Genomic DNA, 47949 nt, shown 5'->3' on the forward strand with positions numbered 1-47949 from the left:
GTGGGAGAGAGCCCGTCCGGCGATTGAGGACGAGGCGCGGAGCGCCGATACAGGGGTGAGCCCTGTGGGGCTGAGGGTGCCGGGCTGACGGGCAGGCCGGTGCAAGTCCGGGCGGGTGGGTGGGAGAGAGCCCGTCCGGCGCTTGAGGACGAGGCCGCAGGCCGATCGGCGGCGCCCCCGGCCCACCCGCACGGGACACCCCCTCAGGCCGCCCGCAAGGGCCACGTCCCGTCCACCACAGCGGCAGCGTCCCCCTTGCGGCGCAGGAAGTTCTGGAAGTCGGCCGCCCACTCCGCGTACCACCGCACCTGCTGGCGGTGGAGTTCGGCCACGCCGAGGTCGGCGACCTTGGTGTGGCGGACGGCTATGGCGTGGGCTAGGCGGGCGGCGGCGAGGGCGTCGGCGGAGGCGTTGTGGGCGGAGTCCAGGACGATGCCGTACTCGGTGCAGACCGCAGCGAGGTTGCGCTTGCCGCGGCGGTACCGGTCGACGGAGCGGTCGATGGTGTACGGGTCGACGACGGGCGCGGGCTCCGCGCCGCCGAGCCGGTCGCGCAGGGACGGCAGCCCGTGCCGGCGCAGCTCGGCGGCGAGCAGGCTCAGGTCGAAGGCGGCGTTGTAGGCCACGACGGGGACGCCCGCCTGCCAGTACGACACCAGCACCGCGGCCATCGCGTCGGCGACCTCCGCGCCGGGTCGCCCCTCGGCGGCAGCCTTCTCGTCGGTGATCCCGTGCACGGCCACCGCGTCCTCGGGGATCGGCACGCCGGGGTCCGCGAGCCACTCGCGGCGGCCCAGCTCCTGCCCGGCCCTGACCTCGATCACCGCCCCCGTGACGATGCGCGCCTCAAGCGGATCCGTGCCCGTCGTCTCCAGGTCGAAGCCGATCAGCAGCTCCTGGTGCCAGCCCATGGCCGCCCCCTTCGTCGTGGTGCTTTCCCCCAGTGGTCCCCACGATCCCATGCGCCACTGACAATCAGATGGCCGGATTCCGCTTACTCCCGGCGAGGCCCCTCACGACACCGGCCGCGAGTCCGCCCACGCCGTCTCGAACTCCTCCCGGTATGTCGCGAAGAGTCCGTGCTCGCCGTGATCGCCCGGCTTCACCACCCTGCCGCCGCCGCGCAGCACGAGCACGGGCACCTCCATGCCGCGGGTGCGACGGAGGTAGGACTGGACGACCGCGATGCCGTCCGCCCCGTCCCCGTCGACCAGATAGGCCGTGAAGCGCGGCGTCTCGTCGAAGACCTGGATCTCGAAGGCGCCGGGGTCCCGCAGGCGGGACCGCACCCGCCGCATGTGCAGGATGTTCGTCTCGACGGAGCGGCTGAGCTCGCCCCGCTTGAGTCCGAGTTCCCGCTCGCGCCGCTTGACCGCGCTGCTCGCGGGGTTCAGGAAGAGCAGCCGCACCCGGCAGCCGGACTCGGCGAGCCGGATCAGACGGCGCCCGGAGAAGTTCTGGACCAGGAGGTTCAGGCCTATCCCGATGGCGTCGACGCGCCGGGCGTCGCCGAACAGGTCCTCGGCGGGGAACTGACGAAGGAGCCGCACCCGGTCGGTGTGCACCCCGACCACGTCCGCGTACCGGTCGCCGACCAGTTCCTCGACGGCGTCGACGGGCAGGCGCCGCGCGGAGGGCGTGTCGGAGCCCGCGCCGAGGATCTCCAGGAGCCGGGCCGATGCGCGTTCGGCCTGGGCCAGGACCGTCGGCGACAGGGCGCGGTTGCGGGAGACGACGTTGCGGGAGACCTCCAGCTCGTCCAGAGCGAGTTCGACCTCGCGCCGGTCGTCCAGATAGGGCTCGAAGCACGGCCAGTGCTGGACCATCAGCTCCCGCAGCTGCGGCAGCGTCAGGAAGCTGAGGACGTTGTCGTCCGCGGGGTCGAGGAGGTAGCCCTTGCGGCGGCTCACCTCGCGGACGGCGACCGCGCGCTGCACCCACTCCTGCCCCGCCGGGCCCGCCGCGGCGACGACCCAGTCGTCGGCGTGGACGGGTTCGTAGACGGGGCGCAGAACAGCGGCCACGACCGCGCGCAGCCGCTGTTCCACGAGGTTCAGCCAGATGTAGGCCCGCCCGGCCCGCTGCGCGCGCGTACGCACCTCGCGCCAGGCGTCGGCGCCCCAGTCCAGCTCGGGGCCGATCTGCGATGCCATGTCCACCGGACGTGCCAAGGACACGGCCGACGGCGGGACATTGGCGGAGCCCTCCTCGTGACCCTCGTCACCAGGGGGCAGTTCCCGCCCACCCGAGCTCACCCACGCACCGCCTTCCGCTCCCCCCGGACTCTCCCCAGTCAACGATCAAGGAAGGGTACTCCGGGAGCGGCGGGCGGTGCAGCCGGATGGAGCGGGCACTTTCCTCAATTGCCGATCGGGATCCGTCCGTTGTGGTCGGCGAGGTCCTGCGGCGTCAGCGGGTTCATGGCCGTGACGTCGCGCGGGGCCAGGGCGAAGCCCTGCCAGTGGACCGGCATGGGCTGCTGGTCCTCGTCCCGGGCGATGTGGTGGAAGCCGATGTTGACCCAGGTGATGGGGTGCTTGAGGGTCTCCCCGTTCGCCCACTGGTCGACGCTCTTCGGGTAGCCGTTCGGGCAGCCTATGTTGGCGCTCGCGTACTGCTCGCACTTCTTGTACTGGGTGAAGAACACGTCGTGCTTGGTGTAGGGCCGTCCCCTGTGCTTGTTGCTGGCCCCGGGGACGATCTCGTACGAGCGCGGGTGCTTGTCCTTGTTCTTGCCCCTGGTGCTGACCACGCGCCACCAGCGCATGTCCTTGCGGTCACCGGCGAGTTCCTTGGTGACGGGCGTGCGGGTGGTCTTCGTGGTCGGGCTGCCGCCGCCGGTCGACGGGGTGACCTTGGAGTCGTACTGCTCGACCTTGGCCTTCGGGGAGCCGTCGAGGCCGAAGTTCAGGCGCCAGAAGACGTTGTGCGAGTGACTCTCGGCCTTGGCCTGGTCGCCCTTGCCGATGGGCCAGCCGCGGCCGTCGCCGCCGTCGAAGTCGTACGGCGAGAGGCTGCCGGTCGCGCCCACGTTGGAGGTGATGGTGCCGTCCGAGGAGAACCGCCACTCGGTGATGTACTCGTACCAGGAGGCCTTGTTGACGGTGTAGACGAGCAGGTCCTTGCCCTGGGCGGTGTAGACCTTGTCGTTGCCGCCGGTGGACTGGTCGTGGGTGAGGCGGTACGCGTGCCCACGCGCGCGCGTGGTGGTGCACAGGCCCTTGACGTTGCCGCGGTCGGGCACCTTCACGGTCTTGATGGTGCCGCCGGGGCACTCGCCGGGCTTGAGGGCTTGCAGGGCCTGGCCGAAGTCGGTGTCGGTGACGTCCTGGAACTCGGCGTCGCCGTCGTCGTAGGGCACGTGGATCTGGGCGAGGCGGGCGCTGGTGAGGACCGGGATGGGCTTGGGCTCGCCCTTGGGCTGGTAGCTGATCTTGTCGAGGATCAGCCCGGAGTACGTGTTGTAGTGCCAGCACATCCGCCAGGTCGTACCGCCGTCGACGGTCTGCTCGATCTTGTAGGCGGCGCTGCAGTCGGCGGCCGCGGCGGGCGGGGCCTTGGGAGCGGCGGCCGCCGGTCCCGCGGGGCCCGCGGCGGCGAGGCCGGCCCCGATCAGCGCGGAGACCGCGAGGACCGTGCCGGCCCTCCTGCGGGCGCGCGAAAGTCTGTTGCCGTGAGAGGCGTCCATACGGAAATGACTCCTTCAGGAGGAGAAGTGTGTGGGTGCCGTGCCTGTCGGCGGGCGCGGCGGTGGCCTGCCGGACGGGTCAGCCCAGGCGGCCCACGGCACGCGAGCTGAGGTCCACGACGAACGCGCGGGTGTCGATCCACGGGCCGCGCTTGACCTTCGCGACGACCTGGAAGCACCGGTGCTTCCCGCACTCGGAGAGCTCCGCGGGGATCTTCAGGTTCGTCTGCTTGCTGAAGATGAAGCCGCTCAGGTCGAGGTCGCCGGGCCCGGTGAGGGCCTTGCCGGTGGCCTTCTTGTAGTCCTGCTTCAGGCCCTTGCCGAGCGGGTCGGCGATCAGCAGCTGGGTGGCCTCGGTCAGCTCGTCCTTGGTGGGTGGCGGCTGCACGTTGTGCGCCGAGTTCGTGGACTCCACCTTGCCGGTCTCGAGATTGACCGTCTTGGTGATCGCCGCGTCCTTCTTGTAGTCGTAGTACACGATCTGTGCGCGGCGCGCGGCGTCGGCACCCTCGGCGGGGTCGTTCTCCGCGAGGTTCGTGGAGAGCCGCTGCGGCCCGCGGTCGCCCTCCACGTCCCGTGCGCTGGTGCGCAGCCCGTTGCTGTCCAGGGCCGCCTTCTCGGCGCGCTCGGTCTCGGCGTCGGTCAGCGGGTCGCTGCCTATGCCCTTCTCGCCCTCCTCGGGCGCGTCCTCGACGACTCCCTCGGGCGCGATCGCGTCCTGCCGCGCCGAACCCGCCGCCGTGCTGCGGTCCCCCCTGTCACCCGCGCCGGCCCCCTCCGGCAGCGTGACGACGACCATCGCGGCGGTCGCGACGACGGCGAGGGCGCCGCCCGCCACGACCTTCCCCAGATGGCGTCTGACTAGTTCGCCCATATCCTCCCCCTTTTTCTCCCGTACAGCCCATTTTTAGGGCATGTCGAGTATGTGGTCAGTCGGTTAGACGGGCTCAACTCCCGTGCGGTTGCCCCACTTTCGAGCAGAGTCTGGGCGAACTCCGGTCATGTCCGGGGGGCGATCGTGGAAGAGTCATAGGCATGCAGGTCTGGCCTGGGCAGGCGTATCCACTCGGCGCCACGTACGACGGCGCCGGTACCAACTTCGCGGTCTTCTCCGAGGCCGCCGACAGACTGGAGCTGTGTCTGCTGCACGACGACGGCTCGGAGACCGCCGTCGAGCTGCGCGAATCCGACGCCTTCGTGCGCCACGCCTATCTGCCCGGGGTCATGCCGGGCCAGCGGTACGGCTTTCGCGCGCACGGCCCGTTCGACCCCGCGCGCGGACTGCGGCTCAACTCGGCGAAGCTGCTCCTCGACCCGTACGCGCAGGCGGTGAGCGGCTCCGTGGCCTGGGGCGAGGAGGTGTACGGCTACCACTTCGGCTCCCCCGACGAGCGCAACGACCTGGACTCGGCGCCGCACATGATGACGTCGGTGGTGGTCAACCCGTACTTCGACTGGGGCGACGACCGCCCGCCGCGCACGCCGTACAACGAGACCGTCATCTACGAAGCCCACGTCAAGGGCCTCACGATGCTCCACCCCGAGCTGCCCGAGGAACTGCGCGGTACGTACGCGGCGCTCGCGCACCCGGCGGTCATCGAGCATCTGACGGCGCTCGGCGTCACCGCCCTGGAGCTGATGCCGGTCCACCAGTTCGTGAACGACCACCGGCTCGTGGACCTCGGCCTGAACAACTACTGGGGCTACAACACCATCGGCTTCTTCGCGCCCCACAACGCCTACGCCTCCTGGGGCGACCGGGGCGAGCAGGTCCTGGAGTTCAAGTCGGCGGTGCGGGCGCTGCACGCGGCCGGGATCGAGGTGATCCTGGACGTGGTCTACAACCACACGGCCGAGGGCAACCACCTGGGCCCCACGTTGTCCTTCCGGGGTCTGGACAACGCCTCGTACTACCGCCTCACCGACGATCCCCGCTACTACATGGACACCACGGGGACGGGCAACTCGCTCCTGATGCGCAACCCCCACGTCCTCCAGCTGATCATGGACTCGCTGCGGCACTGGGTGACCGAGATGCATGTGGACGGCTTCCGCTTCGACCTCGCGGCGACGCTCGCGCGGCAGTTCCACGAGGTGGACCGGCTCTCCTCGTTCTTCGACCTGGTGCAGCAGGACCCCGTGGTCAGCCAGGTGAAGCTGATCGCCGAGCCGTGGGACGTCGGCGAGGGCGGCTACCAGGTGGGCAACTTCCCGCCGCTGTGGACGGAGTGGAACGGCAAGTACCGCGACACAGTGCGGGACCTGTGGCGCGGTGAGCCGCGCACGCTCGCGGAGTTCGCGTCCCGGCTCACCGGGTCCTCCGACCTGTACCAGGGCGACGGACGGCGCCCCCTGGCCTCGATCAACTTCGTCACCTGCCACGACGGGTTCACGCTGCACGACCTGGTCGCGTACAACGACAAGCACAACGAAGCCAACGGCGAGGACAACCAGGACGGCGAGAGCCACAACCGGTCCTGGAACTGCGGCGTCGAGGGCGAGACCGACGACGCGGACGTCCTCGCGCTGCGCGCCCGCCAGATCCGCAACTTCGTAGCCACCCTGATGCTGTCCCAGGGCGTGCCGATGCTCAGCCACGGCGACGAGTTCGCCCGCACCCAGGGCGGCAACAACAACGCGTACTGCCAGGACAACGAGGTCGCCTGGGTGCGCTGGCCCGAGGGCGACAGCACGCTGCTCGCGTTCACGCGCGCGATGGCGTGGCTGCGCCGCGACCACGCCGTCCTGCGCAGGCGCCGGTTCTTCCACGGCCGCCCCGTCGAGGGCACCCACGACGAGCTGTCGGACATCTCCTGGTTCACGCCCGAGGGCGAGGAGATGACCCAGGACGACTGGGACGCGGCCCAGGCGCGGGCCCTGACGGTGTTCCTCAACGGCAACGCGATCTCCGAGCCCGGGGAGCGCGGCGAACGCATCACCGACGACTCGTTCCTGCTGATGTTCAACGCCTCCGCCGAAGCCCTCGACTTCGTGGTGCCGGTGAACCAGGGGGCGCAGTGGCAGGTGGTGGTGGACACCGCCCGTGAGGAGGGCGTGCCGCCGGGGACGGGCGGGAAGGTGCGGGCGGGCGAGCGGGTCACGCTGGTCGACCGGAGCCTGGTGGTGCTGCAGCGCCCGGCCTGAGGGGGCGGGCGAGCAGTGCCACCACGAAGGCCACCGCCGCGGCCGCGCTGCCGAGCGCGAACGCCGCGCCCGCGCCGTGCGTCTCGGCGACGCGCCCGGCCACCGCGAGCGTGACGGCCTGGCCGCCGACGAAGGCGCTCGCCGCGAACGTCATGCCCTCGGCGAGCCGTCCCTGCGGCACGGAGCGTTCGGTGAGGGCGAAGCCGGTGATGAGGTTCGGGGCGTACACGGCGCCGAAGACGGTCACGACGGCGTACAGGGCCGCCATGCTGTGCGTCCACACCAGCGGCAGCGAGAGCAGCGCCGCGGCGGCCGTCGCCACCCGCCAGCGCGCGTGCAGCCCGAACCGGTCCGGCAGCGCGGCCGTCGCGAGCCCGGTGACGGCGCTCATCACGCCCATCGCGGCGTAGACGAGGCCCGCCTGGCCTGACGCGCCGAGTTCCTCGGTGAGCGCGGTGATCCCGGCCCCGCAGGCGCCGAGCAGCACGCCGAGGAAGACCAGGCCGACCCGGACGACGTACACCTCGCGCGGCAGCGGCGGGCGGCCCCCGGGGGCGCTCCGCGCGCTCGTCGCGCCGGGTGGGACCGCGCGGGCCGTCGGGTGCAGCGCGAAGCCCGTGCCGCAGACGGCGACCAGGACGGCCGCGACCCCGAAGGCGTACGCGGGGTGGCCGGCCAGGGCCGCGAGGCCGACGAGGGCGGGGCCGAGGACGAAGGACAGCTCGTCCATCGTGGACTCCAGGGACAGCGCGGTGCCGACGAGCCGCGCGTCCCCGCCCTCCTTCCGGATAAGGCGCACCACGCGGGCCCGGGCGAGCGGCCCGATCCCGGGCACGCTGGCGCCCGCCAGGACGCCCAGGAGGAGCAGTGCGGGGGTGGGCAGGCCCAGATGCGCGCCAAGCGTGTACGCGGCCACACAGAGGGCGTTGAGCGCCGCGAACGCCAGGACCACGGGCCGCTGCCCGCGCCGGTCCGCGAGCCGCCCGACGAAGGGGCCCGCGGTCACCTGCCCGAGCGCCAGCGCGCACGCGACGGCTCCCCCGGTGGCGATCGACCCGCTGGTCCGGCTGACCAGCAGCACGCTGCCGAACTGGATCACGGCCACGGGCAGTCGCCCCAGGAACGACACCACGGGGAGCGCGGCGCCGGTGACGGCGAGCACCTGCCGGTAGGCGTCGAGGGTGGCACCGCGCCTCCCGGACTCGCGCCCCCCGAACTCGCGCGCCCCGGACCCGCGCCCCCCGGGCCCGCGCGCCCCGGGCCCGCGCGCCCCGGCGTCACCCGCGGCGGCCTCGCCCGCCGTCGCCCGGTCCGGGACCTCCGTCCCCTCGTCCCGTGCCGTGATCCCCCGCGTCCTCTCAGCCATCGTCGGACGCTAACCGCCGCCCGGTCCGCGTACGCATGCGTCGAAGGCACGAAAGGCGGTGAGGCGGGTACGTACGTTCGCATGACGTCTGCGCGCTCCGTCCCTGTGGTTCCGCCGCCGCCCACCGCCACGTACCGGCTTCAGGTGCAGCCGGACTTCCCGTTCGCGGCCGCCGCGCGAGCGGTGCCGTATCTGGCCTCGCTGGGGGTCTCGCACCTGCATCTGTCGCCCGTCCTGGAGGCGGTGCCGGGGTCGACGCACGGGTACGACGTCGTGGACCACGGGCGGGTGCGGGCGGAGCTGGGGGGTGAGGAGGGGCTGCGGGCGCTCGCGCGGACGGCTCGGGACGCCGGGCTCGGGCTCGTCGTGGACATCGTGCCGAACCACATGGCGGCGGTGCCGCGGCACAACCGGGCGCTGTGGGAGGTCCTGCGCGAGGGCCCGGACTCCCCGTACGCGCGCTGGTTCGACATCGACTGGGAGGCGGGCGACGGCAAGGTGCTGCTGCCCGTGCTCGGGCGAAGGCTCGGCCGGGAGCTGGAGCACCTGCGCGTGGAGGGCGGTGTGCTGCGCCACCACGACCAGGAGTTCCCGCTGCGGGCGGGCACGGAGGGGCTGCCGCTGCCGCGGCTCCTCGACGCCCAGTGGTACCGCCTGGCCTGGTGGCGCCTTGCCCGCACAGAGATCAACTACCGGCGCTTCTTCACCATCTCGGACCTCATCGCCGTCCGCGTGGAGGACCCGGAGGTGTTCGACGCGACGCACGCGACGGTGCTGCGGCTCCTGGCCGAGGGGGTCGTGGACGGCCTGCGCGTGGACCACCCCGACGGCCTCGCCGACCCCGGGGCGTACCTCCAGCGGCTGCACGAGGCGACGGGCGGGCGCTGGACGGCCGTCGAGAAGATCCTGGCCGACGGGGAGCCGCTGCCCGCCGCCTGGCCGGTCGCGGGCACCACGGGCTACGACGCGCTGCGGCACGTCGACGGGGTCCTCACGGACGAGACGGGCGCCGCCGAACTCCTCGCCCGCTACCGCGCGTTCGCGGCGCCGCCCGCCGACCGCGGCGGGGACTGGACGGCGACGCTGCGGCGCGCCGCGTACAAGGTCGTCACGCGCGAGCTTGCCGCCGAGGTCGACCGCCTCACGCGCGAGGCGGCGGCGCTGTGCGCGGCGGATCCCGCGCTGCGCGACCACGCGCCGTGGGCGCTGCGGACGGCGCTGCGGGAACTCCTCGTTCGTCTTGAGGTCTACCGTCCGTACGCCACCGGGGGCGCCGACCCCGAGACGGTCCTCACGGCCGGGGCGGCGCGCGAGGCCAAGCGGGTGTTCGCCGTCCCCGAGGAGGCCGAGGCCGTGGACGCGGTGCGGGACCTGGTGCTCGGCAGGGCGCCGGGCGACGGGGCGCGCGCGGCCTTCCGGGCGCGGTTCGGGCAGACCGCCGCCGCGCTGCGGGCCAAGTCGGTGGAGGACACGGCGTTCTACCGGCACGCGCCGCTCCTGTCCGCGGCCGAGGTGGGCGGCTCGCCCGCCCGGCCCGCCGTGGACGTGGCGGAGTTCCACGCGTACTGCGCGCGCGTGCAGCGCGACTGGCCGTACTCGGGCACCGTCCTGACGACGCACGACTCCAAGCGCAGCGCGGACGTGCGGGCGGCCGTGAGCGTGCTCTCGCAGGTGCCCGCGCGGTGGGCGGCGCTGCTCGCGGAGCTGACGCGCAGGACCGCGCGGGCGGGCGGCAGCCGGGCGCCCGACCCCCAACTGGCGTGGGCCGCCTGGCAGACGGCGTTCGGGTTCGCCCCTTCGGCGCTCACGGCGGGGGCCGCGGCGGAGGCCGGGCCGTACGGCCGGCGGCTCCAGGGGGCGCTGTTGAAGCACGTCCGGGAGGCCGGGCTGCACACGAGCTGGACGGAGCCCGACGAGGCGTACGAGGGGGCGGTGACGGCGTTCCTTCAAGCCGGGCCGTGCGGGCCGCCGCTGCACGCGGTGACCGAGTTCGCCGCGGAGCTGGCACCGCACGTGCGGGCCAACGTGCTCGCCGGGGCGCTGCTGCACCTGACGATGCCCGGGGTGCCGGACCTCTATCAGGGCACCGAGCGCGACTACCGGGCGCTGGTGGACCCGGACAACCGGCATCCCGTGGCGTTCGGCGATCCCCTCGACGCCTCCGGGGGCGTGCTCGACGGGGCGGCGGACTCCTCGGACCCGGCGCCTCCGGAGTGGGACCCGTCGCTTCCGGAGAAGGGCGGGGGCGGCGCGCGGGACCTGTCCGCCGAGAAGCTGGCGGTGACCGTCGCGGCGCTGCGGCTGCGGGCACGGCGGCCGGAACTCTTCGGCGGCGCGGGCACGTACGAGCCGCTGGCCGCGACGGGTCCCGGCGCCGGGCACTGCCTCGCGCACACGCGCTCCGGGGGCGTCGTGGTGGCCGTGACACGCCTGTCCCTGCGGCTCGCCGACGCGGGCGGCTGGGGGGACACCGCGCTGCCGCTCCCCGAGGGCGACTGGGCCGATCTGCTCGTACCGGGGCGGCGGTTCAGCGGGCACGCGCGCGTGGCGGACGTGTTCGCGGAACTGCCGGTGGCGCTCCTGGAACGCACGGGGGAAGCGCCGCGCACGGGACGGTGACGCGGCGGAGGCGTGCCCTTCTTGCGCGGGCCCTGGGGAGCCCGGGTCCGGAGTGCTTGACACCTGAACCGCCGCGTGGCGTACTGCGGATTGCGTCAGCGGACGGACCAGCGGGGGGTGAGTCAACTGGCGGAAAACCGCTATCCCACGGTTCCCGAACTCGTCCGGTCTGTTCGGGAGCTTGCGGCCCACCGTCCCGAACTGAGCACGCTGCGCCGCGTCGGCACCTCACGCGGCGGCCGTCCCCTGCACCTGCTGTCCGTGGGCCACTCCCCCCACGCCGTCCTGGTGGTCGCGGGCGCCCACGCCAACGAGCCCACCGGCGGCTCGACCCTCCTCGCGCTCGCCGAACAGGCCGTGCGCACCAGGGCGTTGCGGGCGGACACCTCCTGGCACTTCCTGCTGTGCGCGGACCCGGACGGCGCGAGCCTGCACCGGACCCCGGCGCCGCGCAGCCTCCTCGACTACCACCGGCACTTCTTCCGCCCGGCGGGCCCCGAGCAGCCCGAGTGGTCGCCCTCGGTGCTCCCGCCGGACCGGCTGCCGCCGGAGACCCGCGCCCTGACCGGCGTCATCGACGAACTGCGGCCCTTCCTGCAGGTGTCCCTGCACTGCACGGACCTCGGCGGCAGCTGGGTGCAGCTGACCCGGGACATCCCGGGGCTCGCCGAGCCGTTCGCCAAGTCGGCGGCCCGCCTCGGCATCCCGGTGGAGACGGGCGCGTCGGACGCGGCCGGGTGGCCGGTGTCCGGGCCGGGCGTGCACGTGCTGCCGGGCCCCGGGTCAGCGGCGGCGTACCCGAGCCTGCCGGAGGACGCCCGGCACACGACGTGGCACCACGCGCACCGCTACGGCGGTACGACCGCCATCGTGGAGGTGCCGATGTGGGCGAGCGACACGGTGGGCGACGTCGCGGCGCACCCGGCGCCGCGCACGGCGATGCGGACCTTCGCGTCCCGGCTGCGGCACGACGCGCGCCTGGTGGAGGAGGTGCTCAGGGACGCGCTGCCCCGGCTGCCGCGCGCGGAGGGACCGCTGCTGCGGGCGGCCAAGTGGGCGCTCGGCCTGGTGCCGGGGCTCGCCGACGACTGGGGGCGGCTGCCGCCCGCGGGCACGTCGATGGCGTACATCGGGAGCGTCGACGCGTTCGGGCGGCGGCTGCCGCTGCGGGCGGCGGCGATGCTGCTTCGGGTGCTCGACAGCGCGGGTGACCGGGCGGCGCCGCGTCTTGACCGGCTCGTGACGCAGTGGAGCGAGACGTTCGCCGAGCGGTTCGGGGCGCGCTGGGTGCCGCTGGAGCACCAGGTGGAGCACCAGGCACGGACGGCGGTGGAGGCGGCGCGGCACGCGCGCGAGGCACTGGGCTGAGGGGCGCGGGGCGGCTCGGGGGTACGTGCGCGGGGTGCGCGCGGAGCCGGGGTGCGGGTCTCGCTCAGGCCGTCGCGAGGCAGAACGACAGGCTCCCGAAGGACACCTGGTCCCCGGCCTGCACGACGGCGGCGCCGATCACCCGGCGGCCGTTCACCGACGTGCCGTTGGTCGAGCCGAGGTCGCGCAGGACCCACATGCCGCCCTGCGCGGACAGTTCGGCGTGCAGCCGCGAGACCGTGTCGTGGCTGAGGCGCAGGCCGTTCGCCGGGTCGCGGCCGATCCGCAGCGGGTACGCGCCGGGCGCGGGGAGCAGCAGCTTGGGCAGCCGCTCGGACTGCCAGGCCCTGCGCAGCTTCACCGTGAACCCGGACACCGCGCCCACGGAGCCGAGCACCAGCTTCGACCAGCGGCCCTCGGTGCGCAGGTCGGCGGTGAGCGCCGCCAGTTCGTCCCGGCGCCGGGCGGCGAGGGCCAGCTCCATGCGCCGTACGAACGTGTCGTGCGAGAGCCGGCCGAGCGCCGCGCCCTCTCTGAGCACCTCAAGGGCCCGCTCCCGCTCGGCGTCGGTCAGCCGCACCGGGTTGGTACCGGACTCGGAGGGCAGCGAAGAAGGCGAGGTCACGTCGCCAATTGTCGGCCAGGTGCGTCCGGGTGTCCAGAAAGCACCGGCTCACTCCCGAGCGCGCTCCGGGGCCGCTCCGGAGTCGTGGGGCGCTGCCGCCGCGCCGGGTCCGGCGCGGACTACGGGTCCGTGGGCTCCGTGGGCTCCGGGATCTCACGCGGTGGGAGCGGGCGGGTGGCCGGGCCGTGCAGGACCGAACCGTCCGTGGCGAAGCGGGAGCCGTGGCAGGGGCATTCCCAGGCCTGTTCGGCGTTGTTGAAGTGCACCAGGCAGCCGAGGTGCGTGCAGCGCGCGGACAGGGCGCTGACCTGTCCGGACTCGTCGCGGTGGACCGCGCAGCGGCGGCCGTCCAGGCGCACGACGGCGCCGCTGCCGAGCGGGATGTCCCGCACCGAGTCGACGTGGGTGGTGTGCAGCCGGTCGCCGACGAAGTGCTTGGCCACGGCTGCCTGGTGGGCGGCGAGCCGGGCCGCGTCACGGACCGGCGGCAGTCGGCGCGGGTCGTACAGCTCGGTCCAGGGGGGCCTCGGACCGCCCGCGACATGGGCCGTGAGCAGGCGCCCCGCCATGACGCCGTTGCTCATTCCCCAGCCACCGAACCCGGTGGCGACATAGACGTGCTGCGTGCCGGGGTGGGCGTGACCGACATAGGGGAGGTGGTCGACGGAGTCGTTGTCCTGGGCGGCCCAGCGGTAGCCGATGTCAGCCTCGGCGAAGTGCGGCAGCTGTGCGCCCGCCCACTGAGTGAGGCGTTCGAGCCGCTCACGTACGTCGGCCGTGCCCGGTTCGAACGACTCGCCGGTGACGATGAGCAGTCGGCGCCCGTCGTCGTAGGGCGCGCCGCGCAGCGAACGCACCCCGTCCTCCGGCGTGAGGTACATGCCGCGGGGTGCCGCGTCCGACGGCACCGGCGCCGCGACCACCCACTCCCGCCGGGGCTTGAGCAGGGTGAAGAGCAGGCTGCGGTCGAAGACCGGGTAGTGCGTGGCGATGACCGCGTCGCGGGACTCCACCGTGGTGCCGCTCTCGGTGGTCAGGCGGCAGCGGTGGCCGTCGTGCAGGCCGGTGACCCTGGCGCGCTCGAAGATCCGTCCCCCGGAGCTCGTGAAGTGCTCGGCGAGTGCCAGGAGGAACTTCCGTGGGTGGAACTGCAGTTGGCCTTCCACGCGGACCGCGCCCGCGATGTCGAAGGGCAGGTCGGTGTCGGTCACGAAGGAGGCGTCGAGCCCGGCCCCGCGCGCTGCCGCCGCCTCCTGTTCCAGTTCCTCGACGCGCCCCGGGTCCTGCGCGTAGGTGAGGGCGGGGGCGCGCTCCAGATCGGCGTCGATGCCGAGTTCGGCGCACAGGGACACGGTCCGCTCCACGGCCTCCTGCTGCGACCGCGCGTACAGCGCGGCGTCGTCGGCGCCCCGCTCCGCTTCGAGGCGCGCGTACATGAGGCCGTGTGCGGCGGTCATCTTGGCCGAGGTGTAGCCGCTCACGCCGGCGGCGATGCGGTCCGCCTCCAGGACGACGACGTCGAGGCCGGCGCGGAGCAGGTCCCACGCGGTGCACAGGCCCGCGATGCCGCCGCCGACGACCGCGACGTCCGCGGTGAGGTCCGCGTCCGGGGCCGGGTAGCGAGTGGAAGGTGTGGTCGCCATCCAGTACGACTCATCGATCGGCGGGCGAGGTGCGTCCATGTCTCCTCCTGGGAGGAACATCCGGGCCGTGCCGTCCATCTCAGCGTACGGGAAAGGGTCTGACACCTCTCCCCGACAACTACTCTCTGCGACGCTCCCGCGCGCAGGACGGGCGGTACCGGCTTACGTTGAGCGGGACCGACACACCCTCAGCAAGGAGGAGCCATGGCCGACAAGGGCGGCATGGACAAGGCAAAGGGCAAGGCCAAGGAAATGACCGGCAAGATGACCGGCAACCGCGAGCGGGAGGTCGAGGGCAAGGTCGACCAGGCCCGCGGCGAGGTCAAGAAAGTCATGGGTGAGGCCCGGGACCGCGCGCGCGAGGCGGCATCCTCCAGGCGTCGGGACGAAAGCTGACGTTTGCCGGTGTTCACCGGCGGCACGTGTCGAGCCGCCCCCGTCAGGGCCCCGGGTCGCTCCCGGGGAACGCCCCTGACGGGGGCGGCTCGCATGCGCGCCTGGGGGGCTCACGGGCTTCCCGTGCGGGCCGGGGACTCACGCCGCAGGCCGCGTGCTCACGAAGGCCCGCCCGCCGCGCGCCGCAGGACCAGCGGCAGGGCGGTCACAGAGAGTGACATGGGGCGGTCGGCCGGGCAACGCGGAACCGCCGACACCAGCTCGCCGAAATCCGTTGAAAACCGCCGAACCCCTCCGCCTCGATCACGTCTGGCGCACCATGGACGACGAACCGGCAGAGTCGCTGGACGCGGGCACGAATCGACGGACGAGGGGCTGACGGTGAGGTTCGAGGTGTGGGCGCCGCGCGCGGAGCGGGTGGATCTGGTCCTGGACGGCGGCGCGCGGGCGTTGGCGCGGGACGAGGAGCGCCCGGGGTGGTGGGCGGTGGAGGCGGCGGCGGCCGACGGCACGCGCTACGGCTTCTCGCTGGACGGCGGCCCCGCGCTGCCCGACCCCCGCTCGGCGCGCCAGCCCGAAGGGCCCGACGGGCTGAGCGCGGTCGTGGACCACGACCGGTACGCGTGGCGGACGCCGTGGGCGGGGCGCGGCCTGCGCGCCGCGGTGCTCTACGAGCTGCACGTGGGCACGTACACCCCCGAAGGCACCCTGGACGCGGCCGCGGAACGCCTCGGCCACCTCGCCGGACTCGGCGTCACACACGTCGAGTTGATGCCGCTGTGCCCCTTCCCCGGGCGGCACGGCTGGGGCTACGAGGGGGTGTCGCTGTGGGCCGTGCACGAGCCGTACGGCGGCCCCCAGGCGCTGAAACGGTTCGTCGACGCGGCGCACGCGCACGGGCTCGGTGTGGTCCTCGACGTGGTGCACAACCACCTGGGCCCGTCCGGCAACCATCTGCCCGCGTACGGGCCCTACTTCACGGACACCCACCAGACGCCGTGGGGCGCCGCGGTGAACCTGGACGCGCCAGGATCGGACGAGGTGCGGGCGTATCTGGTGGGCAGCGCGCTCGCCTGGTTGCGGGAGTACCGGATCGACGGGCTGCGCCTGGACGCCGTGCACGCGCTGCGGGACACCCGCGCCCTGCACTTCCTGGAGGAGCTCGCGGCGGCCGTGGACGGCCTCGCGGACGAACTGGGCAGGCCGCTCGCCCTGGTCGGCGAGTCCGACCTGAACGACCCGCGCGTCATCACCCCGCGCGCGGGCGGCGGCCTCGGCCTGCACGCGCAGTGGAACGACGACTTCCACCACGCCCTGCACGCCACCCTCACCGGCGAGTCCCAGGGCTACTACGCGGACTTCGCGGCGACGCCCCTGGCCGCGCTCGCCAAGACGCTCACCCACGGCTTCTTCCACGACGGCACGTACTCGACGTTCCGTGGGCGCGGCCACGGGCGTCCGGTCGACCGCACCCGCACGCCCGCGTACCGGCTGCTCGGCTACGCGCAGACGCACGACCAGATCGGCAACCGCGCCCAGGGCGACCGGCTCTCCGCCTCGCTGTCCCCCGGGCTGCTCGCGTGCGGGGCGGCGCTGACGCTCACCGGGCCCTTCACGCCGATGCTGTTCATGGGCGAGGAGTGGGCGGCCGGTACGCCCTGGCAGTTCTTCACCGACCACACCGACCCGGACCTCGCGGAGGCCGTGCGCCGGGGCAGGCGGCGGGAGTTCGCCGCGCACGGCTGGACGGAGGAGCAGATCCCGGACCCGCAGGACCCGGCGACCCGCGAGCGCTCCTGCCTCGACTGGTCGGAGCCGCGGCGCGAGCCGCACGCGCGCGTGCTCGCCTGGTACCGCGAGCTGATCGCGCTGCGCCGCGCCCGCGCGGACCTGACGGACCCGGATCTGGCGGCGGTCCGGGTGGCGTACGACGAGGCGGCGCGCTGGTTCGCGGTGCGGCGCGGTGATCTGCGGGTCGCCGTGAACCTGTCCGGTTCGGAGGCCGCGGTCCCGCTGGGCGTGCCCCACGCGCGCGTGCTCGCCGCCTGGGACGCGGTCGAGGCTCCGGGGGCGGACGGGGTCCTTGGGCTGCCGGCGGAGTCGTGCGCGGTGCTCGCCCTCGTGTAGGGGCGTGGCGGCGGCGCGCGGAACCTTGACTTGGACGCTTGACTTGGACGCTTGACTTGGACGCTTGACTTCAACAGCGGTTGAACTTCTAGTCTGCGCCGGGACACGGGAGGAGATCGCATGGAACAGCGGTACCTGGGCGGGACCGGGCTGCGGGTGAGCGAGCTGTGCTTCGGCGCCATGATGTTCGGCGGCGGCGAGGGCGGCGCGGACGAGGCGACGGCGCACCGGATGCTGGACGCGTTCACGGCGGCGGGCGGCACGTTCGTCGACACGGCGGACGTGTACGGCGGCGGGGTCTCGGAGGAGGTGCTGGGCCGCTGGCTCAAGGGCCGCCGCCGCGACGACCTCGTCATCGCGACGAAGGTGTTCCTGCCGATGGGCGAGAGCCCGAACGCCCGCGGCCTCAGCCGCAAACACATCCTGTCGGCCGTCGACGCGAGCCTGCGCCGCCTGGGCACCGACTACATCGACCTCTACCAGACGCACGTGTGGGACGCGCGCACGCCGCTGGCGGAGACGCTGTCCACGCTCGACGGCCTGGTGCGGGCCGGGAAGGTCCGCTACCTGGGCACGAGCAACGTCAGCCCGGCCCAGCTCCAGAAGACCCTCGACCTGTCCCGGGCGCGCGGCTGGGAGCCGTACGTCTGCCTCCAGCCGCGCTACAACCTGCTGGCCCGGGAGGCCGAGTGGGAACTCCTGCCGCTGAGCGCGGCGGAGGGCGTCGGCGTCATTCCCTACAGCCCGCTCCAGGCGGGCTGGCTCTCGGGGAAGTTCCGCCGGGGCATGGCGGCGCCGCCCGCGGGGGCCCGGGGCAGTGGCGCCTGGGAGGAGCGCGCCACCGAGGAGACCTGGCGGGTCGTGGACGCCGTCCTCGCCGTCGCCGAGGAGACCGGCCGCACGCCCGCGCAGGTGGCGCTGCGCTGGCTGCTCCAGCGCCCCGGCGTGACCGCGCCGATCGTGGGCGCCCGCTCGGTGGAGCAGCTGACGGACAACCTGGGCGCGGCGGGCTGGGCGCTGACGGCGGAGCAGGACCGGCGTCTGACGGAGGCGAGCGCGCGGCCGCTGCCGTATCCGTACGACCTCCTGGCGCACTTCACGGACGAGCGGCCGCACGGCTGAGCCGGGGCCCGCGCGACACCGCGCGAACCGTCAGTCGACGACGGCGAGTTCGCGCGCGGTGGTGTTGAGGCGGCGGCCGCCGTCCTCCGTGACCGTGACGATGTCCTCGATGCGGACGCCGAAGCGGCCCGGCAGGTAGATGCCGGGTTCCACGGAGAAGCACATGCCCGGGACGAGCGGCTGCTCCTCGCCCTCGATCATGTAGGGCGGCTCGTGCGTGGTGACGCCGATGCCGTGGCCGGTGCGGTGGATGAAGTACTCGCCGTACCCGGCCTCGGTGATCACCGCGCGCGCCACGCGGTCGACGTCCTGGCAGGCGATGCCCGGCTTGACCGCGCGGCAGGCGGCGTCCTGGGCCTCGCGGACCACGTCGTGGACGCGCTGCTCCTCGGCCGAGGGCTCGCCGACGTGCACGGTGCGCGAGGTGTCGGAGCCGTAGCCGTGCCGCAGGCCGCCGAAGTCGAGGACGACCATGTCGCCGCGCTCGATGACGCGGTCGCCGGCCTCGTGGTGCGGGCTGGCGCCGTTGGGCCCGGAGCCGACGACGGTGAAGTCGACCTGCTCGTGCCCGAACTGCCGCAGCAGGTCCGCGAGATCACCGGCGACGTCGGTCTCCTTGCGGCCCGCGAAGGTGACCTTCTGGATCTCCTCGTACGTGGCGTCGGCGGCGGCTCCGGCCGCGGCGAGCCGCTCCAGCTCGGCGGCGTCCTTGACGGCGCGGAGCATCGGCAGGGCCTCGGTGAGGGCGGCGTAGGAGCTGTCGGGCAACTGCCGCTGCAGGCCGAGGAGATGCAGGGCCCAGGCGTTGTCGCTCACGCCGAAGCGGCCGCGGGCGTCGAGCAGCGGCGCGGTCACGTCGTAGGGGTCCATGCCGTCGGTCCAGTCCCGCAGGGTCAGCGCGGGGGCGCCGGCCGCGCGGGCGGCGTCGGGGGCCTCCAGCTTCGGCACGACGAGGACCGGGTCCCGGCCGGGGGCGATGACGAGCAGGGTGAGGCGTTCGGTGTCGGCGGGCACGCGGTAGCCGGTGAGCCAGACCAGGTCGGGGCCGGGTGCGACGAGGACGCCCGCGAGGCCCGCGTCGGCGGCGGCGCGGGCGGCGCGGTCCATCCGGGCGCGGTAGTCGTCGGCGGTGAACGGCGCGGGCGTGACCGTGGTCATCGGGCCTCCTGGTCCGGGTATGGGATCTTCCCCAGCATCCTGCACGGTCGCGCCGGGGCTCGCGAGGGGGTATCCCGTCGGGGCGGGTGTCGGGTGTCGGGCCGGCGGGGCGGTGGCGCGTCGCCGGGTCCGTGGGCACCGCCCGCGGCCCGCGCCGCCTCAGCCCTCGACCGCGAGCCGCACGCCCAGCAGCACGAGCACCCCGCCGGACACCTGCTCCAGCCTGCGCCGCACGGCGGCCCGCGAGAGCACCGCCTTCATGCGGCCGACGCACCACACGTACAGGCCGTAATAGCCCACCTCGTAGAGCGCCCACAGCGCGGCGAGGCCGATTATGAACGGCAGTCGGGGCGCGCCCGACGGCACGAACTGCGGCAGGAAGGACATCGCGAAGACCGCCGCCTTCGGGTTGGCGAGGTTGAGCAGCAGCCCGCTCCGGTAGGCCGCCCAGGACGACCGCGCCGTGACCGGCGCGTCGGCGTCGTCGGCGCCATCGGCGTCCTCGGCGCCCGCCTTCTTCTTGCGCGCGTTCCACAGCGTCTGGGCACCGAAGACGAGCAGCACCGCGGCGCCGAGGAAGGCGACAAGGGTGGTCAGCATGGCGCCCATGGCGGCCATGGCGGCCGGATCCACCCCGTGCCACCGGTTTGCGATTGGCCGTTCCGGCATCGGTCTGACTAATGGTTGGATCACCTCCAGCCATTAGATCATCTCGGCACGGAGGGGCGTACGACATGCTGGTACTGGCGCAGATCAGTGACCTTCACCTGGACGGGACGGCACGCGCGACGGAGCGGGCCGAGCGGGTGCTCGACCATCTGCGGGCGCTGCCCGGGCCGTTGGACGCGCTCCTGGTGACCGGCGACATCGCCGACCACGGCGAGGAGTCCGAGTACAAGGAGGCCGCCCGCCTGCTGTTCACCGACGCGCCCTGGCCGGTCCTTACCTGCCCCGGCAACCACGACGTGCGCGGCCCCTACCGGACGGCGCTGCTCGGCGAGGTCACGCCCTCGGACGCGCCGGTGAACCGCGCCCACCGCGTCGGCGGCACCGAGATCCTGATGGTCGACTCCAGCCTGCCGGGCAGCGACGAGGGACAGTTGGACGAGGAGACGTACGCGTGGCTGGAGGACCGGCTCGCCGGGCTCGACGACGGCACCCCGGTCCTGCTGTCCTTCCACCACCACCCCGTCCGGATGCACCACCCGCGCCTGGACACCTGGCGGCTGCGCGCACCGGAGCCCCTCGCGGCCCTGGTGGAGCGGCACCCCGAGATCGTGGGCCTGATCATCGGGCACGCGCACACCCCGGCGGCGACCACCTTCGCGGGGCGGCCCCTGATCGTCGGCCCCGGCGTGGTCTCCACGCTGCGGCTGCCGTGGGAGGGCGAGGGCCTGGTCGACCTGGACGCCCCCGTCGGGCTCGCCTTCCACGTCCTTGACGACGAGCGGCGGCTGACCACGCACTTCCGCGTCGTCACGTGACCAGGCCGGGGCGCGCCGTCAACACCTGCCGCGCACCGCTCGCGTGACGGACCGTCAGCGTGACGTTCCTGCCCGGCCTGGCGCCCGCGACGGCCTTCGCCAGGTCACCGGCCGAGGTGACCCTGCTGCCGCCGAACGCGAGCAGGACGTCACCGCGTACGAGACCCGCCGCGTGCCCGGGGCCCGGCTGGTGCACCCCGACGAGCAGCGCGCCGCCTCCACCCGGGGCGTCGACGGCCTCGACGCCGAGGGCGGGGCGCGGGGACCCCGGCCCGACGGCCGCGGCGCCCTTGCCGGAGGAGGCCGTGCCCGAGGTGGCCTTGCCCGAGGCGGTCTTCTTCGGGGACGCGTCCGGGGGCGTCTTCGGGGGAACGTTCGAGGCTTCCTTCGAGGGCGCTTTCGGGGACGTGGCGTGGTCCGCCCCGGAAGACGCCCCCGCCCCGGCCCCTGCCCCGGCTCCCGAGGCCGCCCCCGGCGCCGCGCCCATGGCCGCGCCCTGCTCGCCCGCCTTGCTCTGCATCTCCGCGAGCTTGCTCATGCCGATGACCGTGGCGCCCACGGTACCGAGGCCGATGCCCGAGAGCAGCAGGACCGCGGCGCAGAACAGGCCGAAGAGGAGCGAGAAGAGCCGTCTGCCGCGGCGCCGTGCGGCGTGCGGACGGTGGCCCTTGCGGGGTGCGGCGGGGCGTCCGGGTTTCCCGGGCGCCTCGGACGCGGTGGTGGTGGGGGATGGCCGGCCGGGGTCGGGCTCGTCTCCCGGCAGCGACTTGGGACGCAACGCGGTCTGTTCCATGGCTCGCCTCCGGCCACAGCCCTACCCGGCGTGACCCCGCGCGACGATTCACGAACGGGTGACGTCCAGGTGTGCGGCGAACACCTCGGCGGAGCCGTGCAGGGCCCCGGCGTGCAGCAGTTCGGTGCGGTGGACGACGCGTGGCTCGGTGAGCGGGACGGCGACGGTGCCGGGTGCGGCGGCGGCCGACTCCGGGAGCAGGACGAGGCCGTGTCCCGTGGCGACGAGGGCGGTGAGGGTGCGGACGTCGGTGCCTTCGTAGCGCAGGGCCGGACGGAAGCCGCCACCGCCGTGGGCCGCCCGCAGCTGGTCCAGGGGCAGGCCCGCGCCGGGCGCGTCAAGCCAGCGGGCGTCGGCCAGGTCGCCGAGGCGCAGGCCGGTGCGGTGGGCCAGCGGGTGGCCCGCGGGCAGCAGGACGCGGACGGGTTCCTCGCCGACGCCGCGGACGCCGAGCGGGGCCACGTCGGTCAGGCGCAGCGGGTCGCTGGGCGCGGCCAGGCCGTCGACGAGCCCGAGGGGCGCCGCGCCCGTCGCGACGGCCCCGGGGACGTCCGCGCGCGGCAGGACGCGCAGGGTGACGCCGGTCGGCGGGAGCGCCCGGAGCGTGCGGGGTGTCAGGGCCGTCGGCGCGGCGACGAGCGTGAGGGCCTCGTCGACCGCGCCCACCAGGGCCGCGACCTGCGCGCGGGCCGCGTCGATGCGCAGCAGGAGCGGGCCCGCGTGCTCCAGGAGGCGTTCGCCCGCGCGGGTGGGTGCGACGGGGCGGCGGGTCAGGAGCGGGGCGCCGAGGTCCTGTTCCAGGGCGGCGATGTGCTGGGAGACGGCGGACTGGGTGTAGCCGAGTTCGCGGGCGGCGGCGGAGAACGAGGCCAGGCGGGCGACGACGACGTACGTGCGCAGGAGGTGCGGGTCCATGCCGTTCAGGATCGCCCACGTGCATCAGCGTTGCTTATGGAGGGTGCAGATTTGATCGTTGGACGTGAACGGGCGGGGCCGCCGAGGATGAGGTCCATGACCGAAGCACCGGCCCCCGTGGCCCGTATCGCCCTGATCGCCGACCGTTCGCCGTCCGTCATCGCCCACACCCGCGTCCCGCTCCTGCTGTCCGCGCTCGCCGCCCGCGACGGGCTGCTCCTCGACGCCTACTGGATCCCGACGCCGGACGCCGAGGAGCCGGACGCCGTGCGCGGCTTCGACGCGGTGTGGGTGCTTCCGGGCAGTCCGTACCGCAGCGAGGCGGGCGCGCTGGCCGCGATCCGCACCGCCCGCGAGGACGGCGTGCCGTTCCTCGGCACGTGCGGCGGGTTCCAGCACGCGCTCCTGGAGTTCGCCCGGAACGCGTGCGGCCTGACCGGGGTCGCGCACGCGGAGAACGACCCGGACGCCGACGACCAGATGCTCACGCCCCTCGCGTGCTCGCTCGTCGGCCACGAGGGCGTGGTGCGGCTCGCGCCCGGCTCCCTCGCCGAGTCGCTGCTCGGTGCCGACCACTCCCTGGAGCGCTTCCACTGCCTGTACGGCCCCGACGGCAGCGTCCACCTTCCCGTCCTGGAGTCCCACGGTCTGCGCTTCAGCGGCTGGGACGAGCAGCGCCAGGTGCGGGTCGCCGAACTTCCCGGCCACCCCTTCTTCCTGGCCTCGCTCTTCCAGCCGGAGCAGTACGGCGACGGGTCGCGGCCGCATCCGTTCGTGCGGGGGCTCGCCCGGGCGGCTGTGGCGCACGCGGTGGGGGCGCGGGAGCCGGAGGGGCAGGGAGCGCGGACCGTCTGAGCCCACGCCCCCCGCCGCCGGGGTCGCTCGTGGAGTCGCCTTCAGTGGCCGCCCCCGTGCCCGCCCCCGTGGCCGCCGTGCCCGCCGCCGTGGTCGAACTTCAGCGCCTCCTTCGGCATCACGACGAACGGCCGCATCATCCCCATGTCCTCGTGTTCGAGGAGGTGGCAGTGGTACATGAACCGGCCGTACGCCCCGTCGAACTTGCCGATGACGCGGAGGAGCTGGCCGCCGGGCACCCGGAAGACGTCCTTCCAGCCGCGCTCGTTGGGAGCCAGGGGGATCCTCGTGTCCGGGTCGTGGGCGATCGGGGCGCGGGTGCCGCCGACCGTCACGTCGAAGCCCGAGGCGTCGTACGCGTCGCGGCCGAGGAGCTGGAAGTCGGCCAGATGGATGTGCATCGGGTGGGTCACGTTCGGGGCGACCGCGAGGTTCAGGAAGCTCCACTGTTCGTACGCGCCCTCGCCGATGGTGAAGCCGAGGCCGTCGTTGAACGTGCGGGCGATGCGGCGGTACGTCTTCAGGACGCCGTCCGGGCCGCGCAGTTGGATGATGCCGTCGGCCGGGATCCGGACGGACCCCGGATCCTTCACCTCCACCATCTCCCACATCTCCGGGTGACCGCCGCCGCCCTTCGTGGCGGGCGGGGTGAGCACGACGAGGCGGTGGCCGTGCGGCACGCCGTGGCCGATGGCCCGGAAGGAGCCGGACAGGACCTCGGGCAGCCGGAAGGTCTCCGGGGCGCCGCCGCCCCTGCCGACGCGGAACTCCATGACGTGCGGATAGGCCACGTCACCCGCCGGGTCGGGGACGCCGGGCGCGGCGTTCGGCCCCTTGTTGACCAGGCGGAGCCGCTTGCCCGCGAGCGTCCGGAAGTCCACGAGCAGGTCGAAGCGCTCGGCGGGCGCGACCGTCAGAATGGGCAGGGCCGCGTCGAAGTCGACGGGCACGGGCCGGGGCAGCAGGCCGCCGTCGCTGCCGATCTGGTGCAGCACGCCGGGCACCGGTTCGTCGTCCTCGTCGACGAGGACCAGGTCGTACGTCCGGGCGTTCGACGCGTTCACAAGACGGAGGCGGTACCAGCCCGGGGCCACGTCCGCGTACGGCCAGATGCGGCCGTTCACCGTGGTGTACGGGCCGGTGAAGGGCAGGGAGACCGGCTTGCCCGTCTCCGCGTTCTTCGGGTCGACGATCGTGGTCTTGTGCAGGAGGCGTCCAGTGAGGCGGCCGTCCTCGTCGGTGTCCAGGTTCCGGTCGGCGAGCAGCAGCGGGATCTCCCGCTTGCCGGAGGGGAGTTGGAGCGCTTCCTCCTCGTCGTCGCGGACCAGGTACGTGCCGTAGAGCCCCGCGTACACGTTCCACCGGGTGATGTTCATGGCGTGGTCGTGATACCACCACTGGACCGCCTGGTGGTCGTTCGGATATTCCGACAGCTGGGCGTCGCCGTACCCCACGGCGTTGTCCGCCCAGCCGTCGTTCCCGCCGCCCGTCTGCGCACCGTGCACGTGCGTGACCGTCCAGGCGGGCAGCGCCGCCACGTCCTTGTTCGGCTCGACGCCGTCGCGGCCCGGGCGGGTGCTCGGCGGCGGTGACGTGCGCGGGGCCTCGACGGCCGTGACGGGGAACTCGCTGTCCTTGGGCACGCGGTTCGTCCAAGCGATCCGCACGCGCTCGCCGCGGCGCACCTCGATGGTGGGCCCCGGCACGCTCCCTTCGTACCCCCACATGAGCGTGGGCGGGAGCTGTGGGTGCAGGCGCACCCAGGCGGGGCGGACGGCGATCTCCGTCTCCTCCAGGACGTCGCCGCCCGCCGGGCGCAGGATGGGCGGGACGGTCAACGGCGCCATGAACGGCGTCAGTTCGCGGGTCTCCAGGTCGCGCGTGGCGGCATCGCGGTCGAAGTCCGCGTGTGCTCCGGTCTGCGTGTCAGTCACGTCGGTCAAGGTCGAACACCCCCGTGTTCAGCTGTCTTCAGTGATGCGGCTGACTCGGCTGTTCTTCAGCCCTCACCCCAGAAGACTCACGGCATGCGGCGAAAGTTCCATGAATCCCGCATTCCGGAAAAACGGCGCATGACGGGTGCATGGCAGATGCAGGAGGATGCGTCGTGGGCGTCCTGCGGGGCGCAGGGCGGTGGTGCGGGTGAGGGGCTCCCGGGCCTCCGGTGCGGGTGAGAGATCGCGGTTTCCCGGTGCGGGAGTGACCGGCACGTCTAGGCTGCGGGTCCCGGGACCCGGGTCCGTACCCACCGCCGACCCCGGCCCCGGCCGCCGCCATCGCCGACCCGGTCACCGTCGCCGTCACCGTCGCTGCCGCTGCCGCTGCCGCTGCCGCCGGAAGGAGAACGCGCCCCATGCCCGACGCCCCGCCGCTGCGCGCGGAGCTGCTGCTCGACCAGGAGGCCCCCGAAGCCCTCGGCCAGGACCTCACCGCGGCACTCGACGGCCTCGGCGTCCGCACCGCCCGCGTCCGCCGGACCCTCGACCACCGCGGCGTCGGCGACCTCCCGTGGCTCCTCCTCGTCTCCCTGCCGCTCCAGGCCTTCCTCGGCGGCCTGGGCGCGGAGGCGGTGCGGGACGCGTACGCGTCGTTCAAGGGCGTGGTGCGGCGCGCGGCGGGCCGGGGAGCCGCGGGCGACGGCGGGGTGCCGCGCCCCCTGGTGCTCCAGGACGACCGGAGCGGCCTGAGCGTCGTCCTGGAACCGGATCTGCCCGCCGAGGCGTATGAGCAGTTGCTGGGCCTCGACTTGACGACGTTCCGAATGGGTCCGCTGCACTACGATCGCCGACTCGGCCGCTGGCGCTCGGAGTTGGACGAGGCCGCGGGCTGAGTGCCCGTCACCGGCTGCTGAACGGGGGCTTGTGGGAGTGGAGCCACGGACGGAGTCGGCCGTCGCCGACGCGGAGAGTGCCTGTGCGGAGGGGGAGGCTCACCTCGGGCGGTGGGGGGTGGGGGACTTGGGTGGCTTGAGTGGCATGGCGGGTGGGGCCGCAGGCGCGGGTGGCGCCGCAAGCGCAGGTGGCGCCGCGAGCGCGGGTGCTGATGCCGGTGCCGTCGAGCGGTCCTTTCGGCTCGCCCTGTCGCTCGCCCCCGGCCCCGGCGTCACCGCGCGGGCCCGCGTGGGGCTCGGGCGCTTGCAGCTGGCCGCCGGAGAGTTCGACGGCGCCCTCGCCGAGTTCCGCCTCGCCCACGACACGGCCCCCGACGACTCCGCCCCTCTGTTCTGGCTCGGCTGCGCCCTGGCCCACCAGGGCGAACTCGACGCCGCCGAGGCCCACTTCACCCGTTGCCTCGCGGGCACCACTCCCCACCCGCGCGCCCTCGTCCAGCGCGCCTACGCACGCGTGGCCGCCGGGAACCGGGACGGGGCGCGGGCCGATCTTCGTGCGGCGGAGCGGGATGGAGTCCTCGACGACGAGGGGCGGTGGGTGGCGGCGGTTCTATCGGGGGTACGAGGCGCTCCTGAGCCAGACGTACAGGGCACCTCCGAGCCGGAGCCAGAGCCGCAGAGCACCCCCGGGCCCGCATGCGGCGCCCCTCGCATCGCCGCACTGCTCCGCAAGGCCGGGCTCGCCGCGCTCGACGGCGCCGACCCGGACTGGCCGCGAGCCGCCGCGCTGTTCGGAGCGGCGTGGGACATCGCGCCGGACACCGGGGGCCACGCGGCGCTGTACGGCGTCGCCCTGGCCGTGGGCGGGCGGCGGACCCACGCCGTCGACGTCCTCGACGCCGCCGCCCGGCGCGCCCCCTCCGACCACCGCGTCACCCACGCCCTCGCGATCGCCCTCCTCAACTCCCCGGCACAGGAGCCCCGCACCGACGGCCCACCCCCGGCCGCCCCGCCCTGCGAGCGCGCCGTCGCCGCCTGGGGCGCCCTCCTGTACGACGTCTCCTTCTGGGACCGCGTACGCCTCACGGCCGGGCGGCGGTACGGCGTGGACGTGGCCGCCGACCTCGTGCCCGACCTCCGCGCCGGGCTGCGGGACCGGGTGGCGCGGCACCTGCCCGACGAGGGCGACCGCGGCAGCCGCGTGCCCCCGGACGCGCTCCTCCAGCGCGAGGCCGACGCCGCGCGGCTCCTCGACGAGGCCGGAGGGTTCCCCGGGCCCTGGGGCACCCCGCTGCGCTGCGGCCCGCTGGCGATCGCCGCGCTCGGCCGGGTACGGGAGTTCGGCGTCTTCACCGCCACCGGGGGCGGGGCCGCGATCACCACAGGCGCCGACGCCGAGACGGGCACAGGCACAGGAACCGGCACAGGAACCGCCACAGGAACCGGCACAGGAACCGGCACGGGAACCGCCGCCGACACCGACCTCGCCCACCCCACCCTCGTCCACCCCTTCTCCGAACTCGGCTTCGCCCAGCTCCAGTTGACCGCCGGACTCCCCGGCGACGCCCTCGCCGCCCTCGCCGAGCTGCGCTGCCGCGACTGCCGCGCGCGGGCCCGTGCGGCGGGCTCGGCCGCGGCGCCCGTCTGCGAACCGGACTGCGCCCGCTTCGACGCGCTCAACCCCGGGTACTCGGGCCTCCCCGACCGCCACCGGCGGCTCGCCCGGGACGCCAGGGAGCTGGCCCTGGCCGCCCGCGTCACCCTCGGCAGGGACCACCTCACGGCCGACCGGCCCGACTTCGACGCCGCCGCCGCGTGCTGGCGCCGCGCCCTCGTCCACAGCAGACGTCTTGAGCGCTACCGGCACACCCAGGCAGCCGTCGTCGGCCTCGCCCTCGCCGCCGCCAAGGACGCCTACCGCGCCGGTCGCCTGACCCGCGCGGCCGGCACCCTGGAGACGGCCCGCTCCGTCATCGGCGCCAACGAACGACCCCGCCTGGACGGGCAGTTGGCGCGCGTGCTCGCCGACCGCGGCATCCGCGAGGCCAACCGTGAGGACCCCGACCTGGAGACCTCCGCGAGGGACCTGCGGCGCTCCGTGGCGATCGCACCGCGACTGCGGCGGGCACAGCTCAGCCTCGGTATCGTGCTGCACGGCCTGGCCCTGCGCCGCTGGGGCTCGGGCAGCCTGTCCGGCGCGCGCACCGCCCTGGAGGAGGCCGTCGGGCAGCTGACCGCCGCACTCGCCCACTTCCCCGACGACCCGGAGATCACGGAGCAACGGAACCGGATACAGGGCGAACTCGACTTCGTACGCGAGCAGTTCGACGAGAGCTGGAGGTGAGCGACGGCCGTGCTCCAGTACGAGGAACTGCGCATCCGGGTCCGCCCGGTCGGCCCGTCCCACTGCCTCGTGGCCGTCAGCGGCCCCGCCTGTGCCCTCGGCGTGATCACCGTGGACGGCGCGCCCGCGGCGTTCCGGGCCCGCTGGGACCGGCTCGTCGAGGCCGACCTCGGCCTCGCCCCCATGGGCGAGCGGCACACGGCCGAGCAGCTGCGTGAACTCGGCCGGGACGTGTACGCGTTGCTGTTCGGCGGCGCGGGACAGGGAGGCGGCGCAGGACAGGGAGGCGGCGCGGGCGGAGTCGGCGAGGCCGGGAGCTGTCTGGCCGCAGCCCTCGAACTCGCCCAGCGCCTGCGCCCGCCGCGCGGCCTGCGCCTCCGCTTCGACCTGCCGCCGCACCTGCGGGAACTGCCCCTCGAAGCGCTGTGCGCGCCCGCCGGCCTTCCGCAGCAGTCCCTCGCCCTCGGCCCCGGCTACTCCCTGGCCCGCTCGCTGCCCGGCGGGCCCCTCGGCCGCCGCCTGCCCGACCCGGCGGACGAGCCCAGCCTGATCCGCCTCGTCGTCGCCTGCGCCTCCCCTGCCGGGTCGGGTCCCGCGCTGCGCGTGGACACCGAAGTGGCCGCTCTGCGCCACGAGTTGCCCGAGGTGGCCGTCCGTACCACCGTCGTCGAGCGGGCCACCCGCGAGCGCCTGGAGGCGGCGCTCGGCGCACACGGCGACCTGCCCACGGCCGTGCTCCTCATCGCCCACGGAACGTACGACGAGGACCTCGGCAAGGGTGTCGTCCACCTGGAGACGGACCGCGGCGGTGTGGACCCGGTCCCCGCCGACCTCCTGAGCGGCATCCTCCTCAAGGCACCCCGGCTGCGCCTCGCCGTCCTCAACCTCTGTTCCGGAGCCGACAGTTCGGGCCCCGACGGCGTGCACTCCGAGCCGTTCTCCGGGCTCGCGCAGGCGCTGGTCGGCGGGGGCGTGCCCGCCGTCGTCGCCATGCGCGGCCGGGTCAGCGACGTGTCGGCGGGCCGCTTCAGCCCGGAACTCCTGAAGGGGCTCGCGGCGAACCGGACCGTCGACGAGTCGATGGCCGCCGCGCGCCGCCGCATCTCCCATCTGCCGCGGCACACCGCCGTCGAGTGGGCGACGCCCGCGCTGTTCCTGCACGCGGGGTACCGGCACGGGTGGCTGTTCAAGGCGCGCGAGGTGCGCGACGACGACAGCGCGGCGCCCGACCCGCTGCGCGAGGGCGCGGAGGCCCTGCGCGCCTTCCAGCGGCCCGTGGGGCACGTGGGCGCGGCGACGTTGATCGACGCGGCGCGCTTCGAGCGCGACCGCGGCGAGTGGGCGCAGGTCCTCCGGATCCTGCGGACACCGACGCGGCAGTACGAGGACGAGCAGCGGCAGTTGCGGGACGAGGCGGCGTTCGAGCTGGCCTGGCCCGCTCTTGACGCGCTGTGCGGGGTGCTCGCCGCCGGGCGTGACGGGGCGGACGCGGCGCGGCGCCTCGCCGCGGTCGGCGAGGCGCTGCCGTGCCCGCTGCCCGCCGCGCTCGTCGACCGCGCGGACCGGCTGCGCCACGCCGCCGACCTGGCCGACCGGGCGCGGGCCGCGGAGGCCGCCGCCGACTGGCCCACCGCGATCGCCCTCTACGAACAGATCCTCGCCACCACCCCCGACTCCCCCACCCCCCGCTCCCGCCTCACGGCGGCCCGCACCCACCTCCGCCTCGCCACGGCCCTCACGACGGCCACCCGCGCCCACCACGCCACGGACTGGCCCCAGGCCGCCCACGCCTACGCCGAGGCCCTGGCGCTCCACCCCACCGACCCGACCCTCACCGCACGCGCGGCATACGCGCGGGGCCGCATCGCGGAGGGCGCGGGTGACTGGCAGGGAGCGATGGAGGAGTTCGGCGTCTGCGTGGAGGCGGGCGGGGGCGCGTTGGGCCGCGGGGGTGTCGGGGAGGGCGTGGGCGGTGGCGAGAGGGCGGCTGTCCAGGAGGGGTCGGGCACCGGGGAGGACGTGGACGGCAGCTCGGGGGCAGGTGCCGGGTACGGCTTGCGGGACGGAGTCGGCGCGGCCACGGGGCGCGGGGGCGCAGGCACCGGCGAACAGGCGCGCGCCGGGCAACAGGCGAGTGCCGGGGATCGGGCAGCCCTCGGGGAGAGAGCAGGTGCTGGAGACGGCTTGCGGGACGGAGTCGGCGCGGCCACGGAGAGCAGGGCGGCGGGCGCCGGGGAACAGGAAGGTGCCGGGGACGGCTTGCGGGCCGGGGCCGGTGCGGCCACAGGGCGCGAGGGCGCAGGCACCGGGGAACAGGCGGGCGCCGGGCAACAGGCGAGTCCCGGGGAACGGGCAGCCCTCGGGGAGGGGGCAGGTGCCGGGTACGGCCTGCGGAACGGAGTCGACGCGGCCACAGAGAGCAGCGCGGCGGGCGCCGGGCAGCAGGCAGGCGCCGGGCAACAGGCGAGTCCCGGGGAACGGGCAGCCCTCGGGGAGGGGGCAGGTGCCGGGTACGGCCTGCGGGCCGGGGCCCGTGCGGCCACAGGGCGCGAGGGCGCAGGCACCGCGCAACAGGCGGGCCCCGGGGAGCGGGCACGTTCCGGGTACGACGTCGACGCTGAAGTCGGCGCACTCGCCGGGAACAGTGCGGCGGGGGCCGGGACCGGCACACCCACCGGAATCTGTGCGCCGAGCACCGGGACGGGCACACCCACCGCAATCAGTGCGCCGAGCACCGGGACCGGCACACCCACCGCAAGCGGGGCGGCTGGTGCCGACGCGGGTGCGCCCGGCGAGAACGGCGCGGTCACGGCCGACCGGCTGTTCCCCGGCGGCAGCCCGACCTCCCCGCCGCCGGCCCCGCCGAAACCCTCCGCTCCCCCGCGCACCGCCAACGGCGACCATGGCGTAAGCCCCGCCCCTTCCGGCCCGCCCCGCACCGACACCCCCGGCCCGCCGGACGCCCCGGACATCTCCGACGCCCCCGTCCGCCACGCCTACGCACGCGGCCGCGTCGCCGCCGACGCGGGCGACTGGGCCACGGCCAGCGCCGCCTTCGGCATCTGCCGGGAGGCGGTGGCCGACAACGGAACCACGAGCGGCAGCGACGTCACCCTCCGCTGGTCCTACGCCCAGGGCCGGCGCTGCCAGGAGTCGCGCGACTGGGGCGCCGCCGTGGCCCACCTGGCCGCACTGCCCGCCGAGTTCGTCGACGTCCAGGCCCAACTTCGTTACTCCCGTGGCATGTTCGCTGACGCACAAGGCGAGTGGGACGGCGTCATCGACGGGTTCGGCGGGCTGCCGGACGAGTACGCCGACGGCGAGGTGAAGGTGCGCCGCCTCTACGCCCGGGCCCGTGCCGCCGCCGACGGCCGCGGGGACTGGGCCGCCGCCTCCGGGCTCCTGGCCGACCTCCCCGACGCCGCCCGCGACGGCACCGTGGCCCCGCTGCGCCGCAAGGTGGAGGGCCGCCGCGCGGAGGGCCGGGGCGACTGGGCGGCGGCCTGCGCCATCTACGCCCGCGCGTTCACCGACGGCGCATCCGGTGGCGCCGTGCCGCCGCCCCGCACCCCCCTGCCGCCACCCGCTCCCGACCCGGCAGGCGACGCCACCACTCCCCCTGCCCCTGCCCCACCCGGCGCCGCTCCGGACACCGCCGCCACGGTCAGCCCCACGCCGAGCACCCCCGCCACCGTCAGCTCCTCACTGCACACTCCCGCCACCATCAGCCCCTCTCCCCACACCTCCGCCACCGCCGACTCCACACCAGACACCGCCGCCACCATCAGCCCCACACCACACACCCCGACGTGCACCGCCCCCCTGAACTCCCCCACCAGCAACGCCATCGCCAGCACCAGCACCCCGGACTTCCTCACCCCCACCACCCGCGAATCCCTCCACCTCCACCTCTACGCGCTCGCCCGCACCCACGAGCTCGCCTCCCGGTGGGCCGACGCCCTGCACGCGCTGGTCGTGCTGCCCGACGCGTGGGCGGACGTGACGCCGCGACGGCGGTACGCGAGGGCCCGGGTGGCCGAGGAAGCGGTCGAGGCGCGGGGTGCGGCGCCGGGGGCGGCCGCCGCGTGGCGGGAGGTCGCCGCCGCGTACGACCAGCTCGGCGGGACGGGCGACGCGGACGGCACGAGCGGTGCGGGCGAAGGGCGGGATCACGCCGCACGGGCGGAGTACGCCCGGGTCCGCGCCGCCGAGGCCGACGGCGAGTGGGCGGCCGTGGTGACGGCGGCCGGGGCGCTGGGCGCGTACCGGGACGCGCCCGCCGTCGCCGCGTACGCCCGGGGCAGGCTCGCGGACGCGCACCAGGAGTGGCGGCGGGCCGCCGAGGCGTTCGAGGAGTGCCGGGGGCACGGGGACGCGGACGCTCATCTGGCGTACGCGCGGGGCCGGTCCCTGGAGGCGGAGGGCCGGTGGAGCGAGGCCGTCGAGGCGTACGGGCGGGCGGCGGACCGGCTCGACCGCGCCGACGTGCGCCGCCGCAGGCTGCGGCGCCTCATCGAGCTGCTGCCGTGGGCCGACGGCCCCACGCGGGGGCCGCTGGCCGCGGACCCGTTCGCGCTGCGCGACGAGACGTACCCCTATCGGGCGCTGCGCACGGCGGGCGTGCACCCGGGCGTGTCCATGGCCGCGGTGAGCGACGCCTCGTACACGCTCCTGGAACGCGGCGCGATGACATGGTCGGAGCGGGTCGCGTGGGACCAACTGCGGCTGCCGGGACGGCGGTTGCAGGTGGACGCGCTGCTGTACCGCTGGCAGCGGCCGGACGGCGTGCGGGCGGCGCTCGCCACGCTGTCGCCGGACGACGAGCACGCGGGGCCCGGCTTCGTGGACGTGCTGTGCGAGCGTTTCCCGGGCGACGCGCCGCTGCTCCTGCTCCTCGCGAGGGGCCGCGACGCGGCCACCGCCGAGTGGGAGCGGCGGCTCGCCGCCGCGCCGGGCGACATGGCGGCCGCGCACGGCCTTGCCGTGGCCCGGCTGTGGCAGGCGCAGGACCTGGAGCAGAGCGGAGCATGGGAACACGCGGTGCGGACCTGGGAGTTGGCGCTCGCGTACTGGGCCACGCTGCTGAGCGACGACGCGTACTGGGACGGCTGGCGGGCCGAGCGGGCCGCCTGCTACGAACGGAAGCTGACCCATGAGGACATGACGCGGCTGCGCTGGGAGCTGAGCCGCCATCTGTTCGGCCTGCTCCAGGCGTGCGAGCAGCGGCACACCGAGCAGGACCGGCCGCAACAGGCGGCGAGGTACGAGGAGTTGGCGGAGTTCCTGGAGGCGGAGCTCGCGGGCGCGCGGATCCTCAAGGACGTCGGCGGCCTCGCCGGGGTGCCGGGGGCGCGCGCCGCCCTCGCCTGCGGCCCACGCTACGTACGCCTCCTGGAGCTGCAACTGCCGCTCGCCGACCTGGCCGCGGACCTGGACGTCGCGGCGAAGGACGGCAAGGACCCGGGCGAGTACGCGGTGCGGGAGCTGCGCTGGGCGTTCTCGGGCCTTGCCCGGGCCCTCACGCTGTGCGCGGTGCACAAGTTCGAGCCCGCGCTGCGCGCCCTGCCCGCGTTCCCCACCCTGACGACGCTCCCCGACGACTGCGCGGGCCCCGCCGCCGCGTCCGACCCGCGCCGCCACATCGAGGGGTGCGCGTACTGCCAGGAGTTCCTGCGCCGGGACCCGGCGTACGTCCATCTGCCGCACCGGCACGCGCGGTTGCTGCAGGACGGCGTCGAACTGGCCGTCCGCGTACGCCTCGAGCTGTCGCGGACGGCGCTCGCCGACGGCGAGTGCGGGCTCGGCCGGGCGCAGGAGCAGTGGGAGCGCCTGGTGCGGGTGGCGCGCCGCGCGGGGATGACGGCGCGGGCGAAGAAGGCGCTGGTGCGGACCGTGCTCGGGCGGGTGGAGGCGCTGCTCGACGAGGACCTGGTGCGCCGCGGCGACGTCCTGGACGAGGCGATCACGCTCGTGGAGGCGGTGCCGCCGGTGCTGCACCCGCTGGAGCGGGAGGTGCGCGACCAGCTCGACGGGCGGCTGTCGTCGCTGTACTCGATGCGGGGCGTGTGGCGCGGCTACACCCGCACCAAGCACGGCATGCGCTCCGACGTGTACGGCGCGGAGGCCGACCTGCGCCGCGCCCTCGCCCTGAACCCGGCGTCCAACCACGCCCGCGACAACCTGGCCCGCGCCCTCGTCTTCACCCTGGACGCCCGCACCGACGAACTCCCCGCCCGCCTGCGCCTGTTGCACGAGGCGCTCGGCCTGCTCGACGTGGGCCTCGGCCAGGCCCTCACCCACAACTACCGCGAGACCCTCGGCGAGAGCCTGGAGGAACTCGACCGGCTGCTCGCCACGGACCTGGGCGTCGTGGGCGTGGGCGAGCTGATGCGCAGCGACGGCGCGGAGCCGCCCCCCGACGAGAACGACCTGGCGTCCTGGGCGGCCGCGCTGACCGACCGCGCGGAGGCCGAACTCGCCCGCGGTGACGTCCGCAGGGCCCTGCACCACCTGATCCGCGCCACCCGCGCCGACGTCATGGACGCCAGGGTCCGGCGGGCGCTGCTCGACGCGGTGAGCCGCTGGCTCACGGCCCTGACCACCGAAGGAGGCGACCCCTCGTGATCAAGGATCCGGACAGCGCACCGAGCCCCTACGACGTCCTCGCCGAGGCCGGCGTGACGCCGTGGACCTCGCACGCGGAGCTGCGGGACGTGCCGTTCGAACTGCTCGCGCGGCGCCTGATGACACCGTTCACGCAGGCGGCCTGGGACGAGCTGCGCACCGTGCCGGGACGGCTGCTCGTCGATCTGTTCCGGTACGACGTGGACCTCGCCGACGAACTCCCGGAAGCCGTCGCGGAGATCGACCGGCTGCTCCGGGAACAGGGCGGGCCCGACCCCGGCGCCCCCTTGTCCGACGAGGCCGCCGCCCGCCTCCTCGCCGACCTCGTCCGCTTCGACGTCTGACCACCCGAAAGGAGGCGCGCACATGAACCCGATGGACCCGCCGGGCCCCCCGCGCCCGGATCCCGACGACCCCCTGGACCCCCAGGACCCCCAGGAATCCGCCGCCTCGTACGGGGCCGCCGCCCTGGCCGCGTACGAGGGCTCCAGGGCGCTGGCCGCCCGGGACGCCGCGCACCGGGCGCACACCGAGCGGCTGCTCCTGGTGTGCGCCGACACGCTGGACGCCTGCGGGCGCCTCCTCGCCGAAGGGCCGGACGGCGCGGACCCGGCCGCGTACCACCGCAGTCTCGAACTCGTCGTGCGGCAGCTGGAGTCGGCGGTCACGGACGAGGGCCTGGAGGTGTTCGGGCGCGCCGGGGAGCGCGCGGACCCGGCGACGCACCACGTCGTCGAGGTGCGCGCCGTCCCGTCCGGGGCGGTCGACGACGAGGTCCTTGAGGTCGTGCGGCGCGGGTATCGATACCGGGGTCAGGTGCTGCGCGCCGCCCGGGTCGTGGTCGCGGCGGCCGAAGAGGGCGCCGACGGCGGGACAGGCAGGGCACCACGGGAAGGGACCACGCACGGATGAAGGCCATCGGGATCGACCTCGGCACGACGAACAGCGCCGTCGCCGCCCACGATCCGCACCGCGGCGACATCGCGGTGCTCACCAACAGCAAGGGCGACCGGCTCACACCGTCCGTCGTGGGCCTGGTGCGGCGCGACGGCAAGGAGCAGACGATCGTCGGCGAGGACGCCCTGAACTGGGCGGTGCGCCAGCCCAGGGACACCATCGTGTCGGTGAAGCGCCTGATGGGCCGGGACTTCGCGGACACCTCGGTGGCCGAGGCCCGCGACCGGCTCAGCTACGAGATCGTGCCGGGTCCCGACGACGACCCGCGCGCCCATGTGACGCTCGGGGGCCGCACCCGCAAGCCCGCCGAGATCTCCAGCGTCATCCTCGACAAGCTGGTGCGGGACGCGGCGCGCACCCTCGGCGAGCAGGTCACGCACGCGGTGATCACGGTGCCCGCGTACTTCCGCGACGCGCAGCGGGCGGCGACGCGGGAGGCCGCGGAGCGCGCGGGCCTGGTGGTGAAGAAGATCGTCGACGAGCCGACGGCGGCCGCGGTCGCCTTCGGCCTGCACAAGCCGGACGGCGCCCGCAGCCGTGTCCTGGTGTACGACCTGGGTGGCGGCACCTTCGACATCTCCGTCCTGAACACCGTCAAGGACCGTGAGGGGAACAGCCAGTTCCAGGTCCTTCGCTCCGCCGGGGACATCTGGCTGGGCGGCGACGACTTCGACCTGGTGATCGTGGAGCGGATCATCGCCTGGATGCGCGCCGAGCGGGGCGTGGACCCGGCGGGCGACAAGGAGTTCCTGTTCCAGGCGAAGAAGGCGGCGGAGGCGGCCAAGCGGGAGCTGAACGAGCTGCCGGAGACGTACATCGTGATCCCGGCCGCGTACCGCGGGCCCGAGGGCATCGTCGACGTCGAGATGGCGCTGACCCGCGACGAGTTCCAGGCGATGATCGCGCCCCTGGTGACCCGCACCATGGACCTGGTCAAGGAGACCCTGTCGGGCTTCGAGCTGAAGCCCGGCGACATCTCCGACGTGCTGCTCGTCGGCGGCGGCACGCTGACCCGCCCGGTGTACGAGGCGGTGGAGGCGTTCTTCGGCGCCGACAAGGTGCGCCGCAACATCAACCCGATGGAGTGCGTGGCGTACGGCGCGGGCGTGCTCGCGGAGACCCTCGACGGCGTGGAGTGCCCCGCCTTGAAGTGCGCCCGGACCAACGAGTACGCCGCCGAGACGTGCGCGGACTGCGGGCAGAGCCTGGTCAACGGGCGTCCGGTGGGCTCCACGGGCCTGTTCGAGTCGACGCCCATGGCCATGGGGATCGCCGCGGTGAAGGGCGCGCAGCGGGACGTGTTCGTCCAGATCATCCCCGCGGGCTCCCCCTATCCGCTGCCCGAGCCGCGCCAGCGCACGTTCCACGCGACGGACAGCAGACTGATCCGGGTGCCGGTGTACGAGGGCGACAGTCATGTGGCGAGCGAGAACCACGAGCAGGGCGTGGTGGAGTTCGAGCTGCCGCAGGAGATCGAGATCAACTGCCATGTGGACGTGTCGTTCAACTACTCCGCGGACCGCATCATCACCGTGCGGATCTCCGTGCGCGGCACGGACATGGTCCTGGAGGCGACACCCCGGCGCGAGAAGCCCCGCACCCCGCCGCCCGAGACCGAGCAGGAGGTCGACAGCGCCGTGCTGCGCGAGGAGCTGGGGCTCGCCGTGCGGGAGGCCCAGCGCTTCCTCAAGCAGTACGGCACCTACATCGAGCAGACGCAGGAGATGAAGGCGCGCCGCGACATCGCGCAGGCGCAGCGGGCCGTGGAGATGGGCGACAGCCGCGAGTACAAGCGCCTGACCGAGCTGCTCCTCGACGACATGTACCACCAGTGCGGGCTCGCCAGTCAGTTCCGGCAGGCCGAACTGGCCTCGGACGGCGCCCCGTTGGAGACGGTCAACGCGATCAGTGACGCCGTCGAGCAGGTCAAGGCCGCCCATCGGCAGGGCAACACCATCCAGACCGCCGAGCAGGCCAAGAACCTGCGCAGCATGATCGCCGTGGCCTACTCGGAGCGCGCGGTGCCGACCCTGCCCAGCAAGAAGGACTACGGAGGCATCCTCCAGGTTCCCGACGACACGGCCGGCGGATGACGGCAGCCAGGGCCGGGGCGGACCGCGTCAGCCTCGGCGTGGACTTCGGCGCCACCGGGGTGCGGGCCCTCTTCGCGGGGTCGGGACAGCAGGTGCGCCGCCTCGACCTGCCCGCGGACGGGCCCCCGTGGCTGGGGTGTGCCCCGGCCGGTTCGGGCGTGCTCCCGGTGACGTTCCCGAGCTTGAAGTCCCTGGTCGCCGGGGGCCGTTCGGTCCCGTGGCGGGGGCAGTCGGTCGACGTGGACACGGTCGTGGTGCGGCTCTTCAGGGCGCTGCGCGAGCGCGTCGAGGAGCAGGCGGACGCCTGGGTCGCGCAGACCGTCGTGAGTGTGCCCGCGTCCTTCCAGTCGGCGCAGCGCCAGGCCCTGCGGGACGCGGCGAGCGAGGCCGGGCTCACGCCCGTGCGGCTGATCAGCGACTCGATGGCCGCGGTCATGGGGCACACCACGGACCGCGACAGCGGCACGTTCCTCGTGTACGGCATGGGGTACGAGGGGTTCGAACTCGGCCTGGTGCGGGGCGTGCGCGGGCACTGCCGCGCCCTCGGCTACGTCGGCGCGGCCACCTCGGGGGGCCGCGCCTTCGACGAGGCCGCCCTGGAGTCCGCGGTGCGGCTCCTGCTGGCGCACCGCGGTCCCGCGTCCGTGACGGGCGCCCCGGCCGAGGTGTGGCTCGGCCTGCGCGAGCGGGCGCAGCGGGCACGGGAGGCGCTGACGGGACCACCCGCCGGGGACGGGGCCGCGGTCACGGACTTCGCGGCACTCACCCTCGACCTGGGCACCGGGCCCGCCCTGCGCATGGGCATCACCCGGCCGAACCTGGACGCCTTCCTGGAGCCGCACGTGCGCCGCACCGTGCGGCGCGCCCAGGCGCTGCTCGACGAGTCCGCGGTGCCGCGCGGGGACGTGGACACCCTGCTCCTGGTCGGCGGCGGCACGCGGATGGAACAGGTGCGCGCGGGCGTCGCGGGCCTCGGCCGGCGCACCGCCCACGGGCCGCCGGAGCTGCTCGCCCTCGGCGCCCTCAAGCACGCCGTGCGGCTCGGGGGCGGCGGCGCCCCCTCGTCCCGCTCGACGGCCCTGGAGGAAGGCCTCCTCGAACCCGCCGACCCGGCCCGCGACACCCTCGCCGACGCCCCCGCCCTCACCGCGACCCTCTTCCCCCTCGACGCCCCGTCCGACGCCCCCGCCGACGGCACCCCGGCCGCGCCGCGCCAGGACGTGGCCCGCGCCAGGGACCTGGCCCGGCAGGGGCGCAGGCAGGAGGCGGTGGCGCTGCTGCGGGACATCGTGACGGAGGCGCGGGAACTCCTTGCGGGGCTTGAGGCCGGTCTTGGGACGGGGGCGGACGGGGGTGCGGACGGGGGCGGGTCCGTGTCCATGGGTGCGGGGGCTGGTGCGGACCCGGGTGCGAGTGCGGGTGGGTCCACGGGCGCGAGCGCGGGTGCGTCCACGGACGCGGACGCGGGCCCGGACACAGGCACAGGCACGGGCACGGGCACGGGCACGGGCACGAGGGCCGGGGAAGGCCGACCGGAGGGCGCCGGTCCCCCGGAGCGGCAGGACCAGCCGGACGCCGAAGGCCGCGTCGTGCGGCAGCGCCCCGGCCGCACCACCGAGCGTCAACTCGCCCGCGCTCGGCTCCTGTTGGAGAGCGGGCGGTACGAGCAGGCCGTGCAGGCCTCCCATCGGGCCTGGCAGGAGGCCACCGCGCACGCGGACCGCGCCGACGTCCTCGACGCGATGATCGACGTGCACTGCGCGGCCGCGATGGCCGACATGTCGCCGGAGCACTTCGCGGACGCCGAGCGGTGGCTGCGGTGCGCCTACGGCCACGACCCGACGAACGAGCGGGTGCGGGGGCTGCTCGCGCGGCGCACCTTCCGGCACGCGGAGGAACTGCACCGGATCGGTGCGCGGGATGAGGCGATTGAGGCCCTTGGCAAGTGCCTCGTGTGGGACCGTGAACACCCCGGGGCCGAGGCGCTGTCGCGTCTGCTCGGCCGTGACGGCAGGAACCGGCGCGGCCGGGGGGACGTCCTCGACTGACGAGGCCTCCCCGGGCGCGGCGCCCCGGCGCTCGCGCCACCGGCCCGGGACGGCCTCCTCAAGCCACTCCGAGACAGGGAGTACGCGTTTGACGCCCGCGGAACTGCTGGACAAGCAGGATCTCATCAAGCAGCTTCAGGACCTCGCGGGCAGACCTGCGCTCAGCCCGCGCGCCGCCGAACTCCAGGCTCTGGCCGACGACTTGACGCACGGCAAGCGGCTCGACAAGTGGGCCGAGCTGGACCTCGTGCACGCCTACGTCCGCCCCGAGACCGTCACCGCGTCCGGCTCCCGCCCGTCGGCGCGCCGCGACGGTCTCCTGGAGGCCGCGCTCGGCGTCCTCGTCTTCATCCCGCTGCTGATCACCTGGTTCGGCCTGCGGGACGCCGTGCGCGCGTACGGGGAACTCGCCGAGGAGAACCGCAAGGAGGCGACGCGGCCCTTCCTCCAGCTGTGGCAGTCCGGCTTCGGCGGGCATCTGTCGCCGCTCGGCCGCTTCGAGAACGTGGCGCTGACGGCGGTCGTCCTCATCGCCCTGCTCGTGCTGCTCTCGGTCGTCCACGCGCGCGTGCGCTGGCGCGCCGACCAGGAGGAGGCCGACCAGGAGGCGGAGCGCGAACGGCTGCTCGCCCGGCTCGCCTCGGTGCTCACCCGGCTCCAGATGCTGCTCGCCCAGCACCGCAGCGCCTCACCGCAGCAGTTCGCGACCGAACTGACCAAGGCCGCCCGGCAGATGAACTCCCTCGCCGCCAAGGCCGAGAAGAACCACAAGGAGCTGACGGCGACGGCCGGGGCGGTGGCGAGCGCGACGACGTCGCTCCAGGACGCCGCGACCAAGCTCACCGAGGAGGTGCCGAAGCTGGGCGCGGCGGCGAACCGCATGGAGACCACGCTGCGCGACGTCCAGGCGGCGACGGTCCAGGCGGGCGCCGCGAACACCGCCGCCGCCGACGTCATCGCCGAGCGCGTGAAGGCGGCGGGCACGACGGTCGAGACCTCGCTCCAGGCCCTGGTCACCGCGCAGCGGGAGCTCGTGACCAAGTCGGAGTCGGTCGCCCGCGCCACCCAACAGGCCTCCCAGGCCCTGGTCACGAGCACCGGCCGCACGAGCGACGCGATGGACGGCATACGCGAGGCCACGGAGCGCTGGGACGCGGCGGCGGCCCACTGGCAGGACGCGGCGGCCCGGGTGGAGTCGGGCGTGCGGTCCGCCGCGGGCGCCACGGCGGGGGCGCCGCCCGTACGCAATGGCGCGGCGCGTCCGGCGGACCTGTACGGGGCACCGCAGGCCGGCGCGTACGGGTCGCCCGACACGGAGCCGTACGGCACGCCGCTGCCCTCGTACGACACGTCGACGGGCCCCTACGGCACCCCGACGCCGCCGCCCGGCAGCACGAACGGGGCCCCCGTGCCCGGGCCCCGCGCGGCCGAGACCCGGGCACCCGAGGGCAGCCCGACGCAGGCACGATCCGCGGCCCCGGAGCCGACACCGGCCCCGGCACCGACACCTGCGCCCACGCGCACTCCGCAGGACGCACCCCGCGCCACCACCCCACAGGACGCCCCACCGCCCCGGCCGACCGCGCCAGTCCCCTCGGACACGCCCTCGGACACCCCCTCGGACACCCCCTCGGGCACGCCTTCGGACGCCACCCCGGACACCGCGTCGGACGTCGCATCGAACCGCACCCGCGCCCTGCGCCCGCCCACCCGGCGCCCGTCCGCTCCCCCGTCGTCCGGGGGTGACGCGTGAGCCCGTCCCGGCGGCGCGGGCGGGGCACGGGCAGTCGGGTCGCGGGCGTCGTCCTCGCGGGCTGGCTCTTCGCCGACCTGCTGCTCGTCCTGGCCTTGGTGTCGATGGCCGACCGGCCCGACCCGCTCGCCGCGCGTCCGAAGCCGTCGAACAGCGCGGACGGGACGAAGTCGCCGAAGCCGAAGCCCACGGGGCCGCGCTCGGTGGAGCGCACGCCCGAGGAGTTCGAGGTCAAGGGCACGGACAAGGACGCGCTCGTGGCGCAGATCGGCCGGTCCACCAAGAAGTGGCAGGGCAGGACCGCCGCGCTGGTGCTGACCTTCGGCGGCGGGCAGAGCGGCACGACGTACGCCCACCGCGTCAACTCGCTGCTCGGCGAGGGCCGTCCGGAGATGTTCACGCGGAAGACGGCGACGGACGACTTCCACGACCTCGGCAACGACCCGTCGACCGCCGTGGTCCGGGTGTACTTCTTCACCGCTCCGGGAGGCTGACCGGTGGCGACGACCTGGCGGCCCGGCGTCCGGGGCACCGACGGCGCGCTCCCGCCGCTGCCCGTGCTCCCCCAGTTCCCCGGCATGCGCGGCTACCGCCAACTTCGGGGCAGCATCAGGGGCTTGGGCTTCCGGCACGCCGCCGACCTGTTGCGGGAGCCGGGGCGGCTGCGGGCGGCGGGCGGTGTCTTCGGCACCCTGCCGAGGGCGGAGACGGACGACGGCTTCCGTGTGCTCGACGGCCTCTGGTTCCCCGGCCGGGGCGGGCTGTGGCAGCGCGTGGACGTGCCGTTCGTACGGCGGGCGCGGGAGGCCTGGCAGACGTCGGCCGACCCGCGCGCGCTGACGGCGGCGGCGGTCGCCGACGTCCTGGAGACCCTGGCGCGCGACCACCCGATGGGCCTGCGGCACATCGTCCTGTGGGAGCTGTGCTGCCTGCTGAAGGACGGCGACGACGGCAAGGGCGGCACGCTCGGCGGCGGCGCGTACGCGGCGACGACCGCCGACGACGCCGCCACGCTCGGCGTGCACCGCAGCGAGGCCCGCCTCCTGGCCGCCGCCGTCGACGACGCGTTCCCGGCCGACGGGACGGAACGCCGCGCGGCGGAGGAGTTCAACGACGTCTGGCCGAGCGTCCGACTGCGCCGCGCCGAGCACCTCGCGGACCTCCTTCCGGCCGCGCCGGACGACCACGCCCTGGCCACGCTGCTCGGGGCCCTGCGGACCCGCTCCGCGAAGGTGCGGTTCCTCGCGTACGCGGCCCGCAGGGCGCAGGAGGGCGGCGACCCGCGGGCGGCGGCCACCACGTGGCTCGGCGCGCTGCGGCAGGCCACGGACGCGCCTGAGCTGCGGGCGGGCCTGCTTCGGGCGGCCACCGCGCTGGCCGACGCGCCGTCCGCCGCCGAGCAGACCGCGGTCCAGGCGTGGACGAACGACCGTGGGGTCGGCCTGAGTTGGCGGACCCCGCACGTGCCGGGCACGCGCCCCGCCACCCCCGTGACGTACGCCGTCCTGTGCTTCGCCGACGAAGCCCCGGAGACCACCACCGAGATCACGCGGATCGACGTGGCCGCCCCGGAGGCACGGCTGCTCACGGCCCACGACCCGGCCGCGCCGCTGGGCCGCGTCCTGCGCTACGCCGTCCTGCCGCTGCGCGGCGACCGCGTCGCCGGGGTGCCGCGCGTCACCGCGCCGGTCCTCGTCGCCCCGGACGTCGAGGGGCTCCTGACCAAGCCCGTGCCGGGCGGCGTCCAGGTGCACTGGCGGCCGCACCCGGCTGCCGTCGACATCGAGGTGCTGCGCTACGACGTGCCGGACGTCGGCGCGGAGCGCGGGCCGAACGTCGTGCCCTGCGGACATCGGGGCCTGGTGGACGACGCGCTGCCCCCGGGGATCTACACGTACCGGGTGAGCTGCGGCTATCCGGGACCCGGCGGCACCGTCGTGCGGTCGCCGGGTGTGCACGTCATGGCCCGCGTCGACGAGTGGCCGACCCCCGTGGCGGAGGTGGCCGCCGAGCTCGCCGGGGACCGGGTGGTGCTCGGGTGGCGCGCGCCGATGCGCGGCTGGAGCACGCTGGTGCCGTGGCCGGGAGGTCCGGTCGAGCCGGGCACGGACGTGTCGGAGCGCTTCGCCCGCCTGACGGCCGGGGACCCGCCCGGCGGGGACGCGCCGGAGCTGCCGGAGCCGCGCCCGCGCCCGGAGGACGCACGGGACCTGCTGCTCGAAGTGAACCCGCCGGTGGCGGGGCGGCTGCGGATGACGGCGGTGAGCGTGCTCGGCGACCGCGCGGTGGCCGGACCCAGCGTCGTCGTCGAAAGTCCGGCCCCGGTCAAGGACTTGACGGTGGTCCGCCTCGCGCGCGGGCGCGCCAACGCGTGGTTCAGCTGGCCGGAGCCCGCCGTGCTCGTGGAGGTCGGCTGGCACGACGGCACGCGCGGCGACTCCCGTCGCGTGCCGCGCAGCACACACCGGCAGCGGCTCGGCGCGGTCGAGCTGGCCGTGCCGGACACCGCCTGCACCGTCACGGTCACGCCGCTGACCCGCCCGGACGCGGTCGCCGTTCCCGCGCCGCCCGCGCACGCCGGCCTGCCCGCGGCGCACCTGCCGCCGCCCCCGCCGGAGCCCCCGCTGTGGCGGAAGTGGTGGCGCCGCTGGCTGCGGACCGGTGCCCGCCGGGGCTGAGGCCCCGCGCGGCACCGGCGCCAGGACGGACCTGCCGCTCCCCTGCCCGCCGGACTCCCCTCGGCCCGGAGCCGGGGGAGCCCGGAGCCCGGACTCCCCCGCCCCCTCTACTCCTTGACCTCCGCCCCCTCTACTCCTTCACCTCCGCCTCCACCCCGCCCCCGAACTCCAGGAGCAGCCCGGACTGCAGCGCGATGGTGCGGCCCGGCTCCACCTCGCGTACCGAACCGTCGTCCTTGCGGACCGTCCACACGTTCTGGGTGCGGTTGGTCAGGCCGTACCGGCCGCGCTGCTTGGGGTGTTCGGTGACCTCGCCGACGATCGCGCGGAAGTCGTGCCGGTCGGGGTCGCCGTCCAGGTGGTGGGCGTAGACGCGGGCGCTCGGGTCGAGGCGGATGCCGCGGCGGGTGCGCAGGGTGGTGCCGGTGGCGGTGACCAGTTCGAGGCGGGGCGGGAGCTGGAGGGGCCGGCCGCACTTCCAGCAGTCCGGCGGGGTGCCGTCGGGCTGCGTCAGGTTCTGCCTGCCGCACGCGCGGCACTGGGTGATGGCGTCGAGGACCTGGCTGAGCGCGTCCCGCCACTGCGTCTCGCGGACCCGCTTCGCGGGCGTCCTCAGGCCGTCGGTGAACGTCTGCACGAACAGGTCGCGCAGGATCTGCGGCAGCGCGGCCCAGGTGGCGATGACGGTCGGCTGCTCACCGGCGACGGGACGGTTGCGGGTGTCCGCCGGGTCGTACACGAAGACCGGGTCGGTGCCGTACAGCTTGCGTTTGGCGGCCTCGCCCATGCAGTGGATGCGCATGGCGAGCGCCCCGTTGAAGGGGTGCTCGTTCATCAGGAGCAGGAACAGGAGCACGGCGAGTGAGTGCAGGTCGGTCTGGGTGCCGGGCTGCGCGCCCCGGTCGCCGCGCACCAGCTCCGGCGCCATGAAGTCCATGGTCCCGGCGACGCCCGCGGTGCCGCCCTCGACGACCGCGTTGTCGTTGTCGCAGACCAGGACGTCGCCGGTGCGCGGGTCGAAGAAGATGTTGCCCCAGTTGATGTCGCGGTAGGCGATGCCCTTGGAGTGCAGCGCGCGGTACGCCTCGACGGTGTGCAGGGCGACCGTCACCAGCGTGCGCATCGTCGCGTCCTTCACGGACGGATCGCGCCGGAACAGCGCGGGCAGGTCCTGGAAGCGCGCGGGGCGCACGTCCATCAGATAGCCGAAGCCGGGCTCCTTGCCGTCGGGGTCCATGACGATGGACCGCGGCCACAGGAAGCGGTCGTCGTCCCAGCCCTTCTCGATGAGCCCTTCCAGGATGTGCCGCTGGCGGGCGTCGGCGAGCTGCGGGTAGTACCACTTCACGGCGCGGTCGCCGCGGACCGTGGACACCCGGTACACCTCGCCCTGGCCGCCGGATCCGAAGAGCTCCCCGACCGTGACCTGTTCCCCGGCCTCGGTCACCAGCTTCTTGCCGGTGGCGAGCATGCCGTTGCTCATGCGGTCCCCGTTCCTTCCGTCATGCCGTTGTCGTTCCTTCCGGTGCCGTGCCGGGCGCGTCGTCGGACGCCGTGCCGGGCGCGCCGCGCTCCGCGCCCGCCGTCGCCGTTGCCGTCGCCGTCGCCGTCGCCGTCGCCGTCGCGAAGGCCGCCACGAGCGTCGTGTCGTCCCCCGAGTACTTCGCCGCCCGCGCCAGCCAGTCCTCCAGCTGTCCCTGGACGGCGGCGACGCCCTGGCCGACGGCGCGTTCGCACACGCCGGTGGCGAAGTCCAGGAAGCCCTGGTGGTCGGCGAAGCTCTTGGAGAGCCCGTCGGTGGAGAGCAGCACGGCCGGCGGCGGACCGCCGGTGAGGGGCTGCCAGTGGGTGCGGGTCTTGCGCCAGGGCTCCGGCTCGCACAGCGAGTCGGTCTCGTCGCCCATGTCGGGTCCGGTGGACAGCGGTGTGCGCGGTACGCCGTCGTCGTCGACGAGCACGATGTCCCCGTCGCCCAACTGCCAGCACAGCAGCATGTGCGGGGTCAGGACGGCGCCGAGCAGGGTGCTGCCGTACGCGGCGAGGTCCCAGGTCCCGGCGGGGCCTTCCTGGTCGCGGCGGGCGCGGGCCGCGGCGCGCCGGGCGGGCCCCGCGCCGTGCGCGGGCGAGCTGGCGTCGTGCACCAGGGCCCGCTGCTGCCAGCGGTGCCCGACGGCCCTCGGAAGGAGCCGGGCCTCGGCGCGCAGCTCCGGCCAGTTCGCCGCGTCGGCGCCGAGCCGCACCGCCTCGTGGGCGAAGACCTCGGCGCAGGCCGTGAACTCCTCGACGGCCCAGCGCGCTCCCTGGTCGCTGCGGAAGTGCGCGGCGGAGCCGTGGCCGTCGGCGACCGTCAGGACGACGGCGCGGCCGCCCGCGGTGGCCTTGGCGGCGCACTGGTCCTGGCTGTACTTCTTGGCGACGCCCTTGACGGCGCCGCGGAGCAGCTCCCAGTCCGCTGCCCGGTCGAGCGGCGCACGGACCGCGGTCACCAGATCTCGTCTTCGTCGCCGCCCTTGGTCAGCGGCGGGCCCACCGGCGCCGCGGGTTTGGCGTCCTCGACCTTGGGGGTGGAGGCGTCCTTCACGACGGCGGTCGACATCCAGCGGATGGCGGCGGCGAGCTGGCGCGGGTTCTTGGCCTGCAGCGGCTCCAGCTCGGGGTTGGCGAGGAACTCCTTCAGCATGCTCTTGTCCGCGTCGTCCCCGATGGCGACGGCGACGCGCACGGCCCGCTTGCCCCAGGGCGTGCTGTCGATGGCGCGCAGGCCCGCACGCCAGTCGTCGGTGGGCTGGCCGTCGGAGGCGAGGGCGAGCACCGGGGGCAGGGCGCGCTGCGGCATCGGCGGGGTCTGAAGGGCCCCGGCGGCCAGCTTGAAGGCGGCGCCCATGTCGGTGCCGCCGTAGGTGTGCACGTCCTCCCAGGAGAAGCTGTCGACCGGGGTCGGCTCGCCGACGTGCCAGCTCGCGCCGCTGGCGAACGAGATGGCCCGCACGAGCAGCGACGCGGCGGGGTTGGCGTCGGCGGCCTGCCGCATCTCCGGGATGGCCTCGCGGATGGCGAAGTTCAGCTGCCCGATCTTGCCGTTGACGCTCATGGAGCCCGAGCAGTCGAGCATCCAGATGAAGTGCACGGGGCGGCTCGCCATGGAGCCGCCGGGGAAGTTGTCGGCGGTCTCGCTGGACTCACGGGTGACGCTGGTGCTGTTCGTTCGGCTCACGCTGGTCCTCTCCAGGTGGATCGGGGTGGATCAGGTCGGGTGCTGACGGTTCCTCAGTACGAGGTGACGTACGGGGAACGAGGCGCGGTTGCGGGACGGTGCGGG

32 protein-coding genes and 1 pseudogene are annotated in these 47949 nt (G+C 74.7%); 18 read left to right on the top strand and 15 right to left on the bottom strand.

Annotation, left to right across the window (positions count from 1 at the left end; genetic code table 11):
* Window positions 1-203: 203 nt before the first annotated feature.
* The 4 genes from OO63_RS34350 to OO63_RS34365 all read right to left on the bottom strand — a co-directional run bounded on the left by OO63_RS34350 (window position 204) and on the right by OO63_RS34365 (window position 4562).
* Window positions 204-911, bottom strand: coding sequence for a 3'-5' exonuclease (locus tag OO63_RS34350; protein ID WP_030360330.1), 708 nt, complete (start codon window positions 909-911; stop codon window positions 204-206).
* 102 nt (window positions 912-1013) lie between these two features.
* The gene (locus OO63_RS34355) at window positions 1014-2255 is read right to left on the bottom strand and encodes an SAV2148 family HEPN domain-containing protein (protein ID WP_030360329.1); all 1242 of its coding nucleotides are present in this window, start codon (window positions 2253-2255) and stop codon (window positions 1014-1016) included.
* A 104-nt stretch (window positions 2256-2359) separates the two neighbouring features.
* Entirely contained in the window at window positions 2360-3688 is a 1329-nt protein-coding gene (locus OO63_RS34360) for a copper amine oxidase (RefSeq protein ID WP_030360328.1), read from the bottom strand.
* A 79-nt stretch (window positions 3689-3767) separates the two neighbouring features.
* Complete coding sequence (locus OO63_RS34365) at window positions 3768-4562, bottom strand: hypothetical protein (protein ID WP_030360327.1); 795 nt, start codon at window positions 4560-4562, stop codon at window positions 3768-3770.
* A 161-nt stretch (window positions 4563-4723) separates the two neighbouring features.
* Here OO63_RS34365 and glgX point away from each other — a divergent pair, with 161 nt between their 5' ends.
* Window positions 4724-6832, top strand: a complete 2109-nt coding sequence (gene glgX / locus OO63_RS34370; RefSeq protein WP_030360326.1) for a glycogen debranching protein GlgX — start codon at window positions 4724-4726, stop codon at window positions 6830-6832.
* Here the strand turns inward: glgX and OO63_RS34375 are convergent.
* Window positions 6786-8198, bottom strand: a complete 1413-nt coding sequence (locus tag OO63_RS34375) for an MFS transporter (RefSeq protein ID WP_106983420.1) — start codon at window positions 8196-8198, stop codon at window positions 6786-6788. The genes glgX and OO63_RS34375 overlap by 47 nt on opposite strands.
* An 81-nt stretch (window positions 8199-8279) precedes the next feature.
* Here OO63_RS34375 and treY point away from each other — a divergent pair, with 81 nt between their 5' ends.
* Entirely contained in the window at window positions 8280-10817 is a 2538-nt protein-coding gene (gene treY, locus OO63_RS34380) for a malto-oligosyltrehalose synthase (RefSeq protein WP_030360324.1), read from the top strand.
* A gap of 117 nt (window positions 10818-10934) precedes the next feature.
* A complete protein-coding gene (locus tag OO63_RS34385) occupies window positions 10935-12185 on the top strand; it encodes a M14 family zinc carboxypeptidase (protein WP_030360323.1) in 1251 nt (416 codons plus the stop codon).
* A 64-nt stretch (window positions 12186-12249) separates the two neighbouring features.
* On the opposite strand, the gene OO63_RS34390 is transcribed toward OO63_RS34385, so the two are convergent.
* Both OO63_RS34390 and OO63_RS34395 read right to left on the bottom strand, forming a co-directional pair.
* Window positions 12250-12810, bottom strand: a complete 561-nt coding sequence (locus OO63_RS34390) for an FHA domain-containing protein (RefSeq protein ID WP_051811445.1) — start codon at window positions 12808-12810, stop codon at window positions 12250-12252.
* 119 nt (window positions 12811-12929) lie between these two features.
* Window positions 12930-14492 (bottom strand): FAD-dependent oxidoreductase, encoded by a 1563-nt coding sequence (locus OO63_RS34395; protein ID WP_030360321.1) that lies wholly within the window; start codon window positions 14490-14492, stop codon window positions 12930-12932.
* 165 nt (window positions 14493-14657) lie between these two features.
* Here OO63_RS34395 and OO63_RS34400 point away from each other — a divergent pair, with 165 nt between their 5' ends.
* The 3 genes from OO63_RS34400 to OO63_RS34410 all read left to right on the top strand — a co-directional run bounded on the left by OO63_RS34400 (window position 14658) and on the right by OO63_RS34410 (window position 18098).
* A complete protein-coding gene (locus tag OO63_RS34400) occupies window positions 14658-14849 on the top strand; it encodes a CsbD family protein (RefSeq protein ID WP_030360320.1) in 192 nt (63 codons plus the stop codon).
* A 381-nt stretch (window positions 14850-15230) separates the two neighbouring features.
* Window positions 15231-16976, top strand: coding sequence for a malto-oligosyltrehalose trehalohydrolase (gene treZ / locus OO63_RS34405; protein ID WP_030360319.1), 1746 nt, complete (start codon window positions 15231-15233; stop codon window positions 16974-16976).
* A 120-nt stretch (window positions 16977-17096) separates the two neighbouring features.
* Window positions 17097-18098: an aldo/keto reductase gene (locus tag OO63_RS34410; protein ID WP_030360318.1), complete on the top strand. Its 1002-nt coding sequence runs from the start codon at window positions 17097-17099 to the stop codon at window positions 18096-18098.
* A 30-nt stretch (window positions 18099-18128) separates the two neighbouring features.
* On the opposite strand, the gene OO63_RS34415 is transcribed toward OO63_RS34410, so the two are convergent.
* Both OO63_RS34415 and OO63_RS45065 read right to left on the bottom strand, forming a co-directional pair.
* The gene (locus OO63_RS34415; protein ID WP_030360317.1) at window positions 18129-19256 is read right to left on the bottom strand and encodes an aminopeptidase P family protein; all 1128 of its coding nucleotides are present in this window, start codon (window positions 19254-19256) and stop codon (window positions 18129-18131) included.
* Window positions 19257-19415: 159 nt separating this feature from the next.
* Window positions 19416-19877 (bottom strand): annotated as a pseudogene (locus tag OO63_RS45065) (LysE family translocator); the annotation flags it as partial.
* Window positions 19878-19990: 113 nt separating this feature from the next.
* Between OO63_RS45065 and OO63_RS34425 the strand changes: the two are divergent.
* A complete protein-coding gene (locus tag OO63_RS34425) occupies window positions 19991-20740 on the top strand; it encodes a metallophosphoesterase (RefSeq protein ID WP_030360315.1) in 750 nt (249 codons plus the stop codon).
* On the opposite strand, the gene OO63_RS34430 is transcribed toward OO63_RS34425, so the two are convergent.
* Both OO63_RS34430 and OO63_RS34435 read right to left on the bottom strand, forming a co-directional pair.
* Window positions 20733-21533: a PDZ domain-containing protein gene (locus tag OO63_RS34430; protein ID WP_030360314.1), complete on the bottom strand. Its 801-nt coding sequence runs from the start codon at window positions 21531-21533 to the stop codon at window positions 20733-20735. The two genes, OO63_RS34425 and OO63_RS34430, sit on opposite strands and share 8 nt — an antisense overlap.
* A gap of 48 nt (window positions 21534-21581) precedes the next feature.
* A complete protein-coding gene (locus OO63_RS34435) occupies window positions 21582-22448 on the bottom strand; it encodes a LysR family transcriptional regulator (protein WP_033264735.1) in 867 nt (288 codons plus the stop codon).
* Window positions 22449-22544: 96 nt separating this feature from the next.
* Here OO63_RS34435 and OO63_RS34440 point away from each other — a divergent pair, with 96 nt between their 5' ends.
* Window positions 22545-23303, top strand: coding sequence for a CTP synthase C-terminal region-related (seleno)protein (locus tag OO63_RS34440; RefSeq protein ID WP_030360312.1), 759 nt, complete (start codon window positions 22545-22547; stop codon window positions 23301-23303).
* Between the two features lie 41 nt (window positions 23304-23344).
* Here OO63_RS34440 and phsA read toward each other — a convergent pair whose 3' ends face one another.
* Complete coding sequence (gene phsA, locus OO63_RS34445) at window positions 23345-25150, bottom strand: O-aminophenol oxidase PhsA (protein WP_234311286.1); 1806 nt, start codon at window positions 25148-25150, stop codon at window positions 23345-23347.
* A 506-nt stretch (window positions 25151-25656) separates the two neighbouring features.
* Between phsA and OO63_RS34450 the strand changes: the two genes are divergently transcribed.
* The 10 genes from OO63_RS34450 (at window position 25657) to OO63_RS34495 (ending at window position 44630) form a co-directional block, all read left to right on the top strand.
* The gene (locus tag OO63_RS34450; RefSeq protein ID WP_030360310.1) at window positions 25657-26133 is read left to right on the top strand and encodes a hypothetical protein; all 477 of its coding nucleotides are present in this window, start codon (window positions 25657-25659) and stop codon (window positions 26131-26133) included.
* Window positions 26134-26260: 127 nt separating this feature from the next.
* The gene (locus OO63_RS46155; protein ID WP_169786652.1) at window positions 26261-28477 is read left to right on the top strand and encodes a tetratricopeptide repeat protein; all 2217 of its coding nucleotides are present in this window, start codon (window positions 26261-26263) and stop codon (window positions 28475-28477) included.
* A 9-nt stretch (window positions 28478-28486) separates the two neighbouring features.
* Window positions 28487-35101 (top strand): CHAT domain-containing protein, encoded by a 6615-nt coding sequence (locus tag OO63_RS34460; protein ID WP_030360308.1) that lies wholly within the window; start codon window positions 28487-28489, stop codon window positions 35099-35101.
* The gene (locus tag OO63_RS34465) at window positions 35098-35445 is read left to right on the top strand and encodes a BTB/POZ domain-containing protein (RefSeq protein WP_030360307.1); all 348 of its coding nucleotides are present in this window, start codon (window positions 35098-35100) and stop codon (window positions 35443-35445) included. Before OO63_RS34460 ends, OO63_RS34465 begins: the two co-directional genes overlap by 4 nt.
* Before the next feature lie 22 nt (window positions 35446-35467).
* Entirely contained in the window at window positions 35468-36013 is a 546-nt protein-coding gene (locus tag OO63_RS42635; protein ID WP_030360306.1) for a nucleotide exchange factor GrpE, read from the top strand.
* A complete protein-coding gene (locus OO63_RS34475) occupies window positions 36010-38151 on the top strand; it encodes an Hsp70 family protein (RefSeq protein ID WP_030360305.1) in 2142 nt (713 codons plus the stop codon). Before OO63_RS42635 ends, OO63_RS34475 begins: the two co-directional genes overlap by 4 nt.
* Complete coding sequence (locus OO63_RS34480) at window positions 38148-40199, top strand: Hsp70 family protein (RefSeq protein WP_030360304.1); 2052 nt, start codon at window positions 38148-38150, stop codon at window positions 40197-40199. Before OO63_RS34475 ends, OO63_RS34480 begins: the two co-directional genes overlap by 4 nt.
* 88 nt (window positions 40200-40287) lie before the next feature.
* Complete coding sequence (locus tag OO63_RS42640) at window positions 40288-41952, top strand: hypothetical protein (RefSeq protein WP_051811446.1); 1665 nt, start codon at window positions 40288-40290, stop codon at window positions 41950-41952.
* Complete coding sequence (locus OO63_RS34490) at window positions 41949-42446, top strand: hypothetical protein (protein ID WP_030360302.1); 498 nt, start codon at window positions 41949-41951, stop codon at window positions 42444-42446. Before OO63_RS42640 ends, OO63_RS34490 begins: the two co-directional genes overlap by 4 nt.
* A 3-nt stretch (window positions 42447-42449) precedes the next feature.
* Window positions 42450-44630 (top strand): hypothetical protein, encoded by a 2181-nt coding sequence (locus OO63_RS34495; protein WP_030360301.1) that lies wholly within the window; start codon window positions 42450-42452, stop codon window positions 44628-44630.
* A gap of 130 nt (window positions 44631-44760) precedes the next feature.
* Here OO63_RS34495 and OO63_RS34500 read toward each other — a convergent pair whose 3' ends face one another.
* From OO63_RS34500 to OO63_RS34510, 3 genes are read right to left on the bottom strand one after another with little or no spacing between them, the layout of a single operon-like run.
* A complete protein-coding gene (locus tag OO63_RS34500; protein WP_030360300.1) occupies window positions 44761-46113 on the bottom strand; it encodes a protein kinase domain-containing protein in 1353 nt (450 codons plus the stop codon).
* A gap of 19 nt (window positions 46114-46132) precedes the next feature.
* The gene (locus OO63_RS34505; protein WP_051811448.1) at window positions 46133-47116 is read right to left on the bottom strand and encodes a protein phosphatase 2C domain-containing protein; all 984 of its coding nucleotides are present in this window, start codon (window positions 47114-47116) and stop codon (window positions 46133-46135) included.
* On the bottom strand, window positions 47113-47772 hold the full coding sequence (locus OO63_RS34510) for a vWA domain-containing protein (RefSeq protein WP_033264736.1): 660 nt from the start codon (window positions 47770-47772) through the stop codon (window positions 47113-47115). Before OO63_RS34510 ends, OO63_RS34505 begins: the two co-directional genes overlap by 4 nt.
* Between the last annotated feature and the right edge of the window lie 177 nt (window positions 47773-47949).

The sequence above is a fragment of the Streptomyces alboflavus genome, from assembly GCF_000716675.1.
GTDB classification, from domain to species: domain Bacteria; phylum Actinomycetota; class Actinomycetes; order Streptomycetales; family Streptomycetaceae; genus Streptomyces; species Streptomyces alboflavus.

Coding starts and splice junctions, on each gene's coding strand:
- OO63_RS34350 (WP_030360330.1), bottom strand. CDS start 911: ATGGGCTGGCACCAGGAGCTGCTGATCGGCTTCGACCTGGAGACGACG.
- OO63_RS34360 (WP_030360328.1), bottom strand. CDS start 3,688: ATGGACGCCTCTCACGGCAACAGACTTTCGCGCGCCCGCAGGAGGGCC.
- OO63_RS34365 (WP_030360327.1), bottom strand. CDS start 4,562: ATGGGCGAACTAGTCAGACGCCATCTGGGGAAGGTCGTGGCGGGCGGC.
- glgX (WP_030360326.1), top strand. CDS start 4,724: ATGCAGGTCTGGCCTGGGCAGGCGTATCCACTCGGCGCCACGTACGAC.
- OO63_RS34375 (WP_106983420.1), bottom strand. CDS start 8,198: ATGGCTGAGAGGACGCGGGGGATCACGGCACGGGACGAGGGGACGGAG.
- treY (WP_030360324.1), top strand. CDS start 8,280: ATGACGTCTGCGCGCTCCGTCCCTGTGGTTCCGCCGCCGCCCACCGCC.
- OO63_RS34395 (WP_030360321.1), bottom strand. CDS start 14,492: ATGGACGCACCTCGCCCGCCGATCGATGAGTCGTACTGGATGGCGACC.
- OO63_RS34400 (WP_030360320.1), top strand. CDS start 14,658: ATGGCCGACAAGGGCGGCATGGACAAGGCAAAGGGCAAGGCCAAGGAA.
- OO63_RS34410 (WP_030360318.1), top strand. CDS start 17,097: ATGGAACAGCGGTACCTGGGCGGGACCGGGCTGCGGGTGAGCGAGCTG.
- OO63_RS34415 (WP_030360317.1), bottom strand. CDS start 19,256: ATGACCACGGTCACGCCCGCGCCGTTCACCGCCGACGACTACCGCGCC.
- OO63_RS34425 (WP_030360315.1), top strand. CDS start 19,991: ATGCTGGTACTGGCGCAGATCAGTGACCTTCACCTGGACGGGACGGCA.
- OO63_RS34430 (WP_030360314.1), bottom strand. CDS start 21,533: ATGGAACAGACCGCGTTGCGTCCCAAGTCGCTGCCGGGAGACGAGCCC.
- OO63_RS34435 (WP_033264735.1), bottom strand. CDS start 22,448: ATGGACCCGCACCTCCTGCGCACGTACGTCGTCGTCGCCCGCCTGGCC.
- OO63_RS34440 (WP_030360312.1), top strand. CDS start 22,545: ATGACCGAAGCACCGGCCCCCGTGGCCCGTATCGCCCTGATCGCCGAC.
- phsA (WP_234311286.1), bottom strand. CDS start 25,150: ATGGCGCCGTTGACCGTCCCGCCCATCCTGCGCCCGGCGGGCGGCGAC.
- OO63_RS34450 (WP_030360310.1), top strand. CDS start 25,657: ATGCCCGACGCCCCGCCGCTGCGCGCGGAGCTGCTGCTCGACCAGGAG.
- OO63_RS42635 (WP_030360306.1), top strand. CDS start 35,468: ATGAACCCGATGGACCCGCCGGGCCCCCCGCGCCCGGATCCCGACGAC.
- OO63_RS34475 (WP_030360305.1), top strand. CDS start 36,010: ATGAAGGCCATCGGGATCGACCTCGGCACGACGAACAGCGCCGTCGCC.
- OO63_RS34480 (WP_030360304.1), top strand. CDS start 38,148: ATGACGGCAGCCAGGGCCGGGGCGGACCGCGTCAGCCTCGGCGTGGAC.
- OO63_RS34500 (WP_030360300.1), bottom strand. CDS start 46,113: ATGAGCAACGGCATGCTCGCCACCGGCAAGAAGCTGGTGACCGAGGCC.
- OO63_RS34510 (WP_033264736.1), bottom strand. CDS start 47,772: ATGGCGAGCCGCCCCGTGCACTTCATCTGGATGCTCGACTGCTCGGGC.